The 55,568-nt window shown below is 64.1% G+C and carries 58 protein-coding genes (2 of these 58 cut by a window edge); 33 read left to right on the top strand and 25 right to left on the bottom strand.

Going from position 1 to position 55,568, the window contains the following annotated elements:
- The 3 genes from AC6I6L_RS01100 to AC6I6L_RS01110 all read left to right on the top strand — a co-directional run.
- On the top strand, window positions 1-1,232 hold the 3' portion of the coding sequence (locus AC6I6L_RS01100; protein WP_497915869.1) for a sensor histidine kinase. It extends 484 nt beyond the left edge of the window; 1,232 of the gene's 1,716 nt are visible here — the last part of the coding sequence; its start codon lies beyond the left edge, outside the window; the stop codon is at window positions 1,230-1,232.
- 114 nt (window positions 1,233-1,346) lie between these two features.
- Window positions 1,347-2,633, top strand: coding sequence for an O-acetylhomoserine aminocarboxypropyltransferase/cysteine synthase family protein (locus AC6I6L_RS01105; protein ID WP_497915870.1), 1,287 nt, complete (start codon window positions 1,347-1,349; stop codon window positions 2,631-2,633).
- 169 nt (window positions 2,634-2,802) lie between these two features.
- The gene (locus AC6I6L_RS01110) at window positions 2,803-3,192 is read left to right on the top strand and encodes a DUF7522 family protein (RefSeq protein ID WP_497915871.1); all 390 of its coding nucleotides are present in this window, start codon (window positions 2,803-2,805) and stop codon (window positions 3,190-3,192) included.
- 75 nt (window positions 3,193-3,267) lie between these two features.
- Here the strand turns inward: AC6I6L_RS01110 and cofG are convergent, their stop codons facing one another.
- The gene (gene cofG, locus AC6I6L_RS01115) at window positions 3,268-4,431 is read right to left on the bottom strand and encodes a 7,8-didemethyl-8-hydroxy-5-deazariboflavin synthase subunit CofG (RefSeq protein ID WP_497915872.1); all 1,164 of its coding nucleotides are present in this window, start codon (window positions 4,429-4,431) and stop codon (window positions 3,268-3,270) included.
- A 260-nt stretch (window positions 4,432-4,691) separates the two neighbouring features.
- Between cofG and AC6I6L_RS01120 the strand changes: the two genes are divergently transcribed.
- Complete coding sequence (locus AC6I6L_RS01120) at window positions 4,692-5,264, top strand: hypothetical protein (RefSeq protein WP_497915873.1); 573 nt, start codon at window positions 4,692-4,694, stop codon at window positions 5,262-5,264.
- Window positions 5,257-5,589 (top strand): hypothetical protein, encoded by a 333-nt coding sequence (locus tag AC6I6L_RS01125; RefSeq protein ID WP_497915874.1) that lies wholly within the window; start codon window positions 5,257-5,259, stop codon window positions 5,587-5,589. The genes AC6I6L_RS01120 and AC6I6L_RS01125 overlap by 8 nt, the downstream gene beginning before the upstream one ends.
- Window positions 5,590-5,678: 89 nt before the next feature.
- Here AC6I6L_RS01125 and cofC read toward each other — a convergent pair whose 3' ends face one another.
- The 3 genes from cofC to AC6I6L_RS01140 all read right to left on the bottom strand — a co-directional run bounded on the left by cofC (window position 5,679) and on the right by AC6I6L_RS01140 (window position 8,914).
- On the bottom strand, window positions 5,679-6,314 hold the full coding sequence (gene cofC / locus AC6I6L_RS01130; RefSeq protein WP_497915875.1) for a 2-phospho-L-lactate guanylyltransferase: 636 nt from the start codon (window positions 6,312-6,314) through the stop codon (window positions 5,679-5,681).
- Between the two features lie 142 nt (window positions 6,315-6,456).
- A complete protein-coding gene (locus AC6I6L_RS01135; protein ID WP_497915876.1) occupies window positions 6,457-7,638 on the bottom strand; it encodes a tubulin/FtsZ family protein in 1,182 nt (393 codons plus the stop codon).
- A gap of 358 nt (window positions 7,639-7,996) precedes the next feature.
- A complete protein-coding gene (locus AC6I6L_RS01140; protein WP_497915877.1) occupies window positions 7,997-8,914 on the bottom strand; it encodes a complex I NDUFA9 subunit family protein in 918 nt (305 codons plus the stop codon).
- A gap of 165 nt (window positions 8,915-9,079) precedes the next feature.
- On the opposite strand from AC6I6L_RS01140, the gene tmk reads away from it, so the two are divergent.
- Window positions 9,080-9,691, top strand: coding sequence for a dTMP kinase (tmk, locus tag AC6I6L_RS01145; RefSeq protein ID WP_497915878.1), 612 nt, complete (start codon window positions 9,080-9,082; stop codon window positions 9,689-9,691).
- Window positions 9,692-9,769: 78 nt separating this feature from the next.
- Window positions 9,770-10,816 (top strand): pyruvate dehydrogenase (acetyl-transferring) E1 component subunit alpha, encoded by a 1,047-nt coding sequence (gene pdhA, locus AC6I6L_RS01150; RefSeq protein WP_497915879.1) that lies wholly within the window; start codon window positions 9,770-9,772, stop codon window positions 10,814-10,816.
- A gap of 56 nt (window positions 10,817-10,872) precedes the next feature.
- On the opposite strand, the gene AC6I6L_RS01155 is transcribed toward pdhA, so the two are convergent.
- A complete protein-coding gene (locus tag AC6I6L_RS01155; protein ID WP_497915880.1) occupies window positions 10,873-11,103 on the bottom strand; it encodes an Lrp/AsnC ligand binding domain-containing protein in 231 nt (76 codons plus the stop codon).
- A 114-nt stretch (window positions 11,104-11,217) separates the two neighbouring features.
- Here AC6I6L_RS01155 and AC6I6L_RS01160 point away from each other — a divergent pair, with 114 nt between their 5' ends.
- Together AC6I6L_RS01160 and AC6I6L_RS01165 are read left to right on the top strand one after the other, a co-directional pair.
- A complete protein-coding gene (locus AC6I6L_RS01160; protein ID WP_497915881.1) occupies window positions 11,218-11,919 on the top strand; it encodes a potassium channel family protein in 702 nt (233 codons plus the stop codon).
- Window positions 11,919-12,149: an Lrp/AsnC family transcriptional regulator gene (locus AC6I6L_RS01165; protein WP_497915882.1), complete on the top strand. Its 231-nt coding sequence runs from the start codon at window positions 11,919-11,921 to the stop codon at window positions 12,147-12,149. The genes AC6I6L_RS01160 and AC6I6L_RS01165 overlap by 1 nt, the downstream gene beginning before the upstream one ends.
- A gap of 36 nt (window positions 12,150-12,185) precedes the next feature.
- Here the strand turns inward: AC6I6L_RS01165 and AC6I6L_RS01170 are convergent, their stop codons facing one another.
- On the bottom strand, window positions 12,186-12,710 hold the full coding sequence (locus AC6I6L_RS01170; RefSeq protein WP_497915883.1) for a DUF5813 family protein: 525 nt from the start codon (window positions 12,708-12,710) through the stop codon (window positions 12,186-12,188).
- A gap of 283 nt (window positions 12,711-12,993) precedes the next feature.
- Between AC6I6L_RS01170 and AC6I6L_RS01175 the strand changes: the two genes are divergently transcribed.
- Window positions 12,994-13,170 carry a hypothetical protein gene (locus AC6I6L_RS01175; protein ID WP_497915884.1) on the top strand — a complete coding sequence of 59 codons (177 nt, stop codon included), beginning with the start codon at window positions 12,994-12,996 and terminating at the stop codon, window positions 13,168-13,170.
- A gap of 51 nt (window positions 13,171-13,221) precedes the next feature.
- On the opposite strand, the gene cofH is transcribed toward AC6I6L_RS01175, so the two are convergent.
- A complete protein-coding gene (gene cofH, locus AC6I6L_RS01180; RefSeq protein ID WP_497915885.1) occupies window positions 13,222-14,595 on the bottom strand; it encodes a 7,8-didemethyl-8-hydroxy-5-deazariboflavin synthase subunit CofH in 1,374 nt (457 codons plus the stop codon).
- Between the two features lie 266 nt (window positions 14,596-14,861).
- Here cofH and AC6I6L_RS01185 point away from each other — a divergent pair, with 266 nt between their 5' ends.
- Window positions 14,862-15,881, top strand: a complete 1,020-nt coding sequence (locus AC6I6L_RS01185; protein WP_497915886.1) for a phosphoribosylaminoimidazolesuccinocarboxamide synthase — start codon at window positions 14,862-14,864, stop codon at window positions 15,879-15,881.
- A gap of 145 nt (window positions 15,882-16,026) precedes the next feature.
- Entirely contained in the window at window positions 16,027-16,206 is a 180-nt protein-coding gene (locus tag AC6I6L_RS01190; RefSeq protein WP_497915887.1) for a hypothetical protein, read from the top strand.
- Window positions 16,207-16,295: 89 nt separating this feature from the next.
- Here AC6I6L_RS01190 and AC6I6L_RS01195 read toward each other — a convergent pair whose 3' ends face one another.
- Window positions 16,296-17,603, bottom strand: coding sequence for an acetamidase/formamidase family protein (locus AC6I6L_RS01195; protein WP_497915888.1), 1,308 nt, complete (start codon window positions 17,601-17,603; stop codon window positions 16,296-16,298).
- A 162-nt stretch (window positions 17,604-17,765) separates the two neighbouring features.
- On the opposite strand from AC6I6L_RS01195, the gene AC6I6L_RS01200 reads away from it, so the two are divergent.
- Window positions 17,766-18,173, top strand: coding sequence for a DUF2267 domain-containing protein (locus tag AC6I6L_RS01200; RefSeq protein WP_497915889.1), 408 nt, complete (start codon window positions 17,766-17,768; stop codon window positions 18,171-18,173).
- Between the two features lie 71 nt (window positions 18,174-18,244).
- Window positions 18,245-18,403 (top strand): DUF7576 family protein, encoded by a 159-nt coding sequence (locus AC6I6L_RS01205; protein ID WP_497915890.1) that lies wholly within the window; start codon window positions 18,245-18,247, stop codon window positions 18,401-18,403.
- A 72-nt stretch (window positions 18,404-18,475) separates the two neighbouring features.
- On the opposite strand, the gene AC6I6L_RS01210 is transcribed toward AC6I6L_RS01205, so the two are convergent.
- Window positions 18,476-19,432, bottom strand: a complete 957-nt coding sequence (locus tag AC6I6L_RS01210; RefSeq protein ID WP_497915891.1) for a formyltetrahydrofolate deformylase — start codon at window positions 19,430-19,432, stop codon at window positions 18,476-18,478.
- A 368-nt stretch (window positions 19,433-19,800) separates the two neighbouring features.
- Here AC6I6L_RS01210 and AC6I6L_RS01215 point away from each other — a divergent pair, with 368 nt between their 5' ends.
- From AC6I6L_RS01215 to AC6I6L_RS01230, 4 genes are all read left to right on the top strand, one after another.
- Complete coding sequence (locus tag AC6I6L_RS01215; protein ID WP_497915892.1) at window positions 19,801-20,112, top strand: HalOD1 output domain-containing protein; 312 nt, start codon at window positions 19,801-19,803, stop codon at window positions 20,110-20,112.
- Window positions 20,113-20,383: 271 nt separating this feature from the next.
- Entirely contained in the window at window positions 20,384-20,635 is a 252-nt protein-coding gene (purS, locus tag AC6I6L_RS01220; RefSeq protein WP_497915893.1) for a phosphoribosylformylglycinamidine synthase subunit PurS, read from the top strand.
- The gene (gene purQ / locus AC6I6L_RS01225) at window positions 20,636-21,316 is read left to right on the top strand and encodes a phosphoribosylformylglycinamidine synthase I (protein WP_497915894.1); all 681 of its coding nucleotides are present in this window, start codon (window positions 20,636-20,638) and stop codon (window positions 21,314-21,316) included.
- 205 nt (window positions 21,317-21,521) lie between these two features.
- On the top strand, window positions 21,522-24,656 hold the full coding sequence (locus tag AC6I6L_RS01230; RefSeq protein WP_497915895.1) for a PAS domain S-box protein: 3,135 nt from the start codon (window positions 21,522-21,524) through the stop codon (window positions 24,654-24,656).
- Window positions 24,657-24,707: 51 nt separating this feature from the next.
- On the opposite strand, the gene AC6I6L_RS01235 is transcribed toward AC6I6L_RS01230, so the two are convergent.
- Window positions 24,708-25,808 (bottom strand): archaeosine biosynthesis radical SAM protein RaSEA, encoded by a 1,101-nt coding sequence (locus AC6I6L_RS01235; protein WP_497915896.1) that lies wholly within the window; start codon window positions 25,806-25,808, stop codon window positions 24,708-24,710.
- A gap of 151 nt (window positions 25,809-25,959) precedes the next feature.
- On the bottom strand, window positions 25,960-26,160 hold the full coding sequence (locus tag AC6I6L_RS01240) for an HVO_0649 family zinc finger protein (protein WP_497915897.1): 201 nt from the start codon (window positions 26,158-26,160) through the stop codon (window positions 25,960-25,962).
- A gap of 246 nt (window positions 26,161-26,406) precedes the next feature.
- On the opposite strand from AC6I6L_RS01240, the gene AC6I6L_RS01245 reads away from it, so the two are divergent.
- From AC6I6L_RS01245 to AC6I6L_RS01255, 3 genes are all read left to right on the top strand, one after another.
- Window positions 26,407-28,290 (top strand): bacterio-opsin activator domain-containing protein, encoded by a 1,884-nt coding sequence (locus tag AC6I6L_RS01245; protein ID WP_497915898.1) that lies wholly within the window; start codon window positions 26,407-26,409, stop codon window positions 28,288-28,290.
- A gap of 180 nt (window positions 28,291-28,470) precedes the next feature.
- Entirely contained in the window at window positions 28,471-28,665 is a 195-nt protein-coding gene (locus tag AC6I6L_RS01250) for a DUF1328 family protein (protein ID WP_497915899.1), read from the top strand.
- A 302-nt stretch (window positions 28,666-28,967) separates the two neighbouring features.
- Window positions 28,968-30,893, top strand: coding sequence for an aldehyde ferredoxin oxidoreductase family protein (locus tag AC6I6L_RS01255; protein ID WP_497915900.1), 1,926 nt, complete (start codon window positions 28,968-28,970; stop codon window positions 30,891-30,893).
- A gap of 138 nt (window positions 30,894-31,031) precedes the next feature.
- Here AC6I6L_RS01255 and AC6I6L_RS01260 read toward each other — a convergent pair whose 3' ends face one another.
- Window positions 31,032-31,424: a helix-turn-helix domain-containing protein gene (locus AC6I6L_RS01260; RefSeq protein ID WP_497915901.1), complete on the bottom strand. Its 393-nt coding sequence runs from the start codon at window positions 31,422-31,424 to the stop codon at window positions 31,032-31,034.
- A 286-nt stretch (window positions 31,425-31,710) separates the two neighbouring features.
- Here AC6I6L_RS01260 and AC6I6L_RS01265 point away from each other — a divergent pair, with 286 nt between their 5' ends.
- Both AC6I6L_RS01265 and AC6I6L_RS01270 read left to right on the top strand, forming a co-directional pair.
- Window positions 31,711-32,367: a helix-turn-helix domain-containing protein gene (locus AC6I6L_RS01265; protein ID WP_497915902.1), complete on the top strand. Its 657-nt coding sequence runs from the start codon at window positions 31,711-31,713 to the stop codon at window positions 32,365-32,367.
- A 114-nt stretch (window positions 32,368-32,481) separates the two neighbouring features.
- Complete coding sequence (locus AC6I6L_RS01270) at window positions 32,482-32,631, top strand: DUF7560 family zinc ribbon protein (RefSeq protein WP_497915903.1); 150 nt, start codon at window positions 32,482-32,484, stop codon at window positions 32,629-32,631.
- A 51-nt stretch (window positions 32,632-32,682) separates the two neighbouring features.
- On the opposite strand, the gene AC6I6L_RS01275 is transcribed toward AC6I6L_RS01270, so the two are convergent.
- From AC6I6L_RS01275 to AC6I6L_RS01325, 11 genes are all read right to left on the bottom strand, one after another.
- Entirely contained in the window at window positions 32,683-33,135 is a 453-nt protein-coding gene (locus AC6I6L_RS01275) for a pyridoxamine 5'-phosphate oxidase family protein (RefSeq protein ID WP_497915904.1), read from the bottom strand.
- A gap of 122 nt (window positions 33,136-33,257) precedes the next feature.
- A complete protein-coding gene (locus AC6I6L_RS01280; RefSeq protein ID WP_497915905.1) occupies window positions 33,258-33,629 on the bottom strand; it encodes a DUF8048 family protein in 372 nt (123 codons plus the stop codon).
- Window positions 33,629-33,889: a MoaD-like domain-containing protein gene (locus AC6I6L_RS01285; RefSeq protein WP_497915906.1), complete on the bottom strand. Its 261-nt coding sequence runs from the start codon at window positions 33,887-33,889 to the stop codon at window positions 33,629-33,631. Before AC6I6L_RS01285 ends, AC6I6L_RS01280 begins: the two co-directional genes overlap by 1 nt.
- Window positions 33,890-33,955: 66 nt before the next feature.
- Entirely contained in the window at window positions 33,956-34,276 is a 321-nt protein-coding gene (locus tag AC6I6L_RS01290; protein WP_497915907.1) for an AzlD family protein, read from the bottom strand.
- A complete protein-coding gene (locus tag AC6I6L_RS01295) occupies window positions 34,266-35,033 on the bottom strand; it encodes an AzlC family ABC transporter permease (RefSeq protein ID WP_497915908.1) in 768 nt (255 codons plus the stop codon). The genes AC6I6L_RS01290 and AC6I6L_RS01295 overlap by 11 nt, the downstream gene beginning before the upstream one ends.
- Window positions 35,034-35,116: 83 nt before the next feature.
- Window positions 35,117-35,419 carry a ubiquitin-like small modifier protein 1 gene (locus AC6I6L_RS01300; RefSeq protein WP_497915909.1) on the bottom strand — a complete coding sequence of 101 codons (303 nt, stop codon included), beginning with the start codon at window positions 35,417-35,419 and terminating at the stop codon, window positions 35,117-35,119.
- Between the two features lie 63 nt (window positions 35,420-35,482).
- A complete protein-coding gene (locus AC6I6L_RS01305) occupies window positions 35,483-35,833 on the bottom strand; it encodes a hypothetical protein (protein WP_497915910.1) in 351 nt (116 codons plus the stop codon).
- A 114-nt stretch (window positions 35,834-35,947) separates the two neighbouring features.
- The gene (locus AC6I6L_RS01310) at window positions 35,948-36,643 is read right to left on the bottom strand and encodes a YqjF family protein (RefSeq protein ID WP_497915911.1); all 696 of its coding nucleotides are present in this window, start codon (window positions 36,641-36,643) and stop codon (window positions 35,948-35,950) included.
- A 109-nt stretch (window positions 36,644-36,752) separates the two neighbouring features.
- Window positions 36,753-37,862: a glycosyltransferase gene (locus AC6I6L_RS01315; protein ID WP_497915912.1), complete on the bottom strand. Its 1,110-nt coding sequence runs from the start codon at window positions 37,860-37,862 to the stop codon at window positions 36,753-36,755.
- Between the two features lie 81 nt (window positions 37,863-37,943).
- Entirely contained in the window at window positions 37,944-38,375 is a 432-nt protein-coding gene (locus AC6I6L_RS01320; protein WP_497916824.1) for a hypothetical protein, read from the bottom strand.
- 147 nt (window positions 38,376-38,522) lie between these two features.
- On the bottom strand, window positions 38,523-38,909 hold the full coding sequence (locus tag AC6I6L_RS01325; protein ID WP_497915913.1) for a DUF7971 family protein: 387 nt from the start codon (window positions 38,907-38,909) through the stop codon (window positions 38,523-38,525).
- A 1,123-nt stretch (window positions 38,910-40,032) separates the two neighbouring features.
- On the opposite strand from AC6I6L_RS01325, the gene AC6I6L_RS01330 reads away from it, so the two are divergent.
- The 9 genes from AC6I6L_RS01330 to AC6I6L_RS01370 all read left to right on the top strand — a co-directional run bounded on the left by AC6I6L_RS01330 (window position 40,033) and on the right by AC6I6L_RS01370 (window position 52,254).
- Window positions 40,033-41,046: a Cdc6/Cdc18 family protein gene (locus AC6I6L_RS01330; RefSeq protein ID WP_497915914.1), complete on the top strand. Its 1,014-nt coding sequence runs from the start codon at window positions 40,033-40,035 to the stop codon at window positions 41,044-41,046.
- Window positions 41,047-41,217: 171 nt separating this feature from the next.
- Window positions 41,218-43,167, top strand: coding sequence for a PAS domain S-box protein (locus AC6I6L_RS01335; protein ID WP_497915915.1), 1,950 nt, complete (start codon window positions 41,218-41,220; stop codon window positions 43,165-43,167).
- Window positions 43,168-43,405: 238 nt separating this feature from the next.
- Window positions 43,406-44,074 (top strand): P-loop NTPase family protein, encoded by a 669-nt coding sequence (locus tag AC6I6L_RS01340; RefSeq protein WP_497915916.1) that lies wholly within the window; start codon window positions 43,406-43,408, stop codon window positions 44,072-44,074.
- Window positions 44,074-44,364, top strand: a complete 291-nt coding sequence (locus AC6I6L_RS01345; RefSeq protein WP_497915917.1) for a DUF8156 family protein — start codon at window positions 44,074-44,076, stop codon at window positions 44,362-44,364. The genes AC6I6L_RS01340 and AC6I6L_RS01345 overlap by 1 nt, the downstream gene beginning before the upstream one ends.
- Window positions 44,361-46,655: a DNA polymerase domain-containing protein gene (locus tag AC6I6L_RS01350; protein WP_497915918.1), complete on the top strand. Its 2,295-nt coding sequence runs from the start codon at window positions 44,361-44,363 to the stop codon at window positions 46,653-46,655. Before AC6I6L_RS01345 ends, AC6I6L_RS01350 begins: the two co-directional genes overlap by 4 nt.
- A 111-nt stretch (window positions 46,656-46,766) precedes the next feature.
- Window positions 46,767-49,679 carry a PAS domain-containing protein gene (locus AC6I6L_RS01355; protein ID WP_497915919.1) on the top strand — a complete coding sequence of 971 codons (2,913 nt, stop codon included), beginning with the start codon at window positions 46,767-46,769 and terminating at the stop codon, window positions 49,677-49,679.
- A complete protein-coding gene (locus AC6I6L_RS01360) occupies window positions 49,672-50,136 on the top strand; it encodes a response regulator (RefSeq protein ID WP_497915920.1) in 465 nt (154 codons plus the stop codon). The genes AC6I6L_RS01355 and AC6I6L_RS01360 overlap by 8 nt, the downstream gene beginning before the upstream one ends.
- Window positions 50,133-51,857, top strand: coding sequence for a bacterio-opsin activator domain-containing protein (locus AC6I6L_RS01365; RefSeq protein ID WP_497915921.1), 1,725 nt, complete (start codon window positions 50,133-50,135; stop codon window positions 51,855-51,857). The genes AC6I6L_RS01360 and AC6I6L_RS01365 overlap by 4 nt, the downstream gene beginning before the upstream one ends.
- Before the next feature lie 100 nt (window positions 51,858-51,957).
- Entirely contained in the window at window positions 51,958-52,254 is a 297-nt protein-coding gene (locus AC6I6L_RS01370) for a CBS domain-containing protein (protein WP_497915922.1), read from the top strand.
- A 30-nt stretch (window positions 52,255-52,284) separates the two neighbouring features.
- Here AC6I6L_RS01370 and AC6I6L_RS01375 read toward each other — a convergent pair whose 3' ends face one another.
- The gene (locus tag AC6I6L_RS01375; protein ID WP_497915923.1) at window positions 52,285-52,884 is read right to left on the bottom strand and encodes an HdeD family acid-resistance protein; all 600 of its coding nucleotides are present in this window, start codon (window positions 52,882-52,884) and stop codon (window positions 52,285-52,287) included.
- Window positions 52,885-53,110: 226 nt separating this feature from the next.
- Here AC6I6L_RS01375 and AC6I6L_RS01380 point away from each other — a divergent pair, with 226 nt between their 5' ends.
- Window positions 53,111-54,922 carry a glycoside hydrolase family 13 protein gene (locus tag AC6I6L_RS01380; protein WP_497915924.1) on the top strand — a complete coding sequence of 604 codons (1,812 nt, stop codon included), beginning with the start codon at window positions 53,111-53,113 and terminating at the stop codon, window positions 54,920-54,922.
- A 27-nt stretch (window positions 54,923-54,949) separates the two neighbouring features.
- Here AC6I6L_RS01380 and arcS read toward each other — a convergent pair whose 3' ends face one another.
- A protein-coding gene (arcS, locus tag AC6I6L_RS01385) for an archaeosine synthase subunit alpha (RefSeq protein WP_497915925.1) crosses the window boundary here: on the bottom strand, window positions 54,950-55,568 show its end. 1,163 nt of this gene lie beyond the right edge of the window; 619 of the gene's 1,782 nt are visible here — the last part of the coding sequence; its start codon lies off the right edge, out of view; it ends in the stop codon at window positions 54,950-54,952.

Here is a 55,568-nt window from a genome sequence, read left to right on the forward strand (position 1 = left end):
TCTTGCTGTTCGATACGGTCGTGAGTTACGGCCCGCTCTACCGAACTGAAGCGCTCGCAGTCGGGATCAGTACGCTCCCGCCGGGAATCGCGCTGCTCGTCTGGCTGTTCGGCATCGGACCGGTGCCACAGCTCAACCTCTCGGCAATCATGTTTCTCCCGCATATCCTGCTCGATGCGTACGCATTCGTCGGCAGCGGGATGTTCCGGTTCAACCCGGTCACGCGGCGAACGGCCGACCAGTCCGCGATCGAAGACCTCGGAAACCCGTTCGTCGTCGTCAACACGGACGAACGGATCGTCGACCTGAACCCGGCCGCGAAGGCGGAATTCGACGTTTCGGAATCGGCGGCGCTGGGGGAACCGTTCGGACCGATCGTCGGCTTCGAGATCGATCCGGCGGCGGACAACCAGGTCGTGACGACCACTGCTGGCGGCGAGTACCGCGAGTTCGCCGTCTCGACGTCGCCCCTGCGCGATCCGTCGTCGTCGCTCGTCGGCTACACGATCGTCTTTCAGGACATCACCGAACAGCGCCGCCGCAAACAGCGACTCGAAGTGCTCAACCGGGTCCTCCGGCACAACCTCCGGAACGACCTGAACGTCGCCCACGGCTACGTCGGGATCGCTGCCGATCGCGTCGACGACGAGGAGACGACGGCGATGCTCGAGGCCGCCCGAACCGACGTCGAGGCGGTGATCGGGATGGGCGAGAAAGCGTGGGCGTTCGAGCGAGCTACCACCTCGATGACGTCGACGCCGCCGCCCGTTTCGATCCGCGAGGTGCTCACCTCGGTCGCGACCGATCTCGAGACATCGACGTCCGGACGAATCGATATCGACGTCCCGACCGCCCTCGAACTGCGGGCCAACCAGAAGGTTCTCACCCAGCTGTTCGTGAATCTCGTCGAGAACGGACTGAAACATTCAGACGCCGACACGCCCCGCGTCACGATCAGCGCTGAACCTGCCGATGGCGCTGCGGTCGTCACCGTCCGTGACAACGGTCCCGGAATTCCCGAACACGAACTGACGGTCCTCGAACGGGGCGAGGAAACCGCACTCGAACACGGCAGCGGTCTCGGCCTGTGGATCGTCAACTGGTGTGTCGCGACGGTCGGCGGCGACCTCTCGTTCGAGACCGGAGCAGACGGAACGACGGCGACGGTTCGACTCCCCGGTCTCGTCGAGTCACCCGTCGATCGGAGTGAGCAGGGGAACCGCTCGGGGTAGCGGGCGGATGGCCGCGTCGCCTCTCGACCGAGGCTTACCGAAGCCGACGACTCCACCTGGGACCGAATATCATCGCCGCGTGACTTTATTACGAGGCAGTTCGACTGAGGGAGTATGAGCGACGATCAACCCGATCGCGAGTTCGCAACGAACAGCGTCCACGCCGGCCAGACGGCCGATCCGACCACGGGTGCACGCGCACCGCCGCTGTATCAGACGACCTCCTACGAGTTCGAGGACACCGACCACGCCGCCGCCCTCTTCGGGTTACAGGAGTTCGGCAACATCTACTCGCGGATTATGAATCCGACGAACGCGATGCTCGAAGAGCGCATCGCGACGCTCGAGGGCGGCGTCGGTGCCCTCGCGACTGCGTCGGGAATGGCCGCCTTCGACCTCGCAACCTTCATTCTCGCGGAAAACGGGGACAACATCGTCTCCTCGTCGGCGCTGTACGGTGGTACCTACACCTACCTTACCCACACTGTCGCGAAACGCGGGGTCGAGACGAAATTCGTCGACACCCTCGACTACGACGCCTACGCGGAGGCGATCGACGACGACACCGCGTTCGTCCACCTCGAAACGATCGGCAACCCGGCGCTCGTCACTCCCGATATCGAGCGAATTGCGGACATCGCTCACGACCACGACGTGCCGCTGTTCGTCGACAACACCTTCGCGACGCCGTATCTCTGCCGGCCGCTCGAACACGGCGCGGACCTCGTCTGGAACTCGACGACGAAGTGGATCCACGGTGCCGGATCGACGGTTGGCGGCATCCTCGTCGACGGCGGCTCGTTCCCGTGGGCCGAGGGTGACTTTCCCGAACTCACCGAGCCGAATCCGGCCTACCACGGCATCAACTTCCACGAGATCTTCGGTGACCAGGCGTTCGCGATCGCCGCCCGGACCCGCGGCCTGCGGGACCTGGGTAACCAGCAGTCGCCGTTCGACGCCTGGGTCACCCTCCAGAAACTCGAGTCGCTCCCCCTGCGGATGGAGAAACACTGCGAAAACGCCATGGCCGTCGCAGAGTACCTCGAAGAGCACCCGAAAATCTCGTGGGTCAACTACCCCGGCCTCGAGAGCCACGAGACCCACGAGGTAGCCAGCGAGTACCTCGACGGCGGCTACGGCGGGATGATCACCTTCGGTCTCGAGGGCGGCTACGACGCGGCCGAAACCGTCTGTAACGAGGTCGACCTCGCCAGCCTTCTGGCGAACGTCGGCGACGCGAAGACGCTCATCATCCACCCCGCGAGTACGACCCACCAACAACTCACCGAGGAAGAGAAACTCGCAAGCGGTGTCACGGACGACCTCGTCCGGATCTCCGTCGGCATCGAGGACGTCGACGACGTGATCGACGACCTCGATCGGGCGATCGAACAGGCCTGAGCGGCAGATCAGGCGCGATTCGATCGACGTTGATCGAACGGGTGCAAGCGCGCGCGGGAGTTCGACGCTCGCGGAGACCCATCGCCGTCGCGTTGGCTAGCGTTTTGTTCGCACCTCACACGCCGAAATCGCCCTCGCGGTTAAGGTCTCTCAGGTCAACTGGTCGGGTATGGGAACTGGACTCCTCACAACCGACGCTGTCGATCGGTTCGTAACAATCTGTACCGACGCCGTCGGGGAGGAACTCCGATCGGTCACGTACTTCACTCGGGACGACTTCGAACAGCTGTATCTGCGGGAGGATCTGGAGCAAAACGCGGATCTCGAGACGTTCATCGGCAACGAGTGGCGCGGCTTCAAGGTCACGCAGGCGGCCTACGAGGGGTCGGAACTCGGCCGGTACCAGTACACCATCCGCGTCTTCGATAACGGGTATCTGCTCCGGGTCACCTCCGAGCGCGAGGGCGTGTTCGTGACGACCGACGACCTCACCTTAGACGAGTTCGAGGAACTCGCGACTGTGCTTGGGGGAGAACTCGATCGTCGGGATCTGTCGTAACTTCTTTTCCCCACGCCTACTCGCGTTCGCCACGGCTGAAAGTATCGTACGATTCGACTCCGACGAGCGTCGGCCTCAGCCGCCGGGACGTCCCGTCTCGAGGACGGCCCGGTATCGATCGCCCGCCGGATCGCTGGCGGTGAGTGCCGATCGAATCCGCGGTGAAATCCACTCTCGATCGCCCGCGGAGGGTGTCCCACCCGCGACGATCCCGTCGAACCCGTCGGTTCGAAGGTCGGCGGGGAGGAATCGCTCGTAGACTGGGAGCCGTTCGCACAGCGGCAAGCTCGCGTCGGTAGCGATCGATTCGAGTTCCCGCAGCGCGGGCCACGCGTAGTCGGGATTGATGTGGTCGTCGGTGATCGGTGAGACGCCGCCGAGGTCGTCGACGCCGCAGTCGATCAGCTCTCGGGCGGGCGCGAGGTTCGGTGGCGTCTGTACCGACACTTCCTCGGGTAACGCGGCGCGGGCCATCGCCGTCACTCGACGCATCGTCTCGCGATCGGGCGAGCCGCCGCGCCACCGTTCGTTGTTGGCTACAGGTTGAACGATCACCTCCTGAATGTGGTCGTACCGATCGTGCAGCTCGGCGATCGCGAGCAGGCTCTCGGCGCGATCGCGCCAGGTTTCCCCGATGCCGACGAGGATCCCGGTCGTGAAGGCGACGTCGAGTTCGCCGGCGTTCTGAATCGTCCGCAATCGCTGTCCCGGCTCCTTTCGCCGTGGGCCGGCGTGAGCGTCGACCTCGGCGGTCGATTCGAGCATGACGCCCATGCTGGCGTTGACGTCGGCAACCTCGGCCATCTGCTCTCGGGTCTGGTCGCCAGGGTTGGCGTGGGGGAGCAGCCCCTCCTCAAGGGCGACTTCGCAGGCCGCCCGCAGGTAGGTGTGAATCGACTCGTACCCCCACGCCGCGAGCTGGTCGTGGATCTCGGTGTAGCGATCGTCGGGGTCGTCCCCGAAGGTAAAGAGCGCCTCAGTACAGCCCGCGTCGGCCCCGCGGCGGCAGATCTCGCGGACCTCCTCGAGCGAGAGCAGCGAGGCCGCTCCTGGGGGATCGAAGTACGTACAGTAGGTGCAGGTGTACCGACACGCGGTCGTTAGCGGGATGAAAACGTTGCGCGCGAAGGTGAGTGTCGACGGCGGCGTCACGTCCGCCGGGGTAACGGTACACAGCGCCTCGATGGCCGACTCGTCGATCGAGAGCTCGACGCCGTACTCGCTGGCCCCGGGAATCATTACCTCGGTGTGGCGTCGCGGCGGACATAAGCGCTTCACTTTGCCGGCTCGGTTAAAACCCGGTACTGACGATCGGTTTCGGAGGGTGTGTACTGATCCGCTACCCGCTCCATATCTGCTTCCCGGTGGATACTCCTCTGTCTCTTCGTTTGGCTCACGTACTGTCGTTACACCACACTACTGTTAGTACCTCAATGGGGAAAGTACTAAGGAGTAGCGTGGTGTCTGTGGTCATACTGAGGATGACTGTACAAATGACTATGACAGGAGAGGGGATTTCAGTGAACCGAGAGGTATCGGAGGGTACAGCCCTCAAAATAATGGAAATCGTTCTCACCGACGAGGTGGACAGTGGAGCGGAGACGGTCACTGTTGCCCTAGAAGGCGAGGGGATGGGGCTTGATAGAAGCGTATCGGAGACGACCGCCGTCGAGCTGATCGACGTAGGGGTCCACGACGGAAGTCGAACGATTACTGGAACTGACGATGGAGAAACGGACAGGATGGAGGAGGGTGGCCTTCCAGCGGACTTCTTCGACCGTCTTTCTGAGAGGCAACGCGTGATGATCGAGATTCTCCTCGAGAATGACGAGGGGTGGATGCGCGGAAAAGAGATTCGGCAGGCGATGCGCGACGATTACGGAATGGACGTTCCGAATAGCGGACGAGCCACGGCCGGGGTTATTGCGGGATTAACGCGGAAGTACGACGAGGACTTCCGGCGGGACGTCATTGAGGGGCAGTGGGCTGATGAGACGCAGCAGAACGCGGAATTCCGGATTGGCGATGCATACCGCGAGGAGATCGAGGAGGTGCTCGGAGCCAATGAGTAACCTATCTGACAACAATGGCTTGCCAAGCGACTTCTTCGAGCGTCTCACGGAAAAGCAAGAGGGAATGATTCGTGTCCTGCTAGATGCCGATGGGGAATGGATCCGTGGAAGTGACATTCGCCAGCGGATGCGTGAGGACTACGGAATAGACATCGCAACGAACGGCCGGTCGACTGCCGGTGTGATGGCCGGGTTGACCCGAAAATACGGCGAAGGGTTTCGTCGTGACATTATCGAGGGGCGCTGGGGAGACGATGCTCGGCAGTATACAGAGCACCGAGTCGGTGACGAATACAGGGAGAGACTTGAGAACCGTCTTGGATAACGACTAGCGAGAATTCCAACAACGCCACATTTTCCGTTTCGATTCGGGCGTCTGCGAGTCGATTGCGAAATATTATTTTCCGAAATCTGTCACTCCCACGTCGTCGATCGAGCGACGCCGACCCGACCGTCCGACGTGTCGAGTCCGAAGCCGAACTCGCGGAGGCAGTCGGGAGCCTGCCCAGTTCCGTGAATCAGCACTTCCACGAGATCCGCCGGTTCGTCGATATCCGTCGCGAGCCGAAACGAATCGATCGTCTCCACGTCGGCCCCGACCTCGCTTGCGATCGCCCGGTGGTCGAGATACGACGCGCCGTGGTAATCCACCCGGAACTCGGGATGGCGGACGACGAGCGCGTTCGTGCCGCCGCCTCGCCCCGGCGCGATGACGACCTCGCCCGACCGAGCGCAGAGTCGATCGATCGTCTCGGGTGAAAGCAAAGCGAGGTCGGCCATAACGACCGCGACGGGTCCCTCGGCGTCCGCGAGTTGTGCGTTGACCGCAGGAGTCAGCGGTCGGTCGTCGACGCTGACCGTCGCCGCGGGGAGGTCGTCCAGTTCGATCGCCACCGTCGCCAGAACCGTCGGTTCGTGACCCGCCGCTGCGATCGCGCGTACGACATCAGCGAGCATCGCACGCGCGAAGCTCGATCGCTCCTCGGGGGTCAGAACGGGATCGAGTCGTGTTTTCGGCGTCTCGGCTGCGAACGGAACGACGACGTGCATCTGGCGGAAATAGCTGACAGACGCTGAAAAATACGTCGAACACGTCTACGTGCTCGAATTCGTCGATCAGACGCCGATCGATTCGCCCAGAATGGTAGCCGCGCGTCGTCGCAGCCGACGGGCCGAAGAGACGACCGACGAGTTAGAACAGCGGTTCGAGTTCGTCCTCGTCGTCCTCGACGAGTTCTTCCAGATTCTCTTCGCTTTCCTGCTGGATGTCGTCGATGTTCTCCTGGGCCTCGATCGCGACCTGCTGGAGACGCTTGATCCGCGGGACGTTCGTGACGCCCGACAACAGGATAGCCGATGCAACCTCGGGTTCCTGTCGTGGGAAGTCGCCGCCGCGGACTTCCATGCTGCCGGTTTCCTCCTCGAGCCACTTGCGGCCGCGTTCGATGCCTTTCCGGTTCAGGTATTCCGAGGGACCGGAGAGCACGAGCAGGGCACGCTCGGTGCCTTCGATCTCACACGGGAGGGTCAGTCGGCCGAGTGCGGCCTTGCGGACGAGGCTGGTGATGCGGTTGGTCGTGTTCGCGGCGTCGAGATTATCACTGCTGCCGCCGCTGTCACCGGTAAACCGCGAGAGGAGACCGCCGCTCGTGTTGAGTTCGACTTCCTCGCTCGCGAAACCGACGGTCGAAACGCCGCCACCGGAAAGCGTGTTGATAATCTCCGAGGAGTCGACGACGCTTTCTGCGACCTCCTGGCCGTCGCCTACTTCGCCAGCGCCAAAGAGGATGCCAAAGCGCCTGACGATCTCCTCGTTGATCTGGTCGTAGCCGCCCTCGACGGACTCGCCGGTCTGTCGCCAGGAGTCGTTGTCGAAGACGAGCAGGTTGTCGACCTCGCGGACGAACGTCTGGAACGATCGAGCCGCATTGAGCGTGTAGATCCCTCCTTCGTCCGTCCCGGGGAGTACGCCGAGTCCGTAGACGGGGATGGTGTAGATCCGTTTCAGATGTTTTGCGAGGACGGGTGCGCCGCCCGATCCCGTCCCGCCGCCCATGCCGGCGACGATCAGGAACGCATCGACCTCGTGGGTCGGAATCGCGTCGATCGCGTTCTGAACCTCGTCGATGTCCTCTTCGGCGATTTCCGCGCCGAGTTCGTTGTCAGCACCCACGCCGTGACCCTTGACGCGGGCCTGACCGATGAGTACACGATTCTCCTCCGGGATATTATCGAGACCGATGAGGTCCGCCTTGGCGGAATTGACCGCGATCGCCGCGCGGACGATTCCGCTATTCGTCCGATCGTCGTAATCGAGGAACCGATCGACGATTTTACCACCGGCCTGTCCGAATCCGATCATCGCCAGCTTCATTGTTTGTCTGGGGGCTCCGTTGGGTTGGAAACAATGGTATAGAGGATATAAATCTTGTGATGGTATGAATATCACCCGAAATGAACTATTGCCGGAAACCGCGCGTTAGATGCTCTTTCGAGCGGATTTATCGATGGCGTAAACGACTGTTACTGTCAACGATTCGGCTTTTTATACGGTCCCTATTTCGCTTCACGGACGTGTTCTGGCGGCCGAAACGAGAGACGGGACGAACGGTCTCCGATCGAGACGTGTTCCGTCTCGATTGAAGAGGAACGTTGTAGTCGGTCGTGAGTGAACTACTGGTATCCGACCGAAGGGGTCCGCCACAGTGGCGATGACTGTCGATCCCGCTCGCTTACGCTGCCTGCGGCTGCCTGCCGACCGGTCGCGGTTCGATGCCGAGGTACGATCGCAGCGTGGTCAGTTCGTCTTCGGTCACGCCGAACGCCGAAATATCGTTCTCGACGACGGTGTTGTTCTCCTCGAGCGATCGCGCCTGGTCGGAGCCGAACGGGAAGAACGGGACCGATTCGGCGGCAGTCAGGCCGAACTTCGCCAGCGCCATCGGAATCGGCAGAATGGTGACGGATTTGCCCTCGGCCTCGTAGGCCAGTTCCGTCACGTCCGCCAGCGTGACGATCTGCGGGCCGGCGATCTCGTACGTTTCGCCGACGTGGGCGTCTTCTTCGAGCGCATCGGCGAGCATGGGGACGAGGTCTCCGACCCAGATCGGCTGGAACCTGGTGTCGCCGCCGCCCGGGAGCGCCGTCAGGTACGGCGTCGTGAGCGTCTTCGAGAACTCGACGAACTCGCCGCCCTCGCCGAACACGACCGAGGGACGGAAGATTGTCCACGCTAGCTCCGACTCCCTGACCACGTCCTCGGCCTTTCCCTTGGCGCGGAGGAACTCGGTTCGCGCGTTCGGATCGGCACCGAGACCGCTCATCTGGAGGAATCGATCGACGTCGCCCGCTTCGGCGGCGCGAACGAGATTTTTCGTGCCGCCGAGGTGCACCTCCTCGTGGCTCAGATCACCACGAGGGCGGTACAGCGGCGACAGCGAGACGAGGTTGACGACGGCGTCGTGGGCCGCAACCGTCGCTTCGATCGAGTCGTAGGCGCTGACGTCGCCCATCGCGACGTCGACCTCTGCGGGGAGGTCGCTTCCGTCGGGGTTTCGTGACAGCGCCGTTACGTCGTGGCCGCGATCGGAGAGCTCCGTACACAGGTTCGTCCCGATGAAGCCGGTACCGCCGGCGACGAGAACGTTCATGTCGCCAACATACGCGCCCGGCGGTAAATAACCGGACGGCTACATTGTAAGGGCTGAGTCGGTGTATCCGCCGCAGTCGGCCTCCTGCCGGGTCTCTCCGTCTCGCGCTCCCGCCGCTCGCCCGCTCTCGACAGATTGTAGTAACCGTCACGACGAGGAGAGGACATGCTGGTCACGCTCGAGGGGATCGACGGCAGCGGCAAAACGACGGTCTGGGAGGCGCTGCAGGATTCGTTTCCGAACGCCGTCTTCACCCGCGAGCCGACGGACGACTCCTGGTACGGCGAGGCCGTCTACCGATCGATCGCGGACGACGACGCGGATCCGCTGGCCGAACTCTTCCTCTACACCGCAGATCACGCGGCTCACCTCTCGCGAGTAGTCGAACCCGCTCTCGAGGGCGGCGACTTCGTTATCTCCGATCGGTACTCGGACTCTCGGTACGCCTACCAGGGCGCGACGCTCGCGGCCGACGATCGACTCGGCCAGCGATTCGCGGACCCTCTCGAGTACGTCGTCGACGTACACGACCCGTTCTCGATCGACCCCGACCTGACGATCTACTTCGATCTCGACCCCGAGACGGCTGCCGAGCGCGCCGGCGCGACCAACAAGTTCGAACACGCCGACTACCTCGCCGCGGTCCGGGACAACTACGAGCGACTCATCGACCGAAACCCCGATCGGTTCGTCCGGGTCGACGCGACACAGGAGCCGGCGGCGGTGCTCGATCGGGTCGAGGCGATCCTCGAGTCGGCCATCGACGACGCCGACTGAAGTCGGTATCGTCGGCTACAGTGTCAGCCGCCGACCGCCGCCGCAACCGCTTTTGTCGCTCGTCGTGAGGAGTGTCCCATGCACCGCGTCATCGGGGAGCGATCGCTCGAGGCGAGCCGAACGGAGGCGGCGGAGGCCCTCGCGTGTTACCGCGACATGGTGCGCGCCCGTCGCTTCGACGAGCGAGCGATCGCTCTCCAGCGTCGGGGCTGGATGAGCGGCTATCCGCCGTTTGCGGGCCAAGAAGCCTCGCAGGTCGGGGCCGCCCGCGCCCTCGTCGACGAGGACTGGCTCGTTCCGACCTACCGGTCGAACGCGATGCAGATCGCTCGCGGCGTCCCGATGAGCGACATCCTCCTCTTTCGCAGGGGGTATCCCGAGTACACCTCCGGACACGACCTGCACGTCTTCCCGCAGGCGGTTCCGATCGCGACCCAGATCCCTCACGCCGTCGGACTGGGGATGGCCGCGAGTCACCGGGGCGACGAGGCGGCCGTCTGCTGCTACTTCGGTGACGGTGCGACCTCTGAGGGTGACTTCCACGAGGGGCTCAATTTCGCCGGCGTCTTCGACGCACCGGTCGTCTTCTTCTGTGAGAACAACGGCTGGGCGATCTCGGTCCCGCGCGAGCGCCAGACCGCGAGCGCGACGATCGCACAGAAGGCTGCGGCCTACGGCTTCGAGGGGGTACGGGTCGACGGCAACGATCCGCTCGCGGTTCGTGAAGTCGTCACCGACGCCCTCGAATCCGCGCGAAACGGCGATCCCGTCCTCGTCGAGAGTCTGACCTACCGGCAGGGTGCCCACACCACCAGCGACGACCCCTCGCGCTATCGAGGTGCCCAGCGAGAGCTGCCGGAGTGGCGCACCGCCGACCCGCTCGATCGGTACGAGTCGTTCCTTCGCGAGGAGGGCGTCCTCGACGACGATCTGGCCGAGGAGATCGACGCGGAGGTCGAGCGGGAACTCGAGGAGGCGATCGAGACCGTCGAGTCGACGACCCTCCCCGATTCCATCGAAGTCTTCGAGTCTGTCTATGGCGATCTCCCGCCACGGCTGGCCGACCAGCGAGCGTGGCTCGAAACGGTTCTCGAGAAAAGAGACGTGCGAGACCTCGGGTACTAGACCGACCAGTCCGACGGGGCGGACCCCGTTTGCTCGTTTTGCCGGCTGTCTCCCCGCTAATCCATCGCGATGTAGGTCTTCGTGTCGGTGACGCCGTCGAGGTTCTGGATGCTCGAAGAGACGGTTTTGAGCACGTCGTACACTTCGTCGGCGTCGACCTCCGCGATGATGTCGTAGTCGCCGGCGACGATGTGGGCCTCGGCGATCGATCCGAGGTCCCTAATCGAGTCGAGGAGTCCTTCGGACTTTCCGGCGGCCGTCTTCACCATAATGAAGGCGTGAACCATCTCTCTCGAGGGTGTGGTACTCTCTCACACGACTAAAGCCTTTGGTCGATTTCCGGACGAGTGGTGTGTGATCGTGGCGCAAACTTATTGACGGGGGCGGGCGTACCCCTGTCCATGCGGTTCGTGATTATCGGCGCTGGACGGGTCGGTCTGCGCACAGCCCGTGTCTTGCGCGAGGAGGGCCACGAGGTGACGCTCATCGAACGCGACGAGGCGACGATCCGACGCGCTCGTGAGCAGGGGTTTACCGTCGTCGACGGCGACGGCTCCCGCGAGGATGTCCTCGAGGAAGCCGGCATCACGGAGGCCGACGCACTCGGTGCGCTCACCGGCAACCTGAACGTCAACTTCACCGCCTGCATGATCGCCAACCACTACGGCTGTCGCACGATCATGCGGATCGACGAGGCCTACCGCGAGGGGATCTACCGCAAGTACGCCGCGGAGGTCGACGAGGTGATCTATCCCGAGCGACTCGGCGCGATCGGTGCCAAAAACGCGCTGCTGGGCGGGACGATCCGCGCGATCGCGGACATCGCCCAGAACCTCCAGATCGTCGAACTGACGATCACGCCCGATGCGCCGGTCAACGGCTACACGATCAGCGAACTGCAACTGCCGGCCGACGCGACCGTCCTCGCGTTCGGCAAGCGCGGCCAGGCGCTCGAGATTCCGAACGAGGATCTCTCGCTCGAAGAGGGCGATCGACTGGTCGTGCTGGCCGATTTCGGGGAACTGAGCAACGTCCGACAGCTACTGGTCGGTGAGACGCCGACCCGTGCGGCGGCCAACGCGGGCACCGGAGGTGTCAACTGATGGTCACAGCTTTCGTCATGATCAAGGCGAACACGGGCGAGGCGGATCGACTCAGAGACGACATCGAATCGATCGAGGGCGTGACGTCCGCCCACATCGTCGCCGGCGACGTCGACATCATCGCGAAAGCGCAGGTCGATACGCCGGCAGCGGTCAAAGAGATCGCGGCGACCCAGATCCAAGGAATCGACGGCGTCGAGGATACGCAGACGTACATCGCGATGGATTGAACAGCCGACGTGTAACCAGCCGACGCGTACGCGAACTTACAGCGGGGTTCCGCCGCTGCCGTCCTCACCGGCGGCGTTGCCGCGATCGACCGCGTTCTGAAGCAGCGTCGCCGCCTCCCCGCGGTAGTCGTAGCCCGGAACGATTCCTTGTGCGTAGGTCCCTTCGATGAATTCGATGAGCGCCTTGGCGTCAGCGACACCCTCGCCGGCGTCCCAGGCGACGTACTCGAGAGTAACCGTAACTTCCTCGCCCTCGCGATCGATTTCGGGCGGTTGGTGGGTGTTCGTGTGCGCGACGGTGAAGACGTCCCTGAGCCTGCGTTCGAGCGTCTCGAACCAGCCGTCCTCGACGACGGGCGCGACGGATTCGCCCGCCACGGCGGCGTCGAGCGTCGGCAGTGAGACGGTGACGACGAATCGTCCGTCTCGTTTTCCCTCGGCCTCTGTTGCGGTGACTGTGGTGTCGAAGACGGTCGTCGTGAGGTCGTACCCCTCTTCGATCGTCGTGAAAGCATCGTGGGCGTCGAGTTCGCGGTCGACGGCCGCTGATCGTGCTGTCATTGCGTGCTGAGAGGGGCCTCGGAAAAATGGGTGTTACGACTGGGTGACGATTCGGCGGTGCGACTGTGGGACTCTCGCCCTCACACGGCGAGCGGATGCCGATCGCGGTGGGTCTTTTCCCCGCTCATCCGGAGACCGGTTGGCCGTCGCCCGTCCCGACTGGCTCACTCTCGGTCACGCCCCGGAACCACCAGATTGGACCGGATCGTTTCACGTCAGTAGGCTCCAGTTTCCGGTGCAAACGCTCCGCATTACTACAACCGAACCTTGCATGTTCGCCGGCATGACTCTCGATAGACACGCTGCGGATCGGCGGCGCTTTGCACGACTTCTCGGTCTCCACGAGGGCCTCGGATCGGGGCTGCCGATCGGCTCTGAATCAGCGGTCGACGGATCGACGAGCACGCGATCGGAAACCGAAGACGACGCGACCCACACGCGAGAAACGCGCGGTCGTTAGGTCGATAATTCTGTTTTTAGGGGGTCCGACTGCCGCCAGTCTCGGCTCCGCTCAATCGTCCGCCGGCACCGCCCGCTCTTCGCGCGTCAGCAGCGGCGTCCCGTCGGCTTTCGGACCCAGTTGCGGTCCGAACGGCGGGTCGTCGGGATCGATCACGCGCCGGGTTTCGTAATCCGTCGATCGTTCGACCGGCACCCGACCGATCGAGGAGATCATCTCGACGTAGTCACCGATCGATCGGAACTCGCCGTACTCGCCGCCGGCGCGTTTGGTGATTTCTTCGGAGAGGATCGTCCCCATAAAGTCGTCGGCACCGCAATTGAGCATCTTCAGGCCGCCCTCGTTGCCGTACTTGACCCACGAGGACTGGATGTGGTCGATATTGTCGAGAAAGAGCCGTGAGACGGCGATCATGAGTTCGTCTTCGGCCTGGGAGGCACCGCCGGAGACGACGTCGTGTTCGAACAGAGGCGTATTCTGGTGGACGAAAGAGAGGGGAACGAACTCCGTGATCGCACCGTCGACGCGGTCTTGAAGGTCGCGGACGCGCTTCAGGTGCAGGGCGCGGTGGGCCTCGTTCTCGACGTGGCCGTACATGATCGTCGCCGTGAGTCCGAGGCCGACGTTCGCGGCGGCTTCCATCGCCTCGAGCCAGTCGTCGGTGCCGATCTTGCCGGGACAGATCACGTCCCGGACCTCGTCGACGAGAATTTCGGCGGCCGTTCCGGGGACGCTGTCGAGACCAGCGTTTTTCAGGCGGCCGTAGACCTCCTCGTAGGACCAATCCGTCCCGCGGCGAGCGTGGTACCCCTCCTCGGGGGTCATCGAGTGGACGTGGACTCCGTCGACGCTCATTGCCGCAATCTGGTCGACGTACGTGCCGGGACTCGTCTCGTAGCGATCGGGTGGCTTGTAATTGATCTCCTTTGGCTGTGGGTGTGCGTCGAGAATCTCCCGGTGTTCCTCATCCAGCGCGAACGCGGGGTGGAGGCCGGAAACCGAACAGACCTCGTAGATCCCACGGGAGACGGCGCTGGAGACGATTTCCCGACTCTCCGCCGGCGTCTTCGTGAAACCGGCGGTTGTGACCTCGGCGTCCCGCTCGAAGGTGTGGGCGGCGTCTTTGAAGTTACAGAACAGACAGCCGACGTTACAGGCCGTCGTGACGTTGTTGTTCAGGTTCGCGACGAAGGTGACCTCCTCACCGACCACGTCGGCCCGGCGGCGATCGGCCGCCTCGAGCACTCGCTCTTTGCGATCGTGGCGGATCCCCTCGGTGTCGGTCCCCGTCGTCAGTAGTTCGATCGCGTCGTCGACCGTGAGTCGATCGCCGGCGCGGGCGTTCGCGAGCGCGTTCTCGAAGGACTGGTCAGTCTCGGGAACGCACTCGAAGATCAGGTCGGCGTCGGTCACCGGTCGCTTCATCGTCGTACTGATGCCAGTGTAGCGAGAAAAGGGTGATGGATCGTCCCTGACGCCAGCGTGGACCGCCGATCGACGCCTCCCGTTCGTCGCAGGTCGAGGGTCGGACCGGGCTGGTCGACGGCTGGCTGCGCTGGTCGAGGGCCGAACCGCACTGGTCGGCGGCCGGGCCGCGCCGGCTGCCCGCCGTGTCAATACTGAACCCTTTTGTCGCCCGGACACCGCAACTCGTGTATGCACTGCGGCCTACGCGTCCGGGGGTGTCTCGGATGACGAGCGTCAAGGAGTTCCGGATCGAGCAGGAAGCGACCGCCGACAGTCTCGGCCGCGGGTCGTTCGTCTTCACGGACGACTACTCGGTTTTCGACTGGGGGAAGATGCCCGACCAGATTCCGCAGAAAGGGGCGACGCTGTGCTCGATGGGGGCGTTCAACTTCGAACTGCTCGAATCGGCGGGCGTCCCAACTCACTACCAGGGGGTCGTCGAAAACGGCGAGACTGTCGCTCTGGAGGAGGCCGCAAACCCGCCCTGGGAGATGGCGATCGATCTCACGCAGGTTCCCGGCCTGCCCCACGAGGGCCGCGAGTACGACTACGAGACCTACCACGCCGACGCCGGCGACAACTACCTCGTTCCGCTCGAAATCGTCTTCCGGAATCGCGTCCCCGTCGGCTCGAGTCTGCGCCGCCGGACCGATCCCGCCGACCACGGTCTCGCGTTCGAGGAGTGGCCCGACGAGGCCGTCGACCTCGACGAGCCGATCGTCGAGTTCTCCACGAAGTACGAGGAGAGCGATCGGTACCTCGACCGAGAGGAAGCGGATTACATCGCGGGTACGGTCGACATCGGGACGCTCGCGTCGGTCGCTCGCGAGGTCAACCGAGTCATCACCGAGCAGGCCGACGCCGCCGGCCTGATTCACGAGGACGGCAAGATCGAGTGTCTCTACTACGATGGGGAGGTCCGCGTCGCGGACGTCGTCGGCACGTTCGACGAGAACCGCTTTAGCTACGAGGGAACCCAGCTCTCGAAGGAAGTGATCCGCCAGTACCACAAACGCACCCAGCCCGAGTGGGTCGAGGCGGTCGCCGAGGCGAAAGCCCGCGCCAAACGAGAGGACGTCGCCGACTGGCGGCGGCTCTGTGACGTCGACCCCGAAGCGCTCGAGGAGTCGGTCCTCGAGACCGCACGGAACATGTACTGTGCCGGTGCCAACGCCTACCTCGATCGCGACCTGTTCGACGCGCCGCCGCTGTCGAGTGCGATCGGTGCCGTCCGGAGACTGTAACCCGTCTCGGGTGTGATACGATACCGCAGCACAGGCTCTGAGAGCGGCGATTCGCGTATTCTTCGACGAACTCAGAAACCCTCATATGGAGGGAGTAACGAGACACTAGCGAGCACCAATGTCGGCTCTCACCAGTGGAATTGCAATGAGCATCGTCCCGTCCAGCCCGTCCGGCGCGATCGCGATCGTCGCCAGCGTCATGCTGGCCCTGTTCGTCGCAGTCTTCGCGTTCCTGGCACTCGCGCCCCTCGTCTCGGAAACGTGGACCGAGCAGCTACTCGGCGGCCGGGCCGTCGATCGTCCGGCGGCGAACGACGCCGACTGAACGCCGGCGTCGATACCCGGATTCTGTATATGATTCGTCCGTAGCCGTCGCCATAGCCGCATCTGTTCGACCGATAGCACCAACCCAGCCTACAGATCGTACTGGCCGCGTACCAGGTGTGCCATCCCGCGCTCCTCGAGGACCTCCAGCGGCGCGAGCATATCGAGCTGGACGACGCCCGGCAGGCGGCCGATCTGGACACCGCCGGTGAACGTACACCGCGACCTGATCTCGCCCTCGCTCATGTCGAGCAGGGTGCCGGCGCGATCGAAAGCGTTCTGGGTCGCGTCGTTGATCGTCGCGCCGGAGCCGACGATCTGGATCGGTCCCATCTCGTCCTCGATGTCGACGCCGTGGGTCGCGGCGAGTTCGCGGCCCGTTTCGAGTTCGTCCTCGCTGTACGGTTTCGAGATGAACGGCAGGTCGTCCGCGTTCGGCAGCAGGATCGGGCCGTCGATCTCGAGGCCCTTGATTACCTCCACGTCCATTCGGACGGTGCCGCTGACGTCGGTCGTGTGGAGGGAGAGTTCGCCGTCGCCCTGGTTGGCGTGGAGGTCGCCCACGTAGACGCCCGCGCCGTCGACCTTGACGGGACAGATCAGCGTCGCCCCGGCGCGGACCTCGGGGATATCCATGTGCCCGTCGGTTCGTTCCTCGAGGTCCGCCTCGCTGTCGAGACCCCAGTCGTGGTCGGCACCGACGAGGAACTGGCCGAAGTCGCCGGCGTTGTGTGAATCCGGAAACTCGATCGGCGGGGTCGTGCCGACGTTGCCGATGAACGGGCGCAGTCGGCCCAGCGTTCCGGGCATCTCCGAGGGCTCGTAGAGCACGATCGGGTGCTGGCGCGAGTTCTCGGGGATGTCCATCACCTCCGCGGCGTTTTCGGCGAGGTCGTGCGCTCCCTCGGCGTCCATCGTGAGTCCGACGGTGTGGTCGTCGTCGAACGCGACGGTGTAGCCGTACTCGAAGCCGAAGGAGGACGCGTTCGCGCCACACTCCGCACAGCGGATGGCGTCCTCGCCAGTGCCCTCGATCACCGACTCCGGCCAGACGGTCCCGCACTCGGGACAGCGGTGGTCGACGAACGGGTCGGCGTCGAACGCCTCCTCGCGCTCGCGCATCGACCCCGTACTCGTCGCCATGCTCGTCACCTCGACCTCGCGGATCGTGAGCGAGACCGCGTCCCCGACCTCGGCGTTCTCGACGCGAACCGGCCGCGTTACTTCGTGTCCGCCGCGAAACGAGGGTGTGATCATCGGTCCCCAACAGCCCGGCGGCGTGTACGTCTCGATCGTCCCGCCGTCGGCGACGGTCCCCGCCCACTCCTGATCGGGACCGACGAGGCCGAGCGTGTACTGGTCGACGGAGAGCGTTTGCTGAACTTCTCGTTGTGCCATAGCATACCACGTTACGACGGTTTCGCAGATAAACCGTGCAGTGGCATCGATGTCAGTCGTGTCGAGAGTCTCGGAGGTGTCGAGGGTGGCGAGGACGGAAGCCAGGTCACCCTTGCAATTGAGCGCCCAACGTCGAACCGAGCCGGGATCGAAGCCCGGAACGTGCAAGACGAGGAGTTCTACGGACTCGTACAGGAAGCGGGGCATATAGACACGATCGATCGCGCACGGGTCGCAGCCCAGGCCGTCCTCGAAACGCTCGGCGAGAGCCTCAGCGGCGGTCAGGCCGAGGACGTCGCGCGTCAGTTGCCGGGCGAACTGGCTGGACATCTCGAACACGCCGACCGCGACGCGGCCGGCTACGACGGCGAGGCGTTTACCGATCGCGTGAGCGACCAGCTTCGCGGGACCGACGTCGATCCAGACGACGCGGTGCGGTACGCTGATGCGGTTACCGACGCACTCGCCGTCGCGCTTACCCAGGGGCAGTTACAGGACCTGAAAGCACAACTCGACGACGACCTTCACCCGCTGTTCGAGGGTGTTACGGTCGACCGAGAACAGGTGTGAGCGCGGGGCGGCCGCGATCGAGTCCGACGAAACAGGACCCTTAAAGTAACCGTCGTCCCTCCGTTTGCCTAATGGCTGAGTCGACGGAATCGGACGGACCCGCCTGTCATCTCTGTGGTGACCCAGTAGAAGAGACCGGTGAACAGCGAGTCGTGAGCACTGTCGAGGACGACGAGGCGGTTCATACCTATTTCTGCGGCGACGACTGTCTGGCGTCCTGGGAAGCGTGACCGGACGGTAGGGCCAGTCGCGTCGAACGGCGACGATCGACCTCGCTGGCCGGTAGACCGCGGAGCCAGCAGTTACTCCGATTGGCTGTCTGCGACGATCGTTCCGATGCCGTCGATCGGGCGATCGGGCGTGAACTCGTCGATTTCCTCGGGCAAACCGAGCTGGTAGTCGGTGCCGTTTTTGCGAACGCTCGTGCGGCCGCGGTGGACGGAGACGTCGCCGTTGAGGTGGAGTCGGACGGCTTCGAGCAGTGCGTCGGCTTCCAGCGGTTGTCCGCGGCGTTTCATCTCGTCGAGGTCGGCGTCGTCGGGAACGTCGAACGCCCGCTGGGTGATGATCGGTCCTTGATCGAGGTCGGTGGTCACGTAATGGGCGGTGACGCCGGCGACGCGGACGCCGTCGTCGAGGGCCTGTCGGTAGGCTTCCGCACCGGGGAACGCCGGCAACAGGGAGGGGTGGACGTTGATGATCCGATCCTCGTAGCGGAAGACGACGTTTGGCGAGAGGATGCGCATGTAGCGAGCGAGGACGATGAGGTCGACCTCGTACTCTGCGAGCACGTCGAGTAGTTCGTCCTCGTTTTGCTGGCCACCCGCGTCGCCAATGTCGTGAAACGGCACGTCGTAGTGGTCGGCAAGCGGCTCGAGGTCGTCGTGGTTGCCGATGACGACGCCGATGTCCGCCCCGAGATCGTCGTTGGCCCACGCCTCGAACAGCGCCTCGAGACAGTGGCTCTCTTTCGTCACGAGGACGGCGATCTGCTGGTGGTCTCGATCGGCCGGGAACCGAACCTGGACGTCGAGTCCGAGGTCCTCACCGAGTTCCTGTAGATCCGTCCGGAGCGTCTCCTCGGTACAGACCATCTCCGAGGTGTCGACGGCGAGGTACATCCGAAACACGCCGTCTCGAACCGCCTGATCGAGGTCCTCGATGTTGATCCCGCGCTCGAACAGCAGGCTCGTGACGCGAGCGATCAGTCCGGTATCGTCTCCCCCAATGACCGTGATTTCGGTCAGGTCAGTCGTCATCCTGCCACCTCCGCTCGAGCGTGCGTCGATCCATCAGTACGATTGCTGTCCACGGGCGGCTAAAAACCCTGCTTTCCGCGGTTGCGCGCGCGTGTGTCTTTCTAACACGGATCCTGCTCTAACGCGGGCCTTGCAGCGATCGGGATAACACAAATCCCGAACGGCAATCGCGGTCGGATCGTCCGTGCCGCAGTCTCGGCCTCTCGGACCGACGTCAGACAATCGGTCGGTGCCGATCGCCGTCCCGTCGACTACTTCTATTAATTTCGTCGTACAAAACCACGTATATTGTCTGACGGGTGTTTATGCTCTTCGCGGTGGTGGCACAGAATGTCACACGACGTGACACTCATCGAACGGTGAACACAATGACGGTACTACGATCGGATCACGGCGGTGCTGGGATCGACTCGACGCGGGAGACGGCTGTCGTCTCTCACGACTGGGCGAGCGAGCGATCGCTCGCGACGACGATCGTCTCGACGGTCGCGACCCTCGCCGGGACGGACCCGGCGGAAGTCGATCGACTCTACGATCGAATCGATCCGGACAGTCTGGAGGCGATCTTCGAGCCGGCAAACGAGTCGGCCCATCGCAACGACGGCAGGCTCACGTTTCGACTGGACGACTATTCGGTGACGGTCCACGCCAGCGGTACCATTGTCGTCACGCGCGGGTAGTAAGTTGACGGCACCCGACAGCTACCGTCCGACTGCAAACGCCACCGGCGAGGCCGACGGCCGGCCGCCGCCAGTATCCGATAGCCAACGCCGCCGACCGATCGCTGCTGGCGATCCCGCGGGAGGCGGCGACGCTGTGGTCACGTCGCGTCTTCAGCTTCCGAGGGCGTCACCCCCGACCGCCCCGTCGCCCCACAGAGGGATATCCACGAACGTGTATCACACCCGAAAGTCGAAAGCGTTTTTGAGCACGGATACGGGCTTCAACGTAATGACCGCCTACACCGCGACGGTGACGGTTCGACTCAAACGCGGCGTTCTGGATCCCGAAGCCGAGACCACAAAAAAGGCCCTCGAGCGCCTCGGTTTCGAACTCGAGGGTCTCCGATCGGCCGATCGGTTCGAGGTCGATCTCGACGCCGAGTCCGAGGAAGCCGCCGTCGAGCGCGCAAGCGAGATGGCAGAACGATTGCTCGCGAACCCGACCATCCACGACTACGACGTGGAGGTCGACGATCGGTAGATGACGATCGCAATAATCCGATTCGGTGGCTCGAACTGCGATCGCGACGCCGAACTCGCCCTCTCCCATCTCGGTATCGACGCCGAAATCGTCTGGCACGAGGACGGCTTGCCCGCAGAAACCACGGGGATCATGCTTCCCGGCGGCTTCTCCTACGGGGATTATCTTCGCGCGGGCGCGATGGCCGCCCGCTCGCCAATCATGGCCGAGGTCCGTGAGGCTGCCGCAGACGGCGTTCCCGTTCTCGGCGTCTGCAACGGCGCACAGGTCGGTTGCGAGTCGGGGCTTACCGAGGGAGCGTTCACCACGAACGAGAGCGCCCGCTTCCAGTGTGAACACGTCTATCTCCGGGTCGAGCGCGCCGATACCCCCTGGACCGAGGCCTACGCGGACGGCGAGGTCATCGAGGTCCCGATCGCTCACGGCGAAGGGCGCTACGAGATCCGGGACGATCGACTCGCAGAACTCGAGGACGACGATCGGGTGCTCTTTCGGTACTGCGACGAGAACGGCGAAATCAGCGACGACGTGAACCCGAACGGTTCGAAACACAACGTCGCGGGCGTCCTCGGTAAGACCGACTCCGTCGCGGTGTTGATGCCCCATCCCGAACGCGCCACGCTCCCGGATATCGGGCCGACGGACGGACAGGGCGTTCTCCGCGGCTTCGACACCGCCTGAGGGTTCGCTCCCGACCGTTCCACGCACGACTCTTCGTTCCATTCCGTGGGAGTTGGTTCACCCCCCTTCCGTGGGAGTTGGTTCACCCCCTTCCGTGGGAGTTGGTTCAACAGGACCGAACTACAACTCAGTTAGTGAGTAGAGTCGAACTATCATTACCCCCTGGTTCGTTAGTCTTGCCAACCACCAACTGGAGAATCCGCCCATGGCACCCGGAATCCGAGTTGTGTACGCCGATTCTGCCGCGACCGGCGACGTCACGTCTGCGGTCGGTAGCGCCGGGTTCGCGATCGATGTCGTCACGACGGCGACTGCTTGCCTGGGGCAGGCACCGACGGTCGACTGTGCGGTGGTCTCCGATCGGCTTCCCGACGCCGACTGCGTCGATCTCTGTCAGCGACTTCGGGATCGCCATCCCGAACTGCCGATCGTCGCGTTCCCGACCGACGGGAGCGAGGCGCTCGCCGGCGAGGCGATCGCAGCGGGTGCCGACGGCTACGTGCCACGATCGCAGGGCGTCGACACCCTCCTCACGCGGTTGTCCGACCTCGACGTCGGGCGCGATCGATCGACCCGGTATCCTACCAATCGTCTTGCGCTGCTGATCGAACAGTCACCGCTTGCGATCATCGAGTGGACCCTCGAGTTCGAGGTGCGCAACTGGAACCCTGCTGCGACCGAGTTGTTCGGGTACACCGCATCGGAAGCGACGGGGCGGTCGGTGTGGGATCTGATCGTCCCCGACGATATTCGAGCGGAGATCGAATCCTACCGAGACTTGCTCGTCGACGGAGAGAGCGGGAGGTCGGTCACCCGTCGCGTCGATCGGAACGTTTGCAAAGACGGGACGTCGCTCACCTGCGAGTGGTTCAACACGCCGCTGGTCGACGAGAACGGCGAGGTCGTCAGCGTGATCTCGTTCGCCCAGGACGTCACGCAGGACATCAAACGGGCGAACGCGCTCGAAGCGCTCCAGGAAACCACCCACGAATTGATGCGCGCGGAGTCGGTCGCGGAAATCGGTGAGATCGTCATGGACGCGACCGACCACGTGATCGATCGCTCCCTCGCGGGTATCAGGTTCTACGACCCGGATGCGGATGCCCTCAGGATCGCGGGAACGACCGATGAACTCGACTCACACAGCGGGACGTTGTCGACCATCGAACCCGGCGACGGGCTTCTCTGGGACGTCTTCGACTCCCAGGAACCGACTGTTGTCGACGACGCTTCGGACGACATGGTGCCGTACGATCTCGATCATCCCGTCGGCAACGCAACGCTGCACCCGCTCGGGGGGCACGGCCTGCTGACGGTCGCCTCGGCCGGAGAGGACGACCTCGACGTCGTCGACATCCATCTCGTTCACGTGCTCGCGGCGAGTGCGGAGGCCGCTCTCGATCGAGCCGTGCGCGAACGCGAACTCGAACGGACGAAGACCGTCGTCGAGACCGTCGGCGACAGCATCTACGCGCTCGATCACCGCGGCCGGTTTCTCACCGTCAACGACACGTTGACGGAGCTACTCGGATACGATCGCGACGACCTCATCGGCGAACACGTCTCGACGATCCTCACCGACGAGAGCGTCGAGCGAGGGAGAACGCGAGTTCGGTCGCTCGTCTCGGCCGCCGACGATCGGGTCGAAACATACGAAGTGACGGCCGAGAGCCGCGACGGCGAGCGGATTCCAGGGGAGGTCACCATGCGGCTGTTGCGGACCGACGACGAACTCGAGGGCACCGTTGGCATCTTCCGCGACATCAGCGATCGCAAGCGGATGGAGCGAGAACTGGTCGATCGCAAGGCCAAAATCGAGAGCCTCCACGAAATCGCATCCCAACTCGAGGACTGTGAGAGTTGCGAGGCGGTATTCGAACTGACGACCGAGGCGGCCGAGAAGGTGTTGAATTTCGACGTCTGCGTCGCAAACCGCGTCGACGGCGACTATCTCGAGAACGCGGCAATCTCCTCGCGGATCGACGATGCCCACTACACGGAGCGGATTCACGTCGACGAGGGAATCGCCGGGAAAACGTATCGCACCCAGCAAACGTACCGTATTGGGAATATTGCTGACGTCGACGATACTGCAGCCGAGATCGGCAGCTACCGATCGCTACTCAGCGCCCCGATCGGGAGCCACGGCGTTTTCCAGGCAGTCTCGACGGACCGTGATGCGTTCGACGCCGCCGATGAAGAACTCGCGGAATTGCTGCTTTCGCACGTGGTCGACACGCTCGATCGACTCGCCTTCGAGGCGGAACTCAAGGCGGAACGCGATCGGTTCGTGGCGTTGTTCGAGAACGTTCCCGACGCCGTCGTCAACGTCCGAGAGCTGGGGTCCGACCCAGTCGTCGAGGAAGTCAACCCCGCGTTCGAGCGGATTTTCGGCTACGAGGAGGCGGCGGTCGTGGGTGAATCGATCGATCGATTCGTCGTTCCCGCCGATCGAGCGGCGGAGGCCGACCGACTCAACGCACAGGGCGGGCGGGGAGAACCAGTCGAAGCGGAGGTCAAACGCCGAACGGCCGACGGGCTCCGGGATTTCATGCTCCGGGTCGTCCCCAGAGAGATGGACGAACAGTCCGATCGGGCGTTTGGTCTCTATACGGACATCACCGAACAGAAACAGCGCCAGCAACGCGTCGAGATCTTAAACCGCGTGTTGCGCCACGACTTGCGAAACGGGATGAACATCATCAGCGGCTGTGCCCAACTGCTCGCTGACGCCGTCGACAGCGAGGACGTCGAACACGCGGAGACGATCCAACACCGGGCGACCGAACTCATCGATCTCGCTGAAAAGACCCGCGCCGTCGAGCGAACGCTCGAGTACGACGAGCGCTCCCGCTGTCCGATCGACGTCGCTGATGCCATCCTGCAGGTGGTCTCGCAGTTCGAGTCGGCGTATCCGGCGGTCGATCTCACCTGTTCGGTCACCGACGGTCTCTACGCTCGGACTGACGAGTACTTCGAGACGGCCGTGATGCAGGTACTCGAGAACGCGGTCGAACACAACGACGAGCGGACGCCGGTCGTCGAAATTGAGCTGTCCGAGTCTCGGGACACTGGGATGGCGACGCTTTCGATCACCGACAACGGTCCCGGTATGCCGGCCGAGGAACGGGCGCTTCTTCAGGAAGACGAGGAAATCACCCAGCTTCGCCACACCAGCGGTCTCGGCCTCTGGCTGGTCAACTGGGTCGTTACTCGGGCGGGCGGGCGGCTTACGTTCGAGGAAAACGACCCGCGGGGGACGATTGTCGAACTCCAGATTCCGCTGGCCGACCCGGAGTCCCCCGGCCCGGCACTCGGTGGGCCGACGACCACCGAGTGATCGACTCCACCGGTTCGATCGTGGTCTCAACACGGGCCCGAGAGCCGTCCGCTACCGCGTCAGCGGCTGGTTGAAGCTCCGTTCGCGTTCCATCACGACTTCCCAGGTCAGTTCGCAGTCACAGGAGACTTGCTCGAACACCGACGGATCCTGCCGGAGGTCGAAGTCCTTGATCGCCTTCTGGACGAGGTCGTCGCATTCCTGACAGTTGTGCGGCCCGCGATCGGAGCCGTGGCCGACGGGATCGGAGACGACGATCGCGTCCACGTCCGCGGTTTCTTCGAGGACGTGAGCGACCGACCAGAGCCACGGCGGGCGGTAGCCGTCGTTGAAGTAGAGTTCGTCGACCATGGTGTAGCGCTGGACGTTACAGGGGTTCATCGAGACGGTGTGACAGCCGTCGACCTCGGCACAGCGCTCGATCGAGGAGAGCATGTCGTCGACGGCCTCGCTCTCGGTGAGGAAGGGCGGTTTCATCAGGAGGTACGCCTTGATGCCAGCGTCGGCGTCGCCGCCTGCCTCTTCGTTCGCGGCCGCAGCCTCGGCGCAGGCCGCCTCGAAGTCCGCGAAGTCGAAGTACTTGTTCACGCAGTCGTGTCGCACCCGATCGGTGGCGGTCTCCAGTCCGATCGCGACGTCGGTGTCGATTCCGTGTTGGGTGAAGTCACCGATCTTCTCGCGATCGACGAAATCGGGAAGCGATTCGACGACCATGCGCTCGCGGTCCGCGAAGGTCTCAGCGATCGCCCGGCGGGTTTCCGCGCCGACCTCGCGCTCGTCGAGGAACGACCCCGAGGTGTAGATCTTGATGAGTTCGGCGGGGTCGTCGCCGTCGGTTTCCTCGTGGTCGAGACAGACGTCGATCTGGTCCATCAGGGCCTCGTGGCTCACGCTGCCGCCGTCGACGCTCTCAGCGACGTAACCGCACATCGTACAGCCGCCGGCGCGGGCCCAGCGACAGCCGCCAGTGTTGAGAATGATCGTCAGGCTTCGTTTGACGCCCGTCGGGGTGTTGTCCTCGTCGAGCCAGACGCGGGTCGGCTCGTGGGGATCGTAGCTCGCCTCTTTTCGCGAGCGGATCTCCCGCATCACCTTGTTGTGGGCGTCCATGCCCTTGCCCTGCTCGTAGACGTCGGGCGTGGGTTTACTCATTGTTCGATGCAAGCGGCCCGGTACCTAAAGCGGCTTCGTCTGACCTCGATCGCGTGTCGCTCGTTCGTACCGACAGACCGATCGTGGTCTCTGTCCACAGCGCTTTGGAAACCCTGGCCCGAAGGTGGCCGTCGATCGGTGAGGTATCGGTTCAGGCTCCCTCGCCCAGACGCATGACTCTGGTCTCGACGGCGTGGCAGGTCGGACAGACGAACTGGTACTGGACGCGACTTCCGGAGGTGGTGACGCGCCAGCCGCCATCTTCGTCGAGGTACCCACACTCACCACAGCGGACATCGGAATCCTCGTACTTCGCCCGGAGACGCTCGAAGGGGGATCGGAATGAAGTCATATGTTACCATAGAACGTGATAAGATATAACATTCGGGGGCGACTATTCCAGCCAGTCTGGGTATTCCACCCGTAGTGGAAGCCCTGCCGTTCACGGCGGGCGAGGATGTCACCGACGGCAAGTCAACTCGATCGAATATTCGGGTCGAACGAAAGGGATTCGATCGTATCGGTTGGTCCTCCGGGACCGCCGGTTTCGGTGTTCGGACCACCATGGTTCTTGAGCCTGCCCTTCCTATGTAGGTCTATGAACTCTGTCGACACGGGAGGTGGTGGGTCGGAGACGACGGCCGAAGCCGCGCTCTCGCACGTCGTCGACCCCGTCGTGGCGGTTACCGACGGGATGGTGACGTACGCCAACGGGGCTGCGCGAAAACTGCTGGACCTGCCGGAAACAAGTGGCGACACCGCCGGTGAGACCGTCCAGTGGGACGGTAACGAAATCCTCGCCCCCTACTGGACCGCCCTCGAAACCGCCATCAGCGAGACGACGGTCGGAACCGCTCGAAACGTCTCCCTCGAACACGGTCAGTACGACGCCCGCGTCCACCGCGGCGACGGCGGGGTGACGATTACCTTCGAACCCGCCGCCGACGACGGAACCCAGACCAGCGATCGCGCCGTCAAAGACCGAGCGATCAACGAAGCGCCGGTCGGTATCTCCATCTCCGATCCAGACCGCCCGGACAACCCGCTTGTCTACATCAACGACGCCTACACGGAGCTCACCGGCTACAGCTTCGACGAAGTCGTCGGTCGGAACTGTCGGCTGTTGCAGGGTGAGAAATCCGACCCCGACGCGATCGCTGCGATGCGGGCGGCGATCGACGAGGACCGACCGGTTACCGTCGAACTCGTCAACTACCGCAGGGACGGCAGCGAGTTCTGGAACGAAGTGACGATCGCGCCCGTTCGCGACGACGGCGGCGAGGTGACCAACTACGTCGGCTTCCAGAACGACATTACGGCCCGAAAGGAGGCCGAACTCGCCCTCGAACAGCGCACGGCGGAACTCGAGTACATCCTCGATCGGGTGGAGGGGCTGATCCAGGACGTCACCGACGTCGTCGCAGGATCGACCTCCCGGTCGGAGCTCGAGGCCGCAGTTTGCGACCGAATCGCGGCCGAAGCAGCCTACGACGGCGTCTGGATCGGTGAACGAAATCCGGCTATCGGATCGATCGAGGTCCGTGCGAGCGCGGGCATCGATCCCGAAGACGTGCCGGCCGAGGCGGACCATCCGGCTGCCCAGACGCTCGCGACGGACGAGGTCACCGTCTCGACGATCGACGGAACGACACACGCCGCGTTTCCGCTGACCTACAACGGCATCGAGTACGGCGTGTTGACGGTCTGTACGGACCGCGATCGCTCCGTCGACGAGCGCGAAACGGTGATCCTCTCCGCGCTCGCTCGCGCGGTCGCAAGCGGGGTCAACGCTCGCGAAACGAGCCGAATGCTCGCCACCGACGCCGTCGTCGCCGTCGATCTCGAGCTCTCCGACCGATCGATCGCCCCGATTGCCCTCTCCGCCGAGGCTGACTGTCACCTCGAGTACCGGCGATCGGTCCACCACACCGACGACGAGACGGCCTCGCTGTTTACCGTGACCGGGACCAGCGCGGCCGAGCTGAGGGCGGCCGCGGCGAACCTTCCCGAAGTCGATCTCACCGTCCTCGTCGAACGCGAGGGTGCAGACACCTGTCTGATCGAACTCTTCGGCGAGGACGACCTCGTCGGGTGGCTCTCGGATCGCGGCGTCAGAACACAGGCGATCGAAAGCGAGGGCGGTAGCGCCCGACTAACCCTCGAAATTCCGCGATCGGCGGACGTCCGATCGGTCGTCGAAGCCGTCGAGGAACGCTATGAAGGGACGAACGTCCTTTCGTTCCAGCAGCGCGAACGCGACGCCGAGACCCGCCAGGAGTTCGCCGCGCGCCTCGAAGAGAAACTCACCGATCGACAGTTCGGTGCGTTACAGCGAGCCTATCTGGGCGGCTACTTCGAGTGGCCCCGGCCGACGACGGGCGAAGAGCTCGCCCAGTCGATGAACGTCTCCCGCCCAACCTTCCACGAACACCTGCGATCGGCTGAAGGGAAACTCTGTCGCGCGTTCTTCGGGGACGAGTGATCGACTCGAGGCGACGCGCTTCGGGAGCGATCGATCGATTCGAGGCGGCGCGCTTCGGGAACGAGTAGGCCTCGAAGCGACGCTGTAATTCGTTGAACGGCAGCTTACTGGTCTGTAGTGGCTTCTTAGCCCGTCGGACGGTCGCCGCGGTTTATATGACCCGGCGTGGGAGCCACATCCATGCTCGAACTCACAGCGCTGACGCCGCTACAGGTCGGCGGCGGCGAATTTCTGTACTGGGCAGTGATTTTCTTCGTCCTCGCGGTCGTCGCCGCCGCCGTCGGTGCCCGCGGCGTCGCCGGCATCTCCATGGAGATCGCGCGCATCTTCGTGTTGATCTTCATCATCCTCGCGATCGTCGCGTTACTGCTATAGCGGAGCCCGGTATTTCGGGCCCGACTCACCCTCACGTCGCGTTTGTCCGCCCACCGCCGATCGCGGTCGATCGTCATCGCATCCGAACGCGCGACCGACCGTAATCGCGTCCGAACGCGATCGGTTGTGGTTTCACGATCGCAGAAATTGCCAGTCCGCGGAATCGTCCGGAAGCGACGGTGATATCCTTTTTTATCGCGGTGATCGCAAACCGCCGTTTCAGTCCCCGTAACGTGAATCGGTTACATCCCGTTGGGAACCACTAACATCCTCCATGCCGTAGATAATAGATAGGGTTTACCATGACAGAACTCGGCGGATTTCAAGACAGGGTCGCCCGCATCGATCTCTCGGATGGGGAGGTCGCCTACGAGTCGATCGACGACGAGGACGCGACGAAGTATATCGGTGCGCGAGGGCTGGGGGTAAAGTACGTCTTCGAGAAGGGGGCGGACGTGGATCCGCTCGGTCCCGACAATCTGCTGGCGTTCATGAACGGCCCGCTCTCGGGGACGCAGGTGACGATGAGCGGCCGAATCGCGGTCTGTACGAAGTCGCCGCTGACCGGCACCGTCACCGACAGCCACCACGGCGGCTGGTCCGGCGCGCGCCTCAAGTGGGCCGGTTTCGACGGCCTGCTGTTCGAGGGCGAGGCCGACGAGCCGGTGTACGCCGTCGTCGAGGACGGCGAGGTCGAACTGCGGGACGCCTCCCACCTCTGGGGGAACGGCTTCCACGAGACCCGCGATACGATCGAGGAAGAAGTAGAGGGTTCCTACGGCAAGAACCTGAGCATCATGGGAATCGGTCCCGGCGGCGAGAACGGGGTCAAGTACGCCTGCATCATGAACGAGGACGATCGGTCCTCGGGACGCGGCGGCACCGGCTGCGTGATGGGGTCGAAGAACCTCAAGGCGGTCGTCGTCAAGTCCTCGACGAAGATGCCCAAGCCGGCCGACTCGGAGACGTTCAAGGAGGGCCACCAGCAGGCGATGCAGGCGATTCAGGAGTCCGACGTTACCGCGCCCAACGAGGGTGGCCTCTCCCAGTTCGGGACGAACGTCCTGATGAACATCACCGAGGAGATGGACGGGCTGCCGACGCGCAACGCGAAGTACACCTCGACGCGAAGTATGCGCGACGCGGAAGGCGCGACCCTCGACGCCGAGGAGGTCTCCGGCGAGAACGTCCGCGAGAACATCCTCGTGGACGAACCCACGTGTCACTCCTGTCCGGTCGCCTGCAAGAAGGAAGTCGAAGTCCAGACGATGCACAAAGGCGAGGAGATGAACGTCCGGATGGAGTCCTACGAGTACGAGTCCGCGTTCGCACTCGGTCCCAACTCCGGGCACACCGAACGCGACGACATCGCCCTCATGATCGATCGCTGTAATGACATGGGCGTCGACACGATCGAGGTCGGCAACATGATGGCGATGGCGATGGAGATGACCGAGGAGGGCAAGATAGACGACGTCGGGGCACTCGACTGGGGCGACTCCGAGACCATGATCGACATGATCGAGCAGATCGCCCACCGCGAGAACGACCTCGCGGACCTGCTCGCGGAAGGCGCACGCCGCGTCGCCGAGCGGATGAACGCCCACGACAACTCCCTCGCTGTCAAAGGCCAGACCATCCCCGCTTACGATCCCCGCTGCATGAAGGGGATGGGAATCGGCTACGCCACCTCGAACCGCGGGGCCTGCCACCTGCGCGGGTACACGCCCGCCGCGGAGATTCTCGGCATCCCCGAGAAAGTCGATCCCTACGAGTGGGAGGGCAAGGGCGAACTCACGGCGGCCTTCCAGGACCTCCACGCGATCAGCGACTCGTTCGACATCTGCAAGTTCAACGCGTTCGCTGAGGGAATCGAGGAGTACGTCCTCCAGTACAACGGCATGACCGGTCTCGATGTCGACGAGGACGACCTGCTCGAAGCCGGCGAGCGCGTCTACAACCTCGAGCGGTACTACAACAACCTCGCGGGCTTCGACGGTAGCGACGACTCGCTGCCAGACCGGTTCCTCGAAGACGGCATCCGCGGCCAGGGTGCAAGCGAGGGCGAGTACTGCGAACTCGAGGAGATGAAAGCCGAGTACTACGACCACCGCGGCTGGGTCGACGGCGTCGTTCCCGACGAGAAACTCGACGAACTCGGCATCGACATCGGTCCCGGAACGGGAGTCAGCAGCGAGGGCGGCGCAGCGGCACCGAGCGACGACTGACCTGACGGACGGGGTTTTCTTTCCGATTTTCGGTGTGTGACACGACGAGTACCGATCGCTGATCGGCACTCCCCGTTTATCGATCGATAACGACCGGTACAAAAACAGTCTCGATGGCTACACGTGAATCGAAGGCGATCAGTCGCCGGCAACGGCGGACATCGACTCCGACTCGGTTCCGGCGTCGGGTTGCGTGAGTTCGATTTCGACGCTTCCCGCATCACCAACGGAGACGACGACGTCGTCGAAGTTCTTGCGATACTCCGCGGCGTGTTTGCCAGAGGTGTTGATCCGGACGCGCTCGTCGACGAGGTCGGCGTCAGCCAGTTTCTCGACTTTTCGGTAGGCAGTCGAGGTCGGAATCTCACACTGCTCTGCGAGTTCGGTCGCTGTCAGCGCCTCGTCGGCCGTCGCCTCGAGAATCGATCGGCAGTCGTCGTCGTCGAGCGCGGAGAGGACCGCCTGCGGGTCGACGTTCTCTTCCGTCGGCCATCCGGATCGTGTCGTAGGTCCGCGGTTCATCGTAGACATCGGTTTCTACTCTATACTACCGGGCAGTCCCCCTCCAAATGAGTCCCAATAAATACAGGGGCCTTTATATCGGGGCTGCTATTTCTACCGTCTTATTCGTCCCCGTCCGCTCCCGCGCGTTCGCTCGTAATCGAGTAATCGAGCGACCCGCAGCGAGTGCTGTGACATCCCGCGAGCCGTGGGCAACGCGGTTGGCAGCACAAACACGAACACGTTCGCCCTGGCCGCCAACACGTCCGTCCGCGGGGCGGAGGGTTTAGAAGGATGGAACTCACATAATTCGATAATGCCGTCGGGAATTCGTGCAGAGATCCGGATCGACGATCCGGACGGGTGCGTGGTCGCACAAGCAGCCGCCGAAACGAGCGCCACGGCACAATCGGTGACCAAAAGCGTCGATCCGGCCGCCCCCGATCGACTGACCGAGGAGTTCATGCTCAACGCCGAGTCGGTTCCCGACGAGTTCGACACCGACGTCGATCTGGTGGAGATTTTCTCCTACGGCTCGAAGTCGGTCTACCGGTTCCAGCGAGAACTCGAACGAGGCTGTCCCTGCGAATCGATCGAGCGCTTTGACTGTCCGGTCGTCGACCTCCGCGCGAAGGGGTCGTCGCTGTTCCTTACGTTTCACGCGCCGGACATGAAGGGGTTGCAGGCGATTATCGGGGCGTTACAGGATCGCCACGACGGCCTCGACGTCCAGCGACTGCTCCAGTCCGAACAGGACCACGCCGATCGGAACCTCGTCTTCGTCGATCGATCGACGCTGACCGATCGCCAGCTGGAAGTCCTCGAGACGGCCCACGAGATGGGGTATTTCGACCACCCCAAACAGGCAAACGCCGGGGAGGTCGCAGAGGAACTCGGGATCACCGGCACGACGTTTACCGAACACCTCGCGGCCGCACAGACGAAACTGCTCGATGCGATTCTCGACGCCTGAGCATCGCCCTATAAGAACGCTTCGGGACCTACTGGTCGGTAACATCGAACCGCAATCCTATATATACTGGACGCACAGCTATTAGCCAGGAACTATCCGAATTACACGATCCTCATGAGCAGATACGAGTTTACGTGTCCCGACTGCGGACAAGTGATCGAGGTCAACGAGTCGATGCGTGAGGCAACCCTCTCTCACGGCTGTCCAGTCTGTGGGTCTGCGGTCTCCGAGGCGGATTTCGCCGCGGAGCAGCCGACGAATTGACTCCCGTTCGCAGTCGTCTCGGTCCGGTTTTCGCTCTCGGGTCTTCGCTCGTTAGGCCTCGCGATCGATTTCCGTCCGACGGCCGTCTAACGTCTTCGGTGCGAGTCGGTAGAGTTCGATGTGGAGTTCGTCCTTGCCCTCTGCCCAGATCTCGAACAGCGGCCGTTTTGCCTTGCCGTACTGGGCGATCTGTTCGGGTGTAAGGTCGTTCGGCTCGATGCTCTCGAGGATCCCAGTGGCGATCACGCTTCGGTAGGTCGACTCGGCTTCGTCGTAGATGACGAGCCGGCTGTCCGGCGTCGATTCGAGAAATTCGCGTTTCTCGCTTTCGGGCGTCGAGACGAGCCGCATATAGAACACTCTGCTTTCTTCGTTGTAACCGTACGAAACGGGAATCGCGTACGGTTCGTTATCGCGGGCGAGGGACAACACCCCGGTTTCGTGATGACCGATGAACTCGTCGATCTCCGCGTCGGTCATGTCGATTTCCGTGTTACTAGCCATCGTTTCGTTGTTTCGAGCAAGGTGAAACACGGCCTTTATACTATGGGATTGCGATCGATCATCTCCTCGGGCGGTATCGACCCCGCGCGGCGGCGTCACGGACCAGCCGTCCTGGCTCGTGGTCAGTCGGCTTCGCTCTCCCGCCCGATGAGCACCGGTTCGCGGATCTCGAGGGCGGTCTCGAACTCCGCCTCGCGATCGATCCGTCGCCCGACCCGCAACAACTGTTCTTCGTGTGCGCGGCGGACGGCGGCCCACTCTCGACCGTGGAACCCCAGTTCGTCTCCGATCGTCTCCCAGTGTCCCTGGTCGACGAGAAACGCCTCGAACGCGTCGGTAGCGTGGAGTCGTTCGTACCCGCGTCGGTATCGATCGCGGTTCGCTGCGAGCCACTCCTGGGCCAGATCGATCAGGTCGGGAAGGCGGCTTCCGGGAACGCTCGCTTTCGCCGCCGTGAGCAGGAGTACCTGTCCCTCGATCGGTTCGCCCGCCATCAGCCGCCGGCGCGCATCGCCTTTTGTGCGAAGTCCTCGACGAGCGGTTCGAGTCGTCCCTCCTCGCCTTCGAAGACGACGGTGACCTCGGTCAGCGTCAGCGAGGGACCGATCCCGACGGTCTCGGAGGACACCGTGGCCGACCAGTCGTCGCCCGCGACAGTGCCGTCGTCGGCCCGTTCGCCGCCCAGATTCGTCAGATACCGGACGGCGAGTCGCTCGGAGATGCCGCGAAAAGTGCGTTCGATGCACGTGCTCATGTCTCCCCTGTTAGGCTCCCTGCGGGTTAAGTCCGCGTGCCGCCCACTCGTCTCGAGTGAGACGGTTCAGAGGACCGTCCTGAGAAGAACGACGGCCGCGACGCCGGCACACAGCGCCAGCAGGATATTCTCGGTTCGCCACATCACCACCAGAACCAGCCCGGCGGCTCCCCACTCCGGCGGCCCCCCGGCCGCCAACTCGGGACCGAGAATCGCGATCACGATCGCGCCCGGCAGCACCGAGAGTCCGGCCTCCAGCCGATCACTCGTCTCGATCCGGTTTACGAGCCACAGACCGCCGACTTTCGTGACGACCGTGACGGCAGCCATCGCGACGATGACGGCGACGACGAGCGGATCGAGCGCGAAGATACCCTCACCGACCATGGCGGATCACCTCCACACCAGCGGCGACGAGGCCGCCGAGCAGGATGTACCACCGTCCCGGAAGGAGTTCCGAGGCGACGACGGCGGTGCCGAGTGCGACGGCCCACGGGAGAAGCGTCGATCGTCCCTCCCAGAGTTCGGCGGCGAGGGCGACGAACACCGCAGCGAGCACGAAGTCGACGCCGTACCGGGCGGGATCGCTGACCGCCCCGCCGGCGAGTACGCCGAGGACGGTCGAACCGACCCAGAACAGCCAGATCGCGATTCCGCTTCCCAGCAAGAACGCACCGCGCCGGTTGCCCGCCTTGAAATCCCGCATCGTCAGCGCCCAGTTCTCGTCGGCCATCAAAAAGAGACTCCCGTACCGCTGCGTCGGGGACAGACGACGGAACCAGGGCTGTAACGCCGCCCCCATCAACGAGTACCGGAGGTTGATCGCGAGCGTCGTGGCGACGATCGCCACGATCGGAATCGGGTCGGCCCAGAGTTCGACGGCGACGATCTGTGAAGCTCCGGCGACGACGATCGCGCTCATCAGCGCGGCTTCGGCGGCGCTCAGGCCCACCTGTCCAGCGAGTACGCCGAAGGCGATCCCGTAGCCGCCGACGCCGAGGGCGATCGGCAGGCAGGTGAAAAATCCGGCGCGGACGCCGCGTCGTTCGAACGACACCGGTTCGCCACCGGAGCGCTCGCGCTCGTCGATCGTCTCGTCGGACGATCGATCGGTCTCCTCGCTCGCTCGGGAACTCGCGTCCATCGACTTGCTCTACTATCCGTGGACGCGTCTATCCCTAAATCGCTCTCGAAACCGAACGCCGGCGGCGGTTCCCCTTCGGCCCGTCAGCGGGTCCCCCGTTCCGAACCGCCGGCGACCGGCGGGAACACCGACAGCACGTCGCCGTCTTCCAGGTGCGTCCCCGGACCCGCCATGTGAACCACGTTGCGCCCGTTCTTGAGGACGCTTAGCTGCGGGCGAATCGCTTCGGCGTCGTCGGTCAGTAACTGTCCGTCCAGACCCTCGTACTCGCGTTCGAGCGCCCCGAGAACGTCCCCGACGGTGGTTCCGTCGTCGATCGGCCGGGTCCGTTCTTTGGTCCCGACGGCGTCACGAAAGGTGGCAAAAAAGCGAAGGTCGATCTCCATACCGGATGGTTGTGGCCCGCAAACATAAGCGTACAGTCGCGAAGATGGCGCAAGCGGCCCGACTCAGGATGCCGACGCCGCGGGCGCGGAGGTGTAGGAAATGGCGTCGACGCCCGCGCTGTCGAGGGCCTCGTCGATCGCGCTCGCGCCGGTTTCGGTCGCCGTCGTCGGGTCGTCGGCCTCGACGGTCACCGTCACGGTGAACGCGACCGTGATCGTGTACGGATCGAACGGGGCGGTCGGGTGTTCGTACACCTCGGCGTCGTCGATCGTCCAGGTGGCGATCGTCCCGTCGGCTTCGAGCGATTCGAGATTCGACGTGAGTTCCGCGGTGGCGGCGTCGCAGGCGGTCGTATCGGTTCCCTCGTGTAGCGTCACGAGCGTGGTCCCCTCCCGAGAGACAGCGAACTCCATGTCCTGCTGTACCAAGCCCGGGGATTTGAACGCTTGGAATGGGTGGCGTTACGCGGGGCGCGGTGCGCTGGAGAGCGGTACGCAGGGGAACGGTACGCCATATAGTGCGAGAGACTACCCCGACCATCGTTTGCTCTGGGATGCGATCACGTCCAGGCCCGGACTGTAGTAGGTAACCGGCTCCGTCGCGGGCTGGTGAAACCCGTTGGCCGAAAACAGCGTGTTCGTCTCGACCGCGGCGGTCGCCGGGTAGAGCGTCCAGGGGTCGTGATCGATGTCGGCGTACCGAATCGTCCCGTCGGGCGCTTCCGTATAAAAGCGGTAGCGTTCGAGGAGAAAGCGCGCCAGCGGGTCGGTGGGTGCCGAAAACGGTTCCCCGGTCGGCCAGTAGGTCGCCTCGTAGTGGACGGGGCGTGCGCCGGGGTGTCGCCGTCGACTCCGGAACCGGATGCGGCCGTCGACGCCCTCCAGTGAGATCCGCGCGTAGTAGTACGGTAAGTGCTGAAAGAGTCGGGCACCGAGAACGCTCGCGACCCCCTGTGCGTCGAGGCTGAAAAAGTAGACGCCTGGTCTTCCGTCGCAGGTGACGTACGTCCGCAGGTTGAGTTCCGGAAGCGCCACGCCGGCCCACTCCGGGACCCCCTGCGGCCGAACGGCGACGTTCGTGAACGGAACCACGGAGAGCCAGCCCCGACCGTCGTGTTCGTCGATCGCCAACCGATCGGGAATATGCGGCTCGATCGCGCTCGCGTCGACGGGATAGTTCTCGAACAGGAGGTGTCGCCAGCCCATCTCCAGCGGGAGGACCATACCGATGACATGTCGGCCAGCTTCAAAACGTTCTCGACGCAACGCGTCGTTCGTAGCGACGCTCTCGCCCTACCGACGAGGCCGTCTCCGTTCGACGGGGTTCGCTCACTCACCTAATCAGTTCGTCGTAGACCGCGGCCAGTTGTTCGAGCGAGTGCTCGACGGAGAGCATCTCCCGCCGTCGCCGACAGAGGTCCGAGAGCCGATCGTTCTCGGTGAGCGCTCGCTCGATCGCCAGGCGAAACGCGCCACGATTGCCGCGTTCGTACCGGTAGCCGGTTTCGCCGTCGATGATGCTGTCGACGAGTGCACCCGCGTCGACGGCGACAACGGGCGTTCCGCAGGCGGTCGCCTCCAGCGCGACGAGTCCCTGGGTCTCGACCGGACTCGGGAATACGAAGACGTCGAGCGCCGAGTAAAACGCCGGTAGCTCCTCGCGATCGAGAAAGCCGAGAAAGCGAACGTCGGCGTCGACCGTCTCCGCGTACGCTTCGAGAGCCGGCCGAGCGGGTCCGTCGCCGGCCAGAACGAGCGTGTTACTGGTTCCCGCGACTGCGTCGATTGCGGATTTCAGTTCCTTTTCGGGGCTGTGTCGACCGCTGTACCCGAGCAACGGTCCCGAGGGCAGGTCGTAGCGCTCGCGAAACGCCGTCGGGTCGACCGGACGGAAAAACTCGGTATCGATCCCGTTCGAGACGACGCTTACGTCGACGTCCACCCCGACGTGAGCTTGGAGGTGTCGCCGGGCGAACGACGTCGGGGTGATAACGTGGTCGACCTGCTCGAAGAACGATCGCTCGTACGTCCGACAGAGTTCCTTGAGACCGCCGACGAGCGGCCGGGGGACGCGCTGGTCTGCGCGCGCGTCCAGTAAGGTGTGGTACGATGCCACGGCGGGCACGTCGCGTTCGCGGGCGAACCGAAGGCCGGCGATTCCGACGGTAAACGGGGTGTGTAAGTGGACGATATCCGGCGTCGATATCCCGTCGGGGACGATCGGAAGGCCGAGTCGGTACTGGGAGTACGTCGGTGCGGGAACGCTCGGCAACGCGTACTCTCCTTCGCGTGGGTCGTAGCCTTCCATCTCGGGAAACACGACGGTCATCGCGCCCCGAATCTGCGGCCAGCGCTCTCGCCAGAGCGCCACGGTGTAGGTGACGCCGTTGACCGTCGGCCGGTAGAGATCGGTAAACGCGGTGACGGTCGTCGCTTTGGCCATCGTCGGGTGATCCACACCGGCGAGCAAAGAGATTACGGGACCAACAGGTCCGCCGTTCGGGTCTCCGCGGGGTGGGGTCGGTCAGTCGACCCGAAACGCCACGTTGTGCGCCGAGAGGAGCGACTGCATTCGCTCGACGCCCGTAACGGTATCCCAGCCGTCGCCCCGGTAGTGTTTGATCGGGTGTCGAAGCCACGAGTACTCGCGGTGGGCGAACACGTCGACGGTCTCGCCGCCGTTTCGAAACAGGGAGACGTGGAGTTGCCACGACGCGAGCGGTGACGCCCGCCGGACCCAGCTTCCAGCCGAGAGTCGGCCGTCCCGGTGTACTTTCAGGGACGCGATCGGTTCCGGCGTAAACGCCATCGTTTCGAGGTCGTCTCGGAATTCGCGGAGGCCACGCTGGACGGTCCCGACGTACTCGTCGGGGTGCTGGATGCACTGGGCGAACCCGCCGAGCGGTTCTTTGATCCGGTGAAGCGTCGGCAGTACGCGACGGCGGACTCGCGTCATGCGATCGATCGCATCCGAAGCGGCGTCACCAGCCGGTCGATCGTTCCTCGTCGTCACAGTACGTGGTACCGAGGACGAGAGCAAAACCGTTGTGGCTTTGGCTCCGGGGCGAGCGACGACTCGCCGTCACCGGGCGCGAGGCGATCGTTACAGATCCTGCAATCGAATCCCGTCTTCTACCAGGCGCTGGTTTCGCTCCCGTTCGAGGTGGTCGGCCAGGCCCTCGTGTTCGTAGAGTTGGGCGATCACGTCGGCGTACAGCGTCCGCCACGCGATCGCGTAGATTGGCGACTGGCCCCACGCGCGCAACTCCGGAACGAGATCGTCGTAGGTCTCGTGGCGCGCTTCGAATCGATCGATCGCGTCGAGTACGACGCCGGCCGCTTCACGGTCGTCGTCGGCGTCCGCGATCGCGCCGTTCAGCCGGCGTTCCCAGCCGGCGACGGCTTCCTGCATGTCCGCGGCGGCCGCCGCGTCGTCCTCTGGCAGTCGATCGAGCAACGGCTGTGGAACGCCGAGTGAAAGTTCGTCCATGGGGGGATGTCGGGCGGCCACCCGCAAGAAACTACGGCTCGATCGGTGTCCTCCGAAGCCGCCTCTCCGTCTCTGCCGAGTCCCGTGTCGTGACTCGGAGCGCCGTCTTGGATTTAGTATTGCGCTATACGATTTATCTGGTGGCGTGATCGACGACACCCGCCGACAGCTCCCGGTCCGGTCACTCGATCGAGAGGTGGTGACGGAGTCTGCGATCGTCGTAACTATTGATCGCTCACGGAGGCGTGTTCCCGAACCACGTGTCCAGACACCAGTTACGCGGGTTGAGACGGTATCGACGTCCGCGTTCTCACCCGGCGAACTGTCGGTAGCGCGCCGCTATTCGTACCCAACAGTTCGGTTGCCGCGCTCCCCGGTACGATTCGAGGCGATCGACCCTCCTCGGTACGGGCGATTGCGGCCGGTTGCGGATCGGGGTTTTCGCGCCGTTTCCCCCTGGTTCGTGGCTGCGGATCTCCGCTCCGGGAAGTCGGCCCGTTCGTCGCCGGTAGCCGAACACTCGCCGCGATCGCCGCTATTCGAACTCGGACATTCCTGAACCGCCCCGCGACACGTTGGCATTCGTAACGCCCCGACGCTCGTACGCGGTGTCGAACCGCGTCTCGATCTGTTTCGTTTTATGATTCCGATCGAGTACCTCCGAGCGATTGGCCAACCCTCGCTGATCGCCCTCGGGTTCGACCAGTACTGACCACGACGCTCGTTCGCCTGCAGACACGTCGTGTGGGACTCCATGCGTGTTGGCTCTCTCGGGACTGGCCGCCCGGACAGAGAATGGGTGGCAAACTGGCACTCGGTCCGCCACGTAGTCTTTCGGTTCGATCGGTTCGGTTTCTCCGGCCGGGTGTCGGTAGCTCTCGTAACCAGCCGATCCGTCCGCGCTTCGATCCGGACGACGGTTCTTCGTCGAACTGATCGTTCGTTATAGGGGGTACATTCGAGTGTCCTGCTCGCCTACCACCCGAAATAAATGTTATAATGCGATATCGAATCGATCGGTCCGGACAGGACCGGCGCTGGCGGATGCGTTGGCCGTCGCGTTTCGGAACGTTCGGAATCGACCCGCCCTGGCTTAAGGGGCTTCAGCCGAAACAGGAGACGCGTGATCGTCGACGGCCGCGTCTTGCGCGAGGATTTCGTCCCGAGCGAGGTGGTCCACCGCCACGACGAGGTGAACCTCCTCTCGGAGAGCCTGGAGCCGTTGCTCTCCGATCGGCGTCCGGACCCGGCGTTTCTTTTCGGCCCAACCGGGGTTGGGAAAACGTGCATCGCCCGGTATACGCTTTCGCAGTTGCGCGAACAGGACCCCTCGGTTGCCGTCGCCTACGTCAACTGCTGGCAGGAGTATACCCGGTTTCGGGTGCTCTACAGCCTCCTCGAATCGATCGATCGCGCGATGGACGTGCATCGATCGACGCCGAAAGACGAACTGTTCGGGCGGCTGGCGGAGGCCGACGAGCGCCCGATCGTCGCGATTCTGGACGAAGTCGACCAGCTAGAGGAGACCGCGGCGCTCTATGACCTCCACCGGCTTCCCCACGTCTCGCTCGTGTTGATCGCTAACCGCGAGGAGGAACTGTTCGCGAACTTCGACGATCGGGTTCGGTCGCGACTTCGTGCGAGCACGCGCGTGCAGTTGGATCGGTACGGTACCGACGAACTCGCGGCGATTCTTTCGGAGCGGGCGAGTCAGGGACTTGAACCCGGTGCGGTTTCCGACGATCGATTGGAGACGATCGCGGACGCCGCCTCCGGCGACGCTCGCGTCGGGATCGGGATGCTTCGGGCCGCCGCCCGGCGTGCGGAACGAGAGGGCGCGTCCGCGATCACGGACGAGGTGCTCGCGGCGGCGATTCCGGACGCTAGGACGGCGATTCGGCGCAAGACGGTCGAGACGCTGATCGAACACCAGCGCGTGCTCTACGACGTGATCGCCGAGGAGGGCGAGATCGAACCCGGCGACCTCTATGCGAAGTACGAACGACGGGTCGCGAAGCCGAAGACCAAACGGACGCTGCGCAACTATTTGACGAAAATGGTCCACTACGACCTGATCGAGGCCGACGGGAAGCGACGGGGCCGAACCTATCGACTCGTCGATGAAGACCGCGACTAGTCGGTCAAAATTCGACGAGCGGCCGGTGAGTGCTGAGAGGGGTTTGATGAGTTGCCGGTGATCGACATCCACAGGGCAAGCCCCGAACCGTACGGCGAGACCGTTGCTCTCATTTCGGTTCCAAATTCGTTTGCCATAACGCGTATAACTCTGCTCGAGAAGACTGTATCGATGGATGTAACCGCGTATCGAGAAGCGCTGTACGAGGTGTTCGCCGGCGACGGCGACGTCGACGCTCGTATCGATCGCGCTCTCGATATCGGGTCGGAGTATCTCGACCTTTCGATCGGGTTTCTCACACATATCGACGAGGAAACCCAGACGATCGTGCAGGCGATTGGAACACACGAGTCGATCCAGCCGGGAGCGACCTGTCCGCTCGAGGAAGCCTACTGCAGGCGGACGGTCGAGTCCGACGTGCCGCTGGCGGTTCAGGACGCCGAGTTCTCGGCGTCGGTTTCGGAGACCGCCTACCAGCGCTTCGGCTTGAGCGCGTATATCGGTGCGGCGGTCATCGTCGACGACGAAACGTACGGAACCGTCTGTTTTGCGTCGGTCGACGAGCGCGAGAGCGCGTTTTCCGAGGCCGAGGAACTGTTCGTCGAACTCGTCGCGAAACTGGTCGGGCAGGCGATCGAGCGGCGGCGGTACGAACGGAACCTGCAAACACAGAACGCGCGACTCGAGCGGGAGAAACGCCGCTTCGAAACGATCGCAGATACGAGCTTCGACCTGCTGTTTCGGATCGGGCTCGACGGTACGTTCACCTACGTGTCTTCGGCCAGCGAGCGCGTTCTCGGCTACACGCCGGAGGAGATGGTCGACAGCCCGTTCGTCGAGTACAACACGGAATCGTCGGTCGAAACCGCGGTTGCGGGCTACGAACGGGTGCTCGAGGGCGAGACGGTCGAACAGCTGGAACTCGATATCGTCGGTGCGGACGGCGAGACCGTCGTCGTGGAGGTAAACGGAACCCCGATTGTCGAAGACGGCGAAGTCGTTGGGCTCCACGGCGTCGGTCGGGACGTAACCGCCCGGAAGGAACGCGAACGGGAACTGCGCATCAAAGACCGGGCGATGAACGAGGCGCAGGTTGGCATCTCGATCGCGGACGCCGAACGGCCCGACAATCCGCTCGTCTACGTAAACGACGGCTTCGAGCGAGTGACCGGCTACGACGGGGCTACCGTGCTCGGACGGAACTGCCGGTTCCTGCAGGGCCGGGCGACCGATCCCGAGACGGCCGATCGACTCCGGGAACGGGTCGACGCCGCGGAGCCGGTGACCGAAGAGACGCTGAACTACCGGGCGGACGGCACGCCGTTCTGGAATCAGGTCCGGGTCAGCCCGATCGAGAACGAGACCGGCGAGGTGGCGAATTATCTCGGATTCCAGACGGATATTACCGGGCGCAAACGAACCGAACAGCTCGTTCGGCTCCTCAACAGGGTGCTTCGGCACAACCTGCGCAACGAGATGAACGTGGTACTCGGGATGGGTGAACGACTGCAGTCCGACCCCGAGGACATCGAGTCGGTCGGGACCACGATCACGGACACCGCCCAGTCGCTGATCGAACTGAGCGAGCAGGCCCGGAAACTGGAACAGTACACCCGACGTGGGCGCAAAGCGCAACGGCTGGATCCCGACTCCCTGCTCGACGACGCCGTGGAGGCGTTTCGGGACCGGTTCCCGGAAGCGACGATCGACGTGTCGATCGACACGGAACGAGACATCTGTGCGGGGGCGGAACTGACGCGGGCGATCTCGGAACTCGTCGAAAACGCGGTGAAGCACAACACATCGTCGGAGCCGTGGGTCGGGATCGACGTCGATCGCGACGACGAGTGGATCGTGGTGACGGTCGAAGACGATGGGCAGGGAATCGAGGAGATCGAGAGCGCGGTCATCTCGAGTGGCACGGAGGAGGCCCTAGAACATGGCTCCGGACTCGGGCTGTGGACCGTCAACTGGATCGTGACGCGCTATGGCGGCTCGTTTCAGATTTGGGCGACGGAGTCGGCCGACGGCGGCTCCGTCGCGACGGTTCGCCTTCCCGCGATCGATCCCGACCAGTCCGTCGCAGACGCGACTCAGCGGCCGACCGTCCTATTTCGGTGACCGGCGGTTCCCGCTCCAAAGAGTGGAACCTCTCGTCGATCGTTCGATTGTTCGCCAGCAGTGGGTCTTTCGTGGCGCTCGGCGTTTCCGAATCGACACGTCGGTTCCGAAACCGACCGAACGCTCGCCCCGGTCTGCCGTCCCAGATGCGCCGGTTGCCAGCCGTCGCGTCTCGGAAATCGGAACTTTCGGAAACGGTGTGCCGTCGCTTATGCGGCGATGGGGTGAGAAATTGTTCATGCACCAGTTCGACCCAACCGAGGGGCTGCAACTCGACCCGGGACTGACGCTCCTGTCGGTCGACTCGCACCGATCGACGATCGTTCATCGACTCGCCTGCCGGCGACTGGCTGCCGGCGACGGGGCTTCCTACTGGATCGACGCGCGAAACGCGGCCGCGACCCACGTCCTGTACGACTGCGTGTCCCGACCGGACGTCCTCGAGGACCTTCGGGTTGCGCGGGCGTTTACGGCCTACCAGCACCACTCGCTGGTCCGGGCGGTGACGCGGCGGGCGCGATCGGATACGCACCTGCTGGTCGCGCCGAACGTCGCCTCGCTCTACCGCGACCCCGACCTGGCTGAGTGGGAACGCGAAGACTTGCTCGCCGCGAGCCTCGAGACGCTGTCGGCGCTCGGGCGCGCACTCGACTGTCCGGTGCTCGTCACGAGCGCGATCGACGCCGACGCCGATCGGATCGACGACTACGCCGAGACGACGATCGATTGCGTTCGGACGCGGGAAGGCCTCCGCCTCGAATCGGACGGCGAGACGGTGACGGAGGGGTACTGGCACGGCGACTACTGGCAGACGACGATCCCCTACTGGGTCGACCTGTGCGGTGCCGTCGGCGCGATCGATCCCGTCGCTGCGCACGACCGCGGCCTGATAGAGGTGAGCGTCTGATGGGGCGAACAAATCCCACGTATCGGGATGCCCTCCGGCGAATCGAAACCGACTGGGAGCCGATGCGGCGGGCGCTACGCCGGGAGTATCAGGCGGACTTCGACCGGGTGTTCGATCGCGCGCGATCGGTCGCTGACGCGGCGGGCTATGCGAACCCGACGGATCCGGAGCGAGCGGTAGTGCTGTCGGTGCTGCTCGCCCACGAGAGCGAACTGCGGCGGCTCCGGGCGGAACTCGCGGCGGACGATCGCCCACACAAAAAATCTGACGAAGGGGGGACCGGCGAATGAGTCCGTACACGTTCGAGTTCGACGACGGGATCGTCCGGGAGTGGCGGCTCACCGAGACGGGGGCGGAACCAACGGTGGTCGACGGGTACACACCGTCGCTGTTCGTCGATGGGCCGGCCGGCGCGCTCGCAGATCTGCGCGCGCACCTCGAGTCGGACCCGAAGGTGGTCGAAACGACGATCGAGCGGTGGGCGACCGATCTCCACGAGGCCCACGCGGGCGATCGCTCGGCGCTCTTGCGGGTCGCCCTCGATCGCGTCGGGGAGGTTCGAACGCTCGCTCGCGAAATCCGTGGCGTCTACGAGCGCGAGACCCACGCGCCGGGGACGTTTCGCCTGTACGACGTCGATCTCGCACCCGGCTTTCGCTACTGTCTCGATCGCGGGATCGATCCGACGCCCGATCGCGACCTGCGGACGCTGCGCCTCGAGCTGCCCGAGCCCGCACTGGCCGACGGCGACGTGTCGGCGCTGAAACTGGCGGGAGAGCCGATCGAGGGGCGCGATCCGGCGGCCGTCCTCGAGCGGCTCTCGGCCCGACTCCATCGAGTCGATCCGGACGTGCTCGTCGTGAGTCACGCCAAGGTGGTCCCGCTGCTTACCGAACGCGCCTCGGCGGTGGGGATCGACGACTTCCGGCTGGGTCGGCTCCCAGGCTGGACGCAACTCGCCGGGGAGAACACCTACGCGAGCTACGGTCGGGTCGGCCACTCGCCGGCGCGGTACCGGGTTCCAGGGCGGTCGATCGTCGATACGTCGAACAGTTTCCTCTGGAATCAGTCGGGTCTGGCGGGTATCCGTTACATGGTCGAGCGGACGGGGCGGCCCCTGCAGGAAGCCGCGTGGGGGAGCATCGGGACCCTGCTGACCTCGCGACAGATCCGGCTGGCGCGAACCGAGCGAGGCGTGCTTGCACCCTGGAACAAGTGGGAACCCGAGCGATTCACCGACGTTCGGACGCTGCACGCGGCCGATCGCGGTGGTTTTACGTTCGCGCCCGAGGTCGGCTTTCACGAGACGGTCCACGAGATCGATTTCGCGTCGCTCTATCCGCGGATCATCTGCGAACACAACGTGAGTCCGGAGACGGTCGGCTGTCGCTGCGGGGCCAGCGACGCCGACGTCGATGCCGTCTCGGAGTCAACGTCGGCGTCGGCGTCACACGCCCCGAATTCGGCGTCGCACACCGTGCCGGAACTGGGATACGAGATTTGTGATCGATCGGGCTTTCTCCCCAACGTGCTCGCCCCGCTGCTGGCCGATCGAGCCGAGATCAAGGGCCGACTGCGCGAGGAGCCGACGGAGGAGGCGGCCGATCGGCTCCGGGCCGAGTCGGGTGCGATCAAGTGGGTGCTCGTCTCCTGTTTCGGCTATCAGGGGTATCGAAACGCCAAGTACGGCCGAATCGAGTGCCACGAGGCGATCAACGCCTACGCGCGCGAGATTGCGCTGACGGCGAAAGCCCGACTCGAGACGGCCGGGTGGCGAATCGTGCACGGCATCGTCGACAGCCTCTGGGTGACGCCTCGGGTCGACGACCCGGAACCGATCGACGCCGTCATCGAGGACGTTTCCGGCCGGGTGGGGATCCCCCTCGAACACGACGGCTGCTACGAGTGGGTCTGTTTCGTCCCGTTGCGCGGGTCGATTTCCAACGGTGGAGGCGGTAGTCGCGGGGTCGGGAGCCACGGTGACCTCACCGGAGCCGGCGAGAACGGGACGCTGGGCGGCGTCACGGGCGGCCCCGCGGGCGCACTCACGAAGTACTTCGGCAAGCGCGAGGGCGGGACGTACAAGTTCCGCGGTATCGAACTCCGCCAGCGGAGCACCCCCGCGTTCGTCGCGACGAGCCAGCGAGCGTTTATCGAGGCGCTCGATCGGGAGCGCGACCCCGAAGCCGTCTGTGACGTGCTCGATCGACGGCTCGGTGAACTCCGGCGCGGGGCCGTCGATCCGGCCGACCTCGAGATCACGAAACGCGTCTCGAAGCGCCGCGAGGACTACCGCCAGCGAACCCACACGGTCGCAGCGCTCGCACGCTACGAGGATCACGGGATCGATCGTCGTCCCGGACAGTCGGTCCGGTACGTCGTCGTCGACGACGCGGGTCGCGGGCCGGAACGCGTTCGATTGCCGCTCGAGGACCCTGCGGCGTACGACGCGGACTACTACGGCACCCTCCTCGTGCGGGCCTGTGAAAGCGTCGTCTCACCGTGTGGCTGGAGTCGCGATCGCATCCGGGAGTACCTGCGCGATGGCAGGGCGGTTCGGCTGTCGACGTTCGTCGACTGAGAGGGACTCCTGTAGTTCCCAAATCGCGTGTACGTACAGATGGCGTGCTCTTTCGGCGCTTCGAGCACCACACTTATCTCTCTCTGTGGATTCCATTAGTACCACAACGCAATGGCTGCTTCCGACTCCTCGGCTGGAACGCTCCACTCACGCCTCGAGCAACAGGAGGCACTCGCCAAACTCGGCCAGCGTGGTCTCGAGTGTGACGATCTCGACTCCCTGCTGGTCGACGCCACGCGGACCGTCCGGGATGGACTCGACGTGGCCTACTGTTCGGCTTTCGAACTCCTGGAATCGGGGGGCGAACCCCGGCTCAGAAAGCGCGTTCCGTTCGACGAGCGGGACGATCGATCGATGGCGGGTTCCGTCGAGCGCGACGCGCCGCTCGGTCGAGCGCTCCGCGCCGACGAACCGGTTCTTGCAACCGTTGACGAGGGCGGAAACGAGGGCGAGGACGACCACGGGGACGCCCCGGTTCCCGACGCGCTCGTCGATCGCGGCGCGGTCCGTGGACTCTGCGTGGGTATCGGTTCGATCGACGATCCGTGGGGCGTCCTGGCCGCCTACACGACCGACGATCGCGAGTTCGCCGACCACGACGTGGCGTTTCTCGGACGCGTTGTGGATGTGCTCGCGTCGGCGATCGAGAACGTCCGAACGAGACGGACGCTTCGGACGGAAGAAACGCTCAAAGACCGTCTCGTCGAGGCCAGTCCCGTTGGCATCATCGTCGCGGACGCCGACGGGACGATGCTGCTCGCCAACGAACGGGCCGAGCAGATCACCGGCCGGGACCGCGGGGATATCGTTCGGATGGCACACGGCGACGACGAATGGGATCTCGTCGAGTCCGACGGTGGGCCGATGTCGCCCGACCGGTTGCCGTTCAACCGCGTCCTCGAGACGGGCAAGGCGGTGTTCGATGTCGAGTTCGGGATTCGCCGGCCGGACGGCGAACGGGTCTGGATCGTCGAGAACGCGATGCCGATTACCGACGAGGACGGCGACCTCTCTGCGGTCGTCTCCGAGTTCGAGAACGTCACCGACGAGCGACGGTATCGCCGGAAGAGTAACCGCCTGCAGGGCGAACTCGAGGCGACGTTCGATCGGATCAGCGACGCCTTTTTCGGGCTCGATACGAACTGGGAGTTTACTTACGTCAACGATCGAGCGGCCGAGTTGATCGATCCCGACGGGGACGGACTGGTCGGAGAGAACATCTGGGAGGCGTTCCCGGCAGCGGTCGATTCGACGTTCGAGCGGGAGTACCGCGAGGCGATGGACCGTCAGGAGGCAACCTCGTTCGAGGAGTACTTCCCGCCGCTGTCGACGTGGTTTGAGGTACACGCCTACCCCTCCGAAACCGGGCTGTCGGTCTACTTCCGCGACGTCACCGAGCGCCGGTGGATGGAGCGCGAACTTCGCGAGACCAACCGAACGCTCCAGCGACTGTACGAGATCACCGCCGATCGCGACCGATCGTTCGACGAGAAGGTCGATCGACTGCTCGACCTCGGACGCGACCGACTCGACGTCGAGACGGGCTTTCTGGCGTTGACCGACGAGGGAATGGACGAGTTCGAGGTGACACACGTCAGCGATGCGACCGGGACGCTCGAACCGGGAACCGAGATGGCGTTGTCGGAGACGTACTGCCGGGTGACCGTTCAACAGGACGACCTGTTGGCTATCACCGAGTCGCCGACCGAACACGGAATCAGCGAGGACGTCTACGAAACGTGGCAACTCGACTGCTATATCGGCGGGCGGGTAGACGTCGACGGTGACTGTTACGGCACGCTCTGTTTCGAAGACCGCACGCCGCGATCGGAGCCGTTTACCCCCGGCGAGCAATCGTTCGTCGAACTCGCGACCCAGTGGCTCGGTCACGAACTCGAGCGCCATCGGTACCAGACCAAACTCGAGCGCTACCGGGAGTACACCGACGACGTGCTCGATGCCGTCGACGATATCTTCTACGTACTCGGCCCAGACGGCTCGCTCGCTCGGTGGAACGACTCCCTCCGAGCCGTAACCGGGTTCTCGAACGCCGGGATCGAGTCGATGGACGCGTTCGATTTCTTCGACGAGGACGAGCACGAGGCGATCGCAGCGGGGATTCAGGAAGCCCTCGAAACGGGATCGGCGCGGGTCGAAGCGCCGCTCGTTACCAGCGACGGCGATCGACTGCCGTACGAGTTCGTCGCGTCGGTGCTCGAGGATCCCGGCGGAAACCCGATTCTGGCCGGAATCGGCCGAGACGTTTCCGAGCGCCAGGCCTACGAGCGTCGACTGGAGGAACTGGTCGCGGACTTAGAGGAGTCGAACGAACGGCTCGCGCAGTTCGCCTACGCGGCCAGTCACGACCTCCAGGAGCCGTTACGAATGGTATCGAGCTATTTGCGGCTGATCGAGCGGCGATACGGGGAGGACTTAGACGAGGACGGCACCGAGTTCCTCGAGTTCGCCGTCGACGGAGCGGACCGAATGCAGGCGATGATCGACGGTCTGTTAGCGTACTCGCGGGTCGATACGAAGAGCGATCCGTCCCAATCCGTCGAGATGGAGACGGTGGTCGGAGACGTTATCACCGATCTACAGGTGCGAATCGAAGAGACCGATGCCGAGATCACCGTCGACTGGGAGACGCTTCCGACGGTCTCGGGCGACCCGGGACAGCTTCGACAACTCGTCCAGAACCTGCTAGACAACGCGATTACCTACGCGGGGGAGGAGAACCCGTGCATCCAGGTGTCCGGAGCGCGAGACGGGGACGAACGCGTGATGGCCGTCCGCGACCGCGGTATCGGTATCGACCCAGAGAATACGGATGACATCTTCCGGGTGTTCAACCGCCTCCACAGCGTCGACGAGTACGCCGGAACGGGAATCGGACTCGCGCTCTGTAAACGAATCGTCGAACGCCACGGCGGGACCATCGAGGTCGACTCCGAACCCGGCGAGGGATCGACGTTCTCGGTGACGCTTCCGGCCCCCAACACGCACGACACTACCAATGACTGAACGACGATCGGTGCGACCGGAGCCAGCACAGATACTGCTCGTCGAGGACAACCCAGGCGACGTTCGACTGACCGAGGAGGCGTTCGAGCAGGGGCGGATCGAGAACGATCTGTACGTCGTCTCGGACGGGGCGACAGCCCTCGACTTTCTCGAAGGTGGCGGCGAACACGCCGACACACCGCGTCCGGACCTGATCCTGCTCGATCTCAACTTGCCTCGAACCGACGGCACGGAGGTGCTCGAAGAGCTTAAATCGGACCCGACGCTTCGATCGATTCCGGTGATCGTGTTGACGAGTTCGCGAGCCGAGGAGGACATCGCGAAGTCCTACGAACTACACGCGAACGCCTACCTCACGAAGCCGGTCGACCCCGACGAGTTCATCGAGACCATCCGCGCGTTCGAGGAGTTCTGGTTTTCGGTCGTCAGGCTACCGCCAGAGGAGGGAGACCGATGAGTGGAATCGATACCCGGTCGGAAGGCCACGATCGCGACGAGGAGTGGGACTGGGAGCGTGAACCGGAGCCCGCCCGCACTGGGACGCTCAGGATCCTGCTGATCGAGGACAATCCGGGTGATGCCCGACTGATCAAAGAGATGCTTCGGGACACCGACGAACTCACCCGGCGGGTCAATCCGGATGACCCACCCGACGAAGCCCCTGACGTGGTTCGGGAGAACCGACTCGCAGACGGCCTCGAGACTCTCAAATCCGAGCCGGTGGACCTCGTGTTGCTCGACCTGAACCTTCCGGACAGCGACGGTCTCGAGACCCTCGAGACGATACACGCCGAACGCGACGAGACGCCGATCGTCGTCCTCACGGGGTTGCGGGATCAGGAGGTCGGCGTCCAGGCGATCCAGCGGGGCGCACAGGACTTTCTGGTCAAAGACGAGGTGACGAGCGAACTGCTCGTTCGGACGATCCACCACGCGATCGAGCGCGCCAGACAGGAGCGCGAACGCCTCCGCCAGCGCGAGCAACTCGAGGCGCTCAACCGCCTCAACCGAATCGGTCACGACATCACGCACGCGGTGATCACCACTGAGACGCGCGCGGAACTCGAACAGCAGGTCTGCGAGCGGCTTACCGAATCCGATGCGTATCGCTTTGCGTGGATCGGCACCATCACTCCCGGAAGCAGACAGATGCTTCCGAACGCCGCCGCGGGCGTCGAGGACGGCTACCTCGACGAAATAGAGGTCTTTATCGATGAGGACGATCCCAGCGGACAGGGACCGTCGGGAACGGCGGTTCGGACCGGCGAGGTACAGGTGGCCAACGATCTCGAAGTGGATCCGACGTACGGGCCGTGGAGCGAGGCCGCTCGCGAGCGCGGCTACCGATCGTCGGCGGCGATCCCGATCGTCCACGAGGATCTCCTCTACGGAGCCCTGAACGTCTACTCGTCGTCGCCGCGCTCGTTTCGGGGACCGGAGACGACGATTCTCGCCCGTATCGGCGACGTCATCGCCCACGCCATCACGGCGATCGAGCGCCGCGATGCGCTGGTCAGCGACGCGGTCATCGAACTCGAGTTCCGCGTCGGCAAACTGCTGGGGGAACTGGTCGGCCTCTCGGCGGCCGAGTCGTGTGCGATCGAGTTCGAGCGATTGATCTGGGGGGACGACGCGCCGCTCGCCTACGGCACAGCCCACGATATTGAAGCGGACGCGTTCCGGGAGTCTGTCGCCGAGACGGACGGGATCAGCGACCTCCGCGTCCTCACCGCCCGACACGACGCGTTCGAGTTCGAACTCGTCGCCCCGGCCGCCGCCTCGCTGTTCGAGACGATCGCCACCCACGGCGGCCGGGTCGACTCGGCGACGATCGCCAACGGCGAGTTCCGGTTCGTCGCCGAACTGCCGCGGGGGCGAGACACCCGCCAGATGATCGAACTGATCAACGACCGACACGACGACGTCACGTACCTCGCCCAGCGAACCACCGAGCGAAGCGATCCGAGTCGGTCCGGTCCCGGATCGGTTCTCGAGGAGGAACTCACCGAGAAACAGCGGGCGGCGATCGAGACGGCGTACTTTGCGGGCTACTTCGACTGGCCACGCGAGAGCACGGGCGAAGAGATCGCCGAGCGACTCGGCATCTCGCCCGCGACGTTCAACCAGCACCTCCGGACGGCCGAGCGGAAGTTTTTCACGTCCGTGTTCGGGGAGTAGTCGGATTCGTTCGATCGACGTCGCGTCGATCCCGGTCTGGACCGCACCGTCAGTGGAAGGCCTGCCTTGATGGCTCCCCGAGTGGGAGGGACGGACGCCCATGTCCGTGAGTGAACTCGGCCCGAAAGACGTCGTGACAGCCAGTAGAGACGCCGAACTGTCGGTGCTGACGGAACTGTTCGAGGAGGAAGGCGTCGGCGCGGTCGTCATCACGGAAGACGACAGCCCGATCGGGATGGTAACCGATCGCGACGCCGCACTCGCGATCCACCGGCACGAGGACGTCTCGACCGTCATCGCCGAGGAGATCATGAGCGAGGACCCGGCGACGATCGGCGAGGAACTCGACAACGTCTCCGAGACGAGCGAGGCGCAGTCTCCGACGTACAGCCCGTAGCGGACACTGAGCGGCGCAAAAAATCGTAATTCAGGCTCCGCGCGGCCGCGTCGCGGGCTGGCCCGCGTCGTCGACGGGACGGCCGGCGTAGGCGACGACCGCCATCGAGATGCCGGTCATCAGGAGGCTGATGCCGACCACCAGTCCGATCGCCCAGGCCGCCGACGCCGGGAAGCCGGCCCAGAGGAGGCCGGCGAGGACCAGCGACAGCACCCCGCTCGCGGCGACGGAGAGCCGTCCAGGCTCGCCGGCCATTCTCATCGCCATCCACAGTTCGACGACGCTGTCGACCAGCAGGTACGCGACCAGCAGGATCGTCAGGCTCACGAGTCCGAGCGCCGGATTCACGAGCAGAGCGAGGCCGGCGACCACCGTGACGGCGGCGAGGACGACCTGCCAGAGCGTCCCTTTCCAGCCGCGCGCAGAGAACGCGTGGGCCGCGTGGACGACGCCGCTTACCACGAGCAGCGCCCCGAGTCCGATCGCGATCGAGATGCCCGCGACGAACGGGAGCACGATCGCGAGGAGACCGAGTAGCCCGACGATGCCGCCGGCGATCGCGAGGGTCCGCCAGCCGCGCTCGAGCGAGTATTCCTCGATCTCACTGCCGTTTGCTGTCATTTCGTTCATATGAATCTCCAGACACAGGTACGCCGCGTGCGTAGATAACGCTGTGTTACGGGTTCTCTGTCTGTCTCGCCGTCGGACCGGTCCGTGAGCGAGCCGATATGTTCCGTGTCCGCCAGGACTGACGGTCGGAGGGCCGTCAAAAACGGACTCAGTCTGTGTGCGACTGTCGACGAGTCGTGACGAGAAAATGGATAGCTGTTTATTCCATTATGCCAACTGCTGATCCATGAACGAGACGGACTCGACGCTCCCGGAACGCGTCGATCGCCGGTGGTGGAAGGAGGCAGTCGTCTACCAGATCTATCCGCGAAGCTTCAACGACAGCGACGGTGACGGCGTGGGCGACATTCCGGGGATCATCGAGCGAGTCGAGTACCTCGATTCCCTCGGCGTCGACGTCGTCTGGCTCTGCCCCGTCTACGACTCCCCGAATCACGACAACGGCTACGACATTCGCGATTACCGGTCGATCATGGACGAGTTCGGGACGATGGCCGATCTGGAGGACCTGCTCGCGGCGCTGCACGATCGCGACATCAAACTCATCATGGACCTCGTGGTCAACCACACCTCGAACGAACACGAGTGGTTCCAGCGATCGAGAGCTGGCGACGACGAGTACGCGGACTTCTACTGGTGGCGCGAGGGTCGCGACGCTGAGGCGGTCGACTGGGACGCAGACGAAGGTCCCGACGGCGAGGCACCGCCGAACGCCTGGCGATCGTACTTCGGCGGCCCCGCGTGGGGGTACGACGACGAGCGCGGGGAGTGGTACCTCCACCTCTTCGATCGCACGCAGCCGGATCTGAACTGGCGGAACCCCGACGTGCGCGAGGCCGTCTTCGAGATGATGGAGTGGTGGTTCGAAAAGGGCATCGACGGCTTCCGGATGGACGTCATCAACCTCATCTCGAAACCCGAGGGGCTTCCGAACGATCCCGACGACCAGTTCAACGGCGCGATGACGGGACCGACGAACGGCCCGCGCGTCCACGAGTTCCTCGCGGAGATGAACGACCGCGTCCTCGATCGCGACCACCTCACGGTCGGGGAGATGCTCGGCCCGGAACTCCCGATGGACGACGCGCGGCGGTATCTCGACCCCGAGGAGGGCGGACTCTCGATGCTCTTTCACTTCGAGCACATGCTGCTCGATCGCGGCGATGCGGTCTGGGAACGCGACGACTGGTCGCTGTCGGACCTGAAAGCCGTCTTCAACCGCTGGGACAGCGGTCTCGAGACGGAGGGGTGGAACTCACTGTATCTCAACAATCACGACCAGCCCCGGCTGGTCTCGCGCTTTGGCGACGACGGCGAGTACCGCCGCGAGTCGGCACAACTGCTCGCCACGTTACTCCACACCCTCCGCGGAACGCCGTACGTCTACCAGGGGGAGGAACTCGGCATGACGAACTACCCGTTCGAGTCGCTCGAGGACTTTCGCGACGTGGACACGCTCAACCCGATTCAGAACGCGATCGCAGACGGCGAGATCGACTCGTTCGACGCGGTTCGGGAGGCGGTTCGATCGAACAGCCGCGACAACGCGCGGACGCCGATGCAGTGGTCGGCCGACGAGAGCGCGGGCTTTACCGACGGCGAGCCGTGGATCGGGATCACCCCCAATCACGACGAGATCAACGTCGAAACCGAGCGCGCAGACGAGGATTCCGTCTGGCACTACTACCGCGACCTGATCGCGCTCCGAGAGGAGTACGACGTCCTCGTGTACGGCGACTACGAGCCGCTGTTCCCCGAGGACGATACCGTTTGGGCGTACACCCGAACGCTGGAGACGGACGCGGGGGAACGGCGACTGCTCGTGGCGTTGAACTTCACCGACAGCGAGGTCGCCGTCGGCCTTCCAGACGAGCTCGCAAGTACGGAGGGGAGCCTGCTCATCGGAAACTACGACGCCGATCGGGGCGACGAGACGGGCGACGACGCGCCGAACGATGCGAACCAGGAACTCGCCGCGGGCGATCTCCGCCTGCGCCCGTGGGAAGCGCGAGTCTACTACGCCGGCGACGAATCCTGACTGGAGAACGGAACAGTCCCTGAAAGATTATTTTTCTTCGACGTGGCGAATCTCGCAGGCGACCCCGCGCGTACTTTCTGCCATCTCGCGGCCGAACATCTCGGCGCGGCCGACGCCGAACGCCTTGGGTCCCTCGACGACGACCTCGTCACCGACGCGGATCTCCTCGTCGGCGTCGACGACCCCCGGCGCGAGGACGCTGCCGTGGGGAACGAAGCCGTCGATCGCGACCCGTTTCGTCGGCGCGTCGCTCGCGACCCACCGCTTTGCGCCCTCGAGCGTAAACGAGAGGGTGCCGTACTGGGGAACCATCGTCGCGAGTTGGGTGTCCTCTTCGTCGCCGTCCGATTCGGAGTCGCGGCCACGATCGCGCACCTGGATCTTCGGGTAGCGACTCGTGGTCTGGATGTCCGCGAAGACCTCGTCGCCCGCACCGTCACCGAGCAGGTAGTCCGCGATCGCGCGGACGGTGTTGTGTTCTCGCTCGCGTTTCGAGTACTTGAGTTCGCCCGACAGCGCCTCGGCAAGGTTCGCGAGCGACTGGTCGTCGGTCGGGTGCTCGTCGACGGTGTACGTAATCTCCAGATCGAGTTGTTTCTCGACGCGGGACACGATGTCGCGGTAGCCCTCCTCGGGAACGTGGGCG

The sequence above is a fragment of the Halosolutus sp. DAT137 genome (assembly GCF_059736405.1).

Coding starts and splice junctions, on each gene's coding strand:
- AC6I6L_RS01105 (WP_497915870.1), top strand. CDS start 1,347: ATGAGCGACGATCAACCCGATCGCGAGTTCGCAACGAACAGCGTCCAC.
- AC6I6L_RS01110 (WP_497915871.1), top strand. CDS start 2,803: ATGGGAACTGGACTCCTCACAACCGACGCTGTCGATCGGTTCGTAACA.
- cofG (WP_497915872.1), bottom strand. CDS start 4,431: ATGATTCCCGGGGCCAGCGAGTACGGCGTCGAGCTCTCGATCGACGAG.
- AC6I6L_RS01120 (WP_497915873.1), top strand. CDS start 4,692: ATGACAGGAGAGGGGATTTCAGTGAACCGAGAGGTATCGGAGGGTACA.
- AC6I6L_RS01125 (WP_497915874.1), top strand. CDS start 5,257: ATGAGTAACCTATCTGACAACAATGGCTTGCCAAGCGACTTCTTCGAG.
- cofC (WP_497915875.1), bottom strand. CDS start 6,314: ATGCACGTCGTCGTTCCGTTCGCAGCCGAGACGCCGAAAACACGACTC.
- AC6I6L_RS01135 (WP_497915876.1), bottom strand. CDS start 7,638: ATGAAGCTGGCGATGATCGGATTCGGACAGGCCGGTGGTAAAATCGTC.
- AC6I6L_RS01140 (WP_497915877.1), bottom strand. CDS start 8,914: ATGAACGTTCTCGTCGCCGGCGGTACCGGCTTCATCGGGACGAACCTG.
- tmk (WP_497915878.1), top strand. CDS start 9,080: ATGCTGGTCACGCTCGAGGGGATCGACGGCAGCGGCAAAACGACGGTC.
- pdhA (WP_497915879.1), top strand. CDS start 9,770: ATGCACCGCGTCATCGGGGAGCGATCGCTCGAGGCGAGCCGAACGGAG.
- AC6I6L_RS01155 (WP_497915880.1), bottom strand. CDS start 11,103: ATGGTTCACGCCTTCATTATGGTGAAGACGGCCGCCGGAAAGTCCGAA.
- AC6I6L_RS01160 (WP_497915881.1), top strand. CDS start 11,218: ATGCGGTTCGTGATTATCGGCGCTGGACGGGTCGGTCTGCGCACAGCC.
- AC6I6L_RS01165 (WP_497915882.1), top strand. CDS start 11,919: ATGGTCACAGCTTTCGTCATGATCAAGGCGAACACGGGCGAGGCGGAT.
- AC6I6L_RS01170 (WP_497915883.1), bottom strand. CDS start 12,710: ATGACAGCACGATCAGCGGCCGTCGACCGCGAACTCGACGCCCACGAT.
- AC6I6L_RS01175 (WP_497915884.1), top strand. CDS start 12,994: ATGACTCTCGATAGACACGCTGCGGATCGGCGGCGCTTTGCACGACTT.
- cofH (WP_497915885.1), bottom strand. CDS start 14,595: ATGAAGCGACCGGTGACCGACGCCGACCTGATCTTCGAGTGCGTTCCC.
- AC6I6L_RS01185 (WP_497915886.1), top strand. CDS start 14,862: ATGACGAGCGTCAAGGAGTTCCGGATCGAGCAGGAAGCGACCGCCGAC.
- AC6I6L_RS01190 (WP_497915887.1), top strand. CDS start 16,027: ATGAGCATCGTCCCGTCCAGCCCGTCCGGCGCGATCGCGATCGTCGCC.
- AC6I6L_RS01195 (WP_497915888.1), bottom strand. CDS start 17,603: ATGGCACAACGAGAAGTTCAGCAAACGCTCTCCGTCGACCAGTACACG.
- AC6I6L_RS01205 (WP_497915890.1), top strand. CDS start 18,245: ATGGCTGAGTCGACGGAATCGGACGGACCCGCCTGTCATCTCTGTGGT.
- AC6I6L_RS01210 (WP_497915891.1), bottom strand. CDS start 19,432: ATGACGACTGACCTGACCGAAATCACGGTCATTGGGGGAGACGATACC.
- AC6I6L_RS01215 (WP_497915892.1), top strand. CDS start 19,801: ATGACGGTACTACGATCGGATCACGGCGGTGCTGGGATCGACTCGACG.
- purS (WP_497915893.1), top strand. CDS start 20,384: ATGACCGCCTACACCGCGACGGTGACGGTTCGACTCAAACGCGGCGTT.
- purQ (WP_497915894.1), top strand. CDS start 20,636: ATGACGATCGCAATAATCCGATTCGGTGGCTCGAACTGCGATCGCGAC.
- AC6I6L_RS01230 (WP_497915895.1), top strand. CDS start 21,522: ATGGCACCCGGAATCCGAGTTGTGTACGCCGATTCTGCCGCGACCGGC.
- AC6I6L_RS01235 (WP_497915896.1), bottom strand. CDS start 25,808: ATGAGTAAACCCACGCCCGACGTCTACGAGCAGGGCAAGGGCATGGAC.
- AC6I6L_RS01240 (WP_497915897.1), bottom strand. CDS start 26,160: ATGACTTCATTCCGATCCCCCTTCGAGCGTCTCCGGGCGAAGTACGAG.
- AC6I6L_RS01245 (WP_497915898.1), top strand. CDS start 26,407: ATGAACTCTGTCGACACGGGAGGTGGTGGGTCGGAGACGACGGCCGAA.
- AC6I6L_RS01250 (WP_497915899.1), top strand. CDS start 28,471: ATGCTCGAACTCACAGCGCTGACGCCGCTACAGGTCGGCGGCGGCGAA.
- AC6I6L_RS01255 (WP_497915900.1), top strand. CDS start 28,968: ATGACAGAACTCGGCGGATTTCAAGACAGGGTCGCCCGCATCGATCTC.
- AC6I6L_RS01260 (WP_497915901.1), bottom strand. CDS start 31,424: ATGTCTACGATGAACCGCGGACCTACGACACGATCCGGATGGCCGACG.
- AC6I6L_RS01265 (WP_497915902.1), top strand. CDS start 31,711: ATGCCGTCGGGAATTCGTGCAGAGATCCGGATCGACGATCCGGACGGG.
- AC6I6L_RS01270 (WP_497915903.1), top strand. CDS start 32,482: ATGAGCAGATACGAGTTTACGTGTCCCGACTGCGGACAAGTGATCGAG.
- AC6I6L_RS01275 (WP_497915904.1), bottom strand. CDS start 33,135: ATGGCTAGTAACACGGAAATCGACATGACCGACGCGGAGATCGACGAG.
- AC6I6L_RS01280 (WP_497915905.1), bottom strand. CDS start 33,629: ATGGCGGGCGAACCGATCGAGGGACAGGTACTCCTGCTCACGGCGGCG.
- AC6I6L_RS01285 (WP_497915906.1), bottom strand. CDS start 33,889: ATGAGCACGTGCATCGAACGCACTTTTCGCGGCATCTCCGAGCGACTC.
- AC6I6L_RS01290 (WP_497915907.1), bottom strand. CDS start 34,276: ATGGTCGGTGAGGGTATCTTCGCGCTCGATCCGCTCGTCGTCGCCGTC.
- AC6I6L_RS01295 (WP_497915908.1), bottom strand. CDS start 35,033: ATGGACGCGAGTTCCCGAGCGAGCGAGGAGACCGATCGATCGTCCGAC.
- AC6I6L_RS01300 (WP_497915909.1), bottom strand. CDS start 35,419: ATGGAGATCGACCTTCGCTTTTTTGCCACCTTTCGTGACGCCGTCGGG.
- AC6I6L_RS01305 (WP_497915910.1), bottom strand. CDS start 35,833: ATGGAGTTCGCTGTCTCTCGGGAGGGGACCACGCTCGTGACGCTACAC.
- AC6I6L_RS01310 (WP_497915911.1), bottom strand. CDS start 36,643: ATGGTCCTCCCGCTGGAGATGGGCTGGCGACACCTCCTGTTCGAGAAC.
- AC6I6L_RS01315 (WP_497915912.1), bottom strand. CDS start 37,862: ATGGCCAAAGCGACGACCGTCACCGCGTTTACCGATCTCTACCGGCCG.
- AC6I6L_RS01320 (WP_497916824.1), bottom strand. CDS start 38,375: ATGACGCGAGTCCGCCGTCGCGTACTGCCGACGCTTCACCGGATCAAA.
- AC6I6L_RS01325 (WP_497915913.1), bottom strand. CDS start 38,909: ATGGACGAACTTTCACTCGGCGTTCCACAGCCGTTGCTCGATCGACTG.
- AC6I6L_RS01335 (WP_497915915.1), top strand. CDS start 41,218: ATGGATGTAACCGCGTATCGAGAAGCGCTGTACGAGGTGTTCGCCGGC.
- AC6I6L_RS01340 (WP_497915916.1), top strand. CDS start 43,406: ATGCACCAGTTCGACCCAACCGAGGGGCTGCAACTCGACCCGGGACTG.
- AC6I6L_RS01345 (WP_497915917.1), top strand. CDS start 44,074: ATGGGGCGAACAAATCCCACGTATCGGGATGCCCTCCGGCGAATCGAA.
- AC6I6L_RS01350 (WP_497915918.1), top strand. CDS start 44,361: ATGAGTCCGTACACGTTCGAGTTCGACGACGGGATCGTCCGGGAGTGG.
- AC6I6L_RS01355 (WP_497915919.1), top strand. CDS start 46,767: ATGGCTGCTTCCGACTCCTCGGCTGGAACGCTCCACTCACGCCTCGAG.
- AC6I6L_RS01360 (WP_497915920.1), top strand. CDS start 49,672: ATGACTGAACGACGATCGGTGCGACCGGAGCCAGCACAGATACTGCTC.
- AC6I6L_RS01365 (WP_497915921.1), top strand. CDS start 50,133: ATGAGTGGAATCGATACCCGGTCGGAAGGCCACGATCGCGACGAGGAG.
- AC6I6L_RS01370 (WP_497915922.1), top strand. CDS start 51,958: ATGTCCGTGAGTGAACTCGGCCCGAAAGACGTCGTGACAGCCAGTAGA.
- AC6I6L_RS01375 (WP_497915923.1), bottom strand. CDS start 52,884: ATGAACGAAATGACAGCAAACGGCAGTGAGATCGAGGAATACTCGCTC.
- AC6I6L_RS01380 (WP_497915924.1), top strand. CDS start 53,111: ATGAACGAGACGGACTCGACGCTCCCGGAACGCGTCGATCGCCGGTGG.